The organism is Vibrio genomosp. F10 str. ZF-129, from assembly GCF_000287055.2.
Classification (GTDB): Bacteria; Pseudomonadota; Gammaproteobacteria; order Enterobacterales; family Vibrionaceae; genus Vibrio.
The window spans coordinates 1-52,331 of sequence record NZ_AJYQ02000002.1; the positions used below are offsets into that span (position 1 = coordinate 1).

Sequence of the window (52,331 nt, forward strand, 5' to 3'; positions counted from 1 at the left end):
GTACCGTACTACCTCGCATTTCGCCATTGATCCACAATTCCAGCATTCAATTTCCTATTACTAATAACAGCCTTGGCTGTCGGTTAGAGTTCTGTTCAATTGGTGATAATGTTGCATTTCTTTAGAGCGTAAGCAGTGTTTGCAATCAACATGATCCATATTTCTTGTGACGCTATCTCGAACATAGCCACACGCTGTTTGGTGATCGTATTCGAACTGTGTTTGACCACTTTCTCTAGCATCTACGCCTGACACTTTTAGATGAGTTTTAGCCATGATTTTTCCTAAGCCGACCTAACGGTATGTTCAAGATGATTATTCATTCCATGTCATATGATAGCACGCTACAGACGTGCGTAAAGTTAATTTTTATCCATTCTCTGTTTACAGCCCCCCAATCTAAAATTCGGTATTCTCCGCGATTGTGCTGTTCTACTTTGACCTCTATCTCATGCAGTGCCTTTATCGTGTCTTGTGCGGTTCTACGTGGCATTCCTGTAGCATCAATGATTGCTGGTACAGTGTTCTTCCCGCTATCAATTAGATAGGCCACCAGCAACCGTCGTAGAAAAGAAGTTTGAGTCTTACTTGGCTTATCAGTCATCGCCTTTCGCTCCTGTTAGTTCCACAGACAGAGAAGCCTCTATATCTTCAATTGTGGGTAATCCTTCTTGAAGTTCTTTAGGGAGGGTTTCAGATAGCGTGTACTCGGCTATACCTATCGGAGACGTTTTATTTCTGACGGCGTATTCGGCTACTACTCGGTTACGCTCCTTACAAAGTAGAAGGCCAATTGTTGGCGCGTGGTTTGGCTGCTTGAGTTCACCGTCAACCGCAGCTAAGTAGAAATCTAACTGTCCAACATTTTGAGGTGTCAATTTGTCTGCCTTAAGTTCAATCACGACATAGCAATTCAGCTTTATATTGAAAAACAACAAATCTAGAAAGAAGTCATCGCCGCCGACATTTAAGTTATATTGCTTTCCGACAAGGGCGAATCCGCTACCAAGCTCTAGTAAGAAAGCTGAGACATGCTTCATTAAGCCTTGCTCTATTTCTCGTTCTTTGGCTGCCTCAGAGAGACTTAGAAAATCAAATGAGTAAGGATCTTTAAGTGTTTGAGCGACAAGCTCTGAGGTGACTGGTGGTAGAGTGGTGTTAAAATTGTTGACGGCATTACCTTGTCTATTGATAAGCTTGCTTTCAATTTGATGTACTAAGACCGCTCTTGACCATCCGTTCTCAATCGCTTTATCTGCATACCATAAGCGTTCATTGTTACTTTTAAGTTTCTGAATCAGAACAATATTGTGCCCCCACGGAATTTGGTCAACAGCTTGTTGGCTAATTTGGAAATCTGACCATGTTTCAGCAAAACTCTTCATATATTTAAGGTTAGTGAGAGAGAAACCTTTCATATCAGGAAACGCTATTTTCAAATCATTCGCGAGTTGTTCGATTACCTTAGCCCCCCATCCTGATTGGGTTTGCTTTTCAGAAATCTGTTTACCAATAGACCAATACAGCTTTATCAGCTCAGAATTTACAGCCAATGACGCTTTTTGTTGAGAATACCTGACTTGAGCCTTTAAGCTGGTTATCCAGTCTTGGTACTCGTTATTAGTGATAAGTGTCATCTAAAACATCCTTACTTAAACATATTCTTGGTTTTTTCACGCAAGCTTTTCCAATTAATCTCTCGGTAATCGTCTTGCGAACGCTCATCTCTATGGTGCAGAAGGTTTTGAATGACTTTTCGTAGTTCTACATCCGTGGTTTTACCTTCTAATACTTTCGCCATTAATCTTGATATCGAATGACGGCCTGTGTGACTTGAGCAGTTCGGGTGGCCGTAGTCCTTGTATAAGCGACTTATGGCGTTTTGCATTGCGGTTGCAACAAAATATTCTCGACTCTTGGTCACTTTGCGTGTTAGTGAGAACGGTTGCCACTCTTGGTGACGGTAACTCAAAAACACTGGCGAATCGGGGTTTAAGCCTCTGTATAAATCGACTTTCTTCCCTGTTTGATTTAGCCCAATCCGATGCTTAACTCTGAGTTGTAACCATTGATCTAGGTAAGCTCGCTGCTTATCAATAACTACTGGCGCAATGATTGGATAGTTACCTTTAGTGGCATCAGATCGAATCCGCGTTAATTTCATTATTTCGCCACTTGGGTAGAGGGCTTCACGAATTAACCATTTGCTGCATTCTATAGCCCTAAATGCACTACCATACGTTTGCCAGAGTATGCTTTGATTTCTCGCAGCAACTAAAGGATCTACCCCTGCATTATTTATACGAGACACAAGAGAATCAAAGTCGTTTGGACTAATAATGTCTGGTTGTTTAACTGTTTTCTTGGGTGGGTTTAAAACCCATTTAAACTCTAATTCGTCAGTCATACTTCAATATAGGAATTCCCGTTTCCCATATTGTAGTTTAAAATTTAGCCTATTCATATAAGTTATTGATTGATATAGGTCACATAGGAACTCGGACTAAAGGAACTTATGCTTGATATGGCTATTAATTGTCTTCATTCTTCCGAAGTATTGGTATTGCGATGTGTAGGTAGTGAATAAAATGTGTAGCCTCTCCAACATTAAGATCAATAAAAACGCCGTTGATTTCGTTTGAGGTATAAAAATCATTATCTATTTCAGGATCATCATACTTTAATTCTATTCGGACTAATCCTGACAGAAATTCACCAACTTCAATGTATGGGAATTCATCGTCAACTACATCATCATAAAAAGGATCTATCTTCCCCAAAATGCTTGCTTGATCATGGTTCACGTTAGGTTTATCCGGTGTGAGCAATTCTATTGCCGCTTGAATAAGCAGACTGAGAGCTTTGAGTTCTCTTGCATTTCCAATGAATTTCTCTTTCCTAACGAATTCGCCATTACCAAGCACTGTTTGGATTGAGACAAACCCAAGAGCATCTTCGGCCTCATAACTAACACTGATAGAGGTATTCTTATTTTCCTTACTGTTGTATGAAGATATGACTTCCATTTACAAAACCCCTGCACTCATTTTAATTTTCTAATGTAGTAACAATAGTTTAAAGGTGCATTACTTTCCCTAATGTTACTATCATTCGTAACTAAAAAGCACATAGGAAAATCTCTTAACGTGCCAGTCTATCTGTAAAAAACGTAATCAGGTAAGGTAAAAGCCCTATTTCATCATGAGGTAGGGCAGTCCTAGATAGAAATCTAGATGATTCACTCGCGTAGAAATATGCAAAGCGGAGGGCGATCACACCAATTCCCCGACCTCTAACGCATTATTTAGAGGTGCAACATGCGCTGAGTCGCCGCTAAAGGGAACAGCACTTAGGAAATCGCGTGTTCACCATCCTCATGCAAGGTTTTAAGTTAGGATTTAACAACCATTAGCAGTGGCGTTAGTACGCATGATTATGGACTTTCTTGTAGGTGTGATGCAGCTAGGTAAACGTCTGGAGTTTGATTTTACGGAGATGCCGCCAGTATTGACTATGAAAAGCTCAATACTGACGTTTATGGCTAAAATCGTTGATTACTGTGAATCAAGTCGAATCACTGTACTGTATGAGTCTGAATTAGCAAATATTCCCTTTGACGTATAGATAATATTGTAAAGGTTAGCAGGAAGACCGTTTAATGTTTCCTCCCATTGCCCAACGAGTCGGCCAGTCTTTAAGCTATATTGTCGAATGATGTGATTCTCATTTCCTTGCCCTTTAAAAGCAGAATAAGAATAGATATTGTCGTCTCCTAAACCTATTTGCCAATGCCCACCAAACATTTTGCCTAGATGATATGTCGTATTCCCGACTTTCAAAAAGTGGTGGTCACTGCTTGCAAAATTTGGTTCAAAATCGACGGCGGCTACATAGATATCGTCCTTTATCCATTCAACTCGAACATCCTGTAAGGTTCCCTTTGGAGAAGGTAGACCTATATCATCAACAAGAGCATTGTAGTAGTTTATGATGGACATTTGCATTCCACCACGGCTTTCGGCGGCTGTACTGGTCTCCACTCCATCTAAGGTATATGAATACCTTTCCATTTCATCACCACGCCATTGTGAAAACTCTCCCCCTCTTGCATATACGTTCTTGAATGATTTCCACGTTGCTGTCGATAGTCGATAGTCAATGCCTACATCTTCACCACGGTACACAACAGAATGGGGTATAGCTGTAATGATTTGTGCACTGTCATATACCAGATCTTCAGGGGCAGGTGTCACGCGCTCAAGAGAATCACCCAAATAGATGTCAGAACCATTTGAATCTATCAACGCGAGAAATGGCCCATCAATATACCAGGAAGAAATGACCCCCGAACTAAACTGCTCAGATTCAGCCACAATTTGGCCTGTATTAACGCTAAGCTTCAGGAACTTTGTTTGCATACAGTTACCAACAATAAGGTGTTCAGTGTCGAGTAAGCGAATGTAGCAAGGGTGGAAACCTTGATCGACGACATCAGGTGTATAAGAAATTTCGGTAAAGTCTTTCTGTTCCCACACGACTCTAAGATCATCCACGTTGAAGTCGCGCTTATTCTCGCTGCCTGATGTACTGTTACCAACACTACCATCATCATTAATAATCAATACTAAATCGGTAAGATCTGAATCGCTAAAGTTAGAGTCTTCGATATGACGAACAATAGTGGCACTGTTATTTTTTATGGTCTGCTTGTTAGAAACTGAGTCAGCCAGAGACGTTTTCAATAGCTTGTTAATTGACCGATTGATTGCGTGAGTTTTCTTATGACCCTTTGCGATAAAATCCCCCGTCACTTGATCAGGGTCGAGACCCAACTCAGCGGCCAAGTCTTCTAGATTCATATTCTGAATAGCCGCAAGGGTGGATAATGGAGTGATGTATTGAATGCCACTTTTTGCAATAAGCTCTTTAGACTCTGATACTGTGCCCTGAATATCAGTATCAGTCGTCACCCCAGCAATTACGCGAACAATAACGGCAAATTGAGCGTCTAACGCCGACACAGAGATTCTACCTTGCGAGTCCGTTGTACCAATAAATTCTGACTCTTCAGCAATCATGTTGCCATTTCTGTCGCTGTAGATAGATGCTGACCCCAGATAACCATCAATTGCACGGTATTCAAGCGTTTCTGAAGATGATTCGGTAGCCGCTGAAGGTGATGAACTGTCATCATTACATCCAGTCAAAGCAATACTGGCTATCATGACGCTATATAATAATCGATTCATATTTTCCTCTGATAATAAAAGTTACTCAATCAATTCCTTGATTACAAAGAGGTGGTTATTTAACTTTGTAATAACTTATTTTCTCATAATTTTTCCACTTTAAATACAATAAAAATTGCTATGATCCTTGTTTGTTATGAGAATTCATGTAACTAATAGAATTAACAATAACTAACTTCTGAGCGTCATTTTAATATCCATGTCAATTTCCCGTCGCCAAACTTTAATGCATTAGGGGGTATTAAATGATTTAAATACAGACGCTTAAATTGAAATTCAAATAAATAAATTCTAATAAGTTTGGACGTGTAAAGTAAGGAGTTACCCACAATTTTTCAAACAAATATATCAGAGTAATTAATGAATTTTTTGGAATTAATATTGATTTATTTGAAATTCTTGAATGGCCTATATCTGAATTTATAAAAAAACCAACCAATAGATATTACTATTGGTTGGTTTGCGAGTTTGTATTTAGCACATTGCTAAGGCTTGATTAAGAAGGGATATATTTTCATTAGCACAGTTTCCAATAGTAGTTGATTGGAAACTGAGCCTCATCGATTGCAGTAACATCAAACTCCGACATGCAAACGTCGCCGTCATTGACTCCATACTCGATTGAAAACAGCAGAGTTTCCATTATATCCATAGGTAACCCTGCCTTATTCGCAAGAAGTAACACTTCGCTCGGTGAGTAGTCGAATGCTACACCAGGATAAAGGTACTTAGTGCAACTACCGCAGCTGATGACTTCATTCTTACCATGGAGGTATAAATCGAGTAGGTGAGCCTTATTATGATCAAAGAGGCTAACAATGAAAAAACCATTGATGACCTCCGGTTTGCCATTCTTCTCACCCCATGGAACCACGGTTGCGCCATCATGAATGGTTTGACATTTATGGTTGACCCAGTGCTCTCCGTTATGTGGTTGTTGGATTCCGTCAGTCGGACAAAAGCGATGCATAAAATCGATAACTTCGCCTTTATCGTTTAGTTGGAAGTAAGTACGTCTATCAACATGTAGATTGATGTCAGAACGTGGTTTTACACCGTTGTTAAACAATTTGAGGATCAGGTTAAAAGTTTTTTCGTTATAGTGAGCACTTCTTGCTAGTGGAAAGCGGTACATCACTTGCCAGATAGCAAGACACTCCTCAACAAAATCACTTGCCTCATTGGCAATACGATTTCTAAGAAATGTGATAACTGAATTTCTAGATTTGATTTGAGTTGGGAATTCAACCCCATCGATTGTGCCGATTAATGAACCATTAATGGTTTTAACACCGAAATTGAAGATGCTTATTTTCATGGTATTTTCCTTGTGAGTTTGGCCGAAAGGCCGTTCCACCAACTGAGGGTGGGATAGGGTACTAAATGATGCCAGCAGAGCTGTGATAAATGGTGAGCATCGATTTTATCGTTGTTTCCATTTAACTATATATTGGTTAAACCGAAACAACTAGGACTTAGTTCAAATCTCTCTAGGTTTTGACCGTGGTTTGATGTCCATTGAACTACTGCTACGCTGACATGCCCAATTTTTTCTAACGTGATCATTGATTGCACTATTTCTGTTGAAACAACCATAAAACGATAATACAACCATATAATGATATTCAGGATTTTAAGTCATTGTTATTAAAGACAACTAATGCTGACTTTGTTAAAAATAATCTCGAAAAACCATCATCATTTTATGGTTGCAATTTCTATAAATAACGTTGCATCAAGCACATACGAATATCAATTTATGGTTGTATTAACAATTTCTTGTCTTCATCATGATGATTTTAGCGTTTGTTTTATTCGTATTCGTTTTCTTCATCACAGCTTGATAAACAGTAAAGGTCGTCCAATAAGTAGAGAGCGCTTCTGATTGGATTGGAATGACATTTCGAGTGACGGAGAGAGCATTGATCGCTTTTATATTGGTTTCTGCATCTTCAAGAGAGAAAATTTCATTACCTGCTGCTTTAAGAACAATGTTATCTAGTAAATTCATTGCCTGGTCAAATCGGTCGCTATTACTCCAGAATGGTCCATAAGCTTCAAGGTTCGTTGGCATTCTAATGGTACCTTCAGACTTATTTAACACTCGTTCCATCGACTTAAAGATAAGCGGCTTCCTAATAGAGCTATGTTCTTCTTTTGAGAGCTCCCCATTACTGACTAAATTCATAAATAGCAATGGTGAAAGACAAATTGAGATACTTTCAATGGCTTCCAATATTTGCTTGATTAACATTACATCATTAATCATTGCTTGGTCATCACAACTAATGCACGTCAAACAGAGAGGAGTTGCCCCTTTAAATAGGTTGTGCCATTTTTTTTTAACGATCTTAAGTTGTTGTGAACGATGACTGACCGTTAAGCGTTGGGCTCGGTCTATGTAAAATTCTTCAATTTTTTTAAATTTATCGACTTTTCCAACGCGTTCTTGGACTTTCTGAAGTAGGCGGTATCGGTCCATAATCGCACCAATTGCGGTGTAATTAGATTGATAGAAGTACGCGAACTCAATTTTTAGTTCGTCTCCAAGTCTATCAATTGCAGTGGCCCTATCAGGGTATGAAGCATCTACTGAAGTCTCACCCATAATATACAAATAGGCATCTTGAGCACGTTTTCTTAATTTCATGATTGTTCCTTACTGAATGAACATAGCCTTTGTATTTTTCCTGTCTACGTTAGTGACGAATACGCGAACCATGCTAGCCGTATTTGTGGAATGAAACTTTAAACGCCACTTAATTGGTGCCATTTTCAACGGTCACTTGAGAAGTATTGGATTTTCTTTTCAATGAAAGTGATCGAAATGAAAGACGCACTTAGACTGGTAAGTTTTTATTGCTTATGAATTAATATTCAATTTTACGGATGAATTCCCGACATTTTCTTAACTTAAGTGAATTTGCATGCTTGATTGCATTGTAAATATTCATCGCGCCTTTAATTGTAAGCAGCGAAATCTGTAAATTCTAGACAAAGAAAAGCCCACATAACGTGGGCTTAAACATCAACTTTACAGGTTTAACCCTATCCCTAGAAGGACTATCGAAACGGCGACTAAGGTGAGAGTTGGTTTATTTTGGACTTTAGAATCACTGATCACCATCAATGCTGCGATCGCCAGGATAAAGATAGAGAACCAGGAGATAAAGAGTTGGTAATCAAGTCCAGTATCTGTAAAAACAAGGTACAGGCACGATAGCGTTAGTAGGGCAGTGACAGCCGTAGTCGCACTGTCATACCACTTGCCAACACTCTGCGCAATTTTCTTGTATTTTTGTACCGACATTAACGATAGGTAGGTACAAAAGACTTGAGCAAATAACAACTGTAAAGGCAAATTAAAGCTAGGCCAGTCTTTATAGGTAACTAGAACGTAGGTCATACCAAACATCAACCAAATACCTAACCACAATTGGGTTCGGTACTGCTCGTTCTTACTAATAATAATATAGAGGTATTTCATATTGATTCCTTGGCCAACAAACTGAAAGTCAGTTGGTGGCCATTCAGAAGGGTTAGTGGATTTCAGACAGTATTTCCTGAAGGCTTTTGCTAGTCATGTATTTTTGTGGCCCTGATTTACCATCAGTACTAAGAGAAATATATTTGCCATTGATCAAGATCGAGTGTCTATCACTGATCTTCAATGTACCACTTTGGCCAGTAAAAGATTGCGATAACTCTTTCTCCAACTTCGGGTGGGACTTAGCAATGATGTCTGTCATATCGCTTATGTAAAGCAAGTCACTTGTTCTGGGGGCCAGCCCAAGACTAATTAATACATGCTCTTCAATTCGCTCAATCTTGTACTTAGACATATCGCGAATGATGTTTTCAATTTCAGACATTTTTTCGTTGTGAGCATAGATTTGAGCATTCATCCCTAACTGTTGGCTTGCATGCCATGAGGCATTATCCAGTTCGGCTAGTTTCTGGAATGTACCCACTGGGAATTGATTCAAATAAGAACTGAGAACTGCTACATGTATTTCAGTAGTGAAGTTAAATTTGTTCATTGTTTATTTCCTTGTGTGTTGTTTGGAGTATTGCCATAAAGACAATGGAAGGTGAGAAGTGATGCCAGCGTTGCTGTGATAACCAGATTGCATCGAAATTATCAATTTGAATACTTAGTATGTCAATTAAACATCAATTAATCAAAATTTGATTGACCACACCGAAACAGGTGACTGTGGGGAAGAAGTCCAATTAAGGTCATATTTTATTGGCAAAGGAGATGTGAACTCTTGTGGTTGTCTAAAAAAGAAGATTGTGAAAGGCCTTGCAGCGAAACGTACCGTTAGTATTCAGTCCGGTGAAAAACTCCACCAGCTGTTGGTGGTCCGGTTCCTTGAGAAACTGCCTCGGCAAGGCAATATTTATGAATGTGTTTGTGATTGTGGAAGTATTCGTAATACACGAGCTTCAAAACTGAAATCTGGTGACACAAAAAGATGTGGTCGTCAGTGCTCATTAAAGGCTCAGACGCCGAGAAATATCACAAGTCAATGGTCACTCAACGAATGCAGAGCCAACGCTTTTCTGTTTAATGGGTCAGCAGAATGGAAGAAAGGGTCACATGCCTTTTATGTTGCGATTCAGACCCCTGGTTGGTTTGGTTTATGTATTAAACACATGCAGAACTAAGTTTAATGTTCACAATTTCCCCTGATTGGTTGGGCTGATATAGCTTCAGAATCTAACAATTCACTAAATCTGAACTAGAGTTATCACAATACCCATAATATTGAGGTTTTGTGTATGGCTCTACCACCAGTGATCGATAACCAAGCTTGGTTATTTAAAGTAACCAAAAATCAAAGTCCAGACCCAGAGATGTCATTATGTCTTTTAGGGTTTTTCTTAGGTACTGGTTTACGAACTATCGAAATTTCACGCATTCAAACAGAGGATATTATTCGTAAAGATGGACGGATAAATAAGTCGTTTGAGGTGCGTAGCGAAATGCCTAGAACTGTATATTTAGTCAATCCAAAACTTATTAAATTTATAGAGAATTATGTTTCGGTAAGGGCGGTTGATGGTAATCATCCCGATAGATTTTGTGGCTTTGAACCCACTGCTTCTTTCTTTACTAGATCACGATATGGCGAGTTCAAAATCCTTAGTAAGAGAAGTGCCAGTGATAAGGTTAGTTACTATAGTCCGAGTTTAAATAACTACATAAAAAGGTTACTTCGTAACGGAGGAGTGGAATCTCCATCTGTTGAAACAGGCCGTAGAACCTTTGCGTTAAAACTTAAAGGGCGCGTTGATGTACCGAGTATCCACAAATCGTTAGGCAACCGAGACATAAATACGACCAAGAAATTACTAGCGACAGACCCAATTAGCATGAAGCAATTAGCAGAACTGGCTTTCTGATTATAACCTTTATGTGTTATCTTATAATGTATTATATATGTTATTTTTTGAGGTGCTATGAACGAGCGTTATATTAGAGCTTTAGTGAAATTAACTAGAGTGGCGAATGCGGATTTATTGAACGCAACTATCGACCATATTTTGTATGGTGAAACACAGTCTGGATCTGCAAATAAACATGGAGTTAAGCAAGAAGCTGTGGCGCGTCTCGCAAAAAGAATCATTGGTCTTGATAGACAAGTCAGTGACATAATAAAACTAAAAAATAACACTTAACTGTTATTGAAATATGCGTCATAAGTGTTATAGTTAAATTTTGTTCGATAATTCAGTAAAGGGAAATAAAATGAGTATGAAACTATTAGAAGTAGCTGAAGGTATTCTTGATAACGCAGCTCAAGAGTATATCAATGAAAACCTATCTTCACTAGAAAGCGTAAAAGCTTATGGAAATGGTTGTGATATTTATCTATCTGATGCTGAAGCAAAACAAGTTTTTGATGTTTGTAAAACATGGCTTTGTGGCACAGAAAGTGGAGAGCTAAACGGCACTAATGATTATTACCACACAGTGAAAAAACCGCTTCTCGGCAGTGAAGCCACTCTTTAAGGGGAACTAAGGATGCAGTAAGAAGCGACTTACATTCAACAGTTTAATTCTAAACGTGGGTTAGTGTTCGTTCCTGATTTAATCGTCGATGGTATCAAAACAGCTATTCAAGACGCTCAACAGTTTGACACTAAAGATGAGGCAATTTCAGAGGCTAAATCTGTAATCAAACGTTATCTGGAAAAGAAAATTCCTGCTAAAGAATCGGTAAAAGCCAAATCTGATTACAGCGAAACAAATGAAGTGGCTGCTGCAAGTTTAATGGTAAAAATGGAAGCTATTCGAGACTCAATCGACACCATGACTGAAGACGAATATGGTGATTGGGTTAATAGTTTGGAATTTGACGAGTTTATCGAGTTCATTAGGCTTGGTGAAAAGTAGCGGGGGAAATAGTCAATGTTGAAAGTAACACATGTAAAAAGAACAGATAGCCACGTACTTACTATTATTGGCGGTTTAACTGTGGGGTTCGATGCAACTGAACGCCACGATGGTTTTGTTGCTCTTTGCTATGAAGAGAACATAGTAGCAAGCCTTGAAGGTGAGCTTTTAGAGTTATTTGAGCGTGATGATTACGTTGTCGAAAATCATCTAATGCCAAATTAGAGGGAAGCTAGTGAAAGCTGAAGCAATAAAAGCAGTTAAATATTTTTGTGTTGTTGCCTCAATCCTAACCGTAATTTTAGTTATCGGGGCAATGGTATCAGGAATGATCGCAGTAACATTATCTATCATTCCGTTCGTTCTTGGCTTCGGTAGTATTGTTGTTATCGGTTTGTTTGTTAGGTTGAAATACGTTGATTTCCGTCTGTGGTTGATAGGACGTAAATTAAAAAAATAGAGTTCTAGAGGGGAAATTGTTCATGGTAACAAGTGGTCAAAAAGTGCAGGTTTGCATTGACGGTGAACCGACTAGAAACGCAGAGATTTTAGAACGCATTGAGCGTGATTACGGTGTGGTTTATGAGGTTCAAGTAGAGGGTAGTAACGAAACAATGATCGTTAACGAATCACAGTTACTCTCAGATCTTAAAGCGGTGTTCGTTAAGGCTGATATATCACAATTGAAAGACGCGTCTATTGGCGAATCAGTTGCTAGTAATGCGGCTTTCAAAATCAAGCTAAAGCAAGATAACGAAGCGTAGAGGGGGAATTAGCCAAATGTACGACTTTTATGATGGTGATGATGAACCTCGACTTAATGATCATGAAGTTCAGTCGCGTGATGAAGCCGATATGTTCAATGCTGTTGAGTGTGAAAATGGTTGTGGTTTTTGGCGCGGTGATATTTTAGATAACGGTCAATGCCCCGAGTGCGGTGGTGATACCCACAACCTACCAGATGACCATTTTGATGACTAAAGGGGAAATAATGGAACGAGCGAAAGCATCAATTGCTGTTATTACAATGCTCATTTTGATTGTACTAGGGTTCAATCATAGTGAAGAGATTTTTGCTTTTCTATACTTCGATCCAATTGCTGAATTTCTTGAAAGCAAATTATCAAACTAGTCCAAGGGGAAATAGCCCTATTACAACAACACAATATCTAGTATGCGGTCGCGGTTGCCGGTACACAACATATAGGATTTTTACGATGGAACTAGATTATTCAGTAGTAATGAGTGCAATCAAAGTAGCAGATCAAGCTTTTACTGCTAAGCATGGTTGTGGCGCTCCCTATCAAAAATGGGACGCTGCTTTGGAACAATCAGTAGGCGAGTACAATGAAACAAACGGCACTCATTTTGATCCAGTTGAAGCCCGTCACCAGTACATCGAGAAACAAGAGGCTTATCTTGATAGTCCGAAAGGTAAACAAGAAATGGTTGAACTTGTCGCAACAACCAAGCTGTGAGGGGGAAATAAATCGGTATGAGTAAGTGTATTGCTAATAAGCCTTGCAAGAATTGTCCTTGGAAGAAGTCGAGTGCTGCTGGTGGTAAGGATATAGCCAACTTTGATATGGGAATGATGCGTAACCTTTCGTCAACGTCTCCAGCGCGGGGCCGCACTAATGATGATTTTAGAAATTTGTTTGCATGTCATGAAAGTTTAGAGAGTAAAGAGTATGTTTGCGCCGGTTACGCGGCAAGAGATGGAATTCATAACATTAGGCTTCGGCTTTATGCGCTTCAACATAATTTTAGTCTACAAACCGTGGTTCAGAATGCTGAGAAACATGAACTCTATGACAATTTTTATCAAATGTTGGATGCCTATGAACAGGCTAATTCAATTAAATCTTAGTTTTTTCCTGTCTGGTTTTAATAGACAACGCTAGAAAATGAAGAGGGTCAATTATGAGTGAAGATCTAGATCCGAATAATTGGCACGAATCGTACCTATTGGCAAATCGTTACCTGAAACACTTAGAGGAATAAATGATGGAACTTGATTATAAGAATGCAACTCATGTTCTGTCGTGCCGTCATGCCATTGGTCAAAGTGGTAAAGATTATAAAATGCGGTGCCACGTTCTTAAAAAAATGGAAGGCGGTAAATTGAAAATTCAAGTGTATGGTGACCGACATTGGAAGGACACTGAGCAAATTGTCAAAATCCGTTATGTTGAGTCTTATCGTGTACAAGAGATTGGGGAGTAATCAATATGAAAATTGGATTAGAGTTCAATACAGACAAGGGCATCGCCAGTGTCGTAGGCACAACGGCCAAATTTGTCTATTCTGTCCACTTGAGCCCTATGCCCGTTAAAGGTTCGGTATTTTCTGGCGAGATCACGATAGTTACAGCGAACATTGACACACCAGAGGTGCTTGAAACCGTTGTTAGATTCAATGATGTAGTTGAACATGCCGCAAGAAATTTTGATATGACTCTTTCCAACGGCAATGTCATTTTTAGTTCAGAGGAATGTAGAGAGATTCAGAAAGAAGTATGGTCGGTCTTGATTAAAAAATATCGTCTTGGACCAACTGAGTTGATTACTCCTTCAACATCTACTGCTGATTAATCATTCAAAGAGGTTATCGTTATCAACCGTTAATGGATTATATAGAGTGTTGCCCTTGAGTCTTTCCCCACTAATATAAAAAGCCCTCTATCCAATCCAAGATAGAGGGCTTTTATATAGTAATGAAGGTTAATACTTTTAAAGTTCTATGGAGGAAAGAAAGGTTTCCAGTGGTTTGATGTGGTCAAGGAAGCAGTGATCATATTTATCTTCCAATTCCAACCCGCATGAACTCATGTGCCAGTTGACAACATGTTTCCATACCTCATCTGGTGTCATTCCTGAAGAAATAACTGATTGTGGTTCGCCACCTTCGATGTGCCAAACAACAAGGAACTGGCTCTAGACGGTCAATATAACGCACCATTTTAGCAATATAGGGTGGCACTGGTCGAAGCGACTCTTTGCCGTTAACTAACTTGGTGAAAGTGGAAAACCCTAGCCCTAGAAAGATATGAAAAAATTTATCGGGGATCGGCTTGCCATCGCTTTGCGTGACATTCGCTGCCGTTAACAACGCTTGCCACTTGGCGATTTGGTCTCTAAATTCTTGATTGGTCAAAACAGTTCTCCAAAGTTATATCTAGCAATTGCATAACAGGCTCAAACTCCACCAGCACATCTTCGGGTTCTTCATACAGATTTCCACCAAAAGCACTTATCCAGTCGCTATCAACGTTTTTTGCAATCACTGGCTCTTGTATGGCCTCCATAGCGATCTTGCTGTAACGTTCTACGGTCTTTTCCAAAGCGTTAATACCGTAAGCGTCCAAAGTGGTGCTTTCATTAAGCAGTACGCAAGAGTGAACTGGCATACCCGAATCTTGTCCTACAATAGCAACTATTTTTGCACCAAATTTTTCATGTAACGCCCAAGTAAGATCATGGCAGTCGCCATGACCAAAACGCATAATTGCGCCCTCGGCATCGTAGTTACCCTCTGCGTATACCTGTTCTAATAACGGCTCTAAATCTTTAAGCATGGATTTACCTATTGGATGTGTAGGTGTTTTTACGGTAAAGTGCAACCTACTTTTGCACCTTGTTTGAGTGGCTAGGGCGCACAGAGGTCGAAGACTGTGCGCCTTTTTATTATTGTTGGTCTAAAACACGCTGTCCTGCCTCTTGATTAAGCGGCATTAGCGCCCAACCGTTATCGGCTTTGCCGAACGTAACTACCAACCCGCCGTTTGTACGATAAAAATCAGCTTTGCCTTTCATTAATTCCACATATTGCTGCTCAGAGATAGAAACGTAAGGGCGGGTAAGTTCTCTTACTTGTGAATGGTGCTCTTTAACCTCACCAGACAGCGGTGTTAAATTCGATAGATCCAACTCCCACGCTTCAAAGAAGTTCTCTACCGCTATCCTGATTGGTAGATTATCTTCATAAGCCGTATCACTAAACTCTGATGTTAGCTCAATGCTATTATCAAATTGCTCTAGTTTTGATTGCAATTCATTAAAATATTTTTGGTACGGTAAAGTTAAAAGGTCTACATTATCTGCTTCTTTAGTTGACTCGTTAACAACCTTGAAATCAAGAGCCTCTGAATCAGTGTCTAGCAGAATCTCTCTAGCCTGTTTTGCAGCGTCGCTAGCTGTTTCTGCTTCAATTTTCCAAGTTACAGTGAAAGTCGTCATTTTTATTTCCTTGTGTGAATACCGTTAGGTTTGGTCCACCAAATGGCGGGGAGTGTTGTTCAATGATGCCAGCGTTGCTGTGTCAGATGGGATTGCATCGATTCTGACTGTGGAATTTCAAATATGCCGTTTAAGTGATTAATGATCAAGCAATGAATCGCGTTTTCAAGATATTCCATTGATTATAGGCCTTTTCAATATGCTTACTCAAACTGTATACTGTTTAAATGTACAGTCATTAGTAGGGCGTATGATTTCACTCGACATTAATTGCGGCATTACAGGATTTGAAAATCCAACGCACACCTTTTTAAAACAGAAGCTATCGCTTACTCAAACCTTTGTTCATTCCCCATCAAGCAGTTCGCTTATTAGTAGTCCATGCGATCACTTAGCTGCGGGTATAAAAAGGAAGGATTGGTTGCTGGTGGATTCTGCATGTTCTCCACTTCTTTCAGACGTGGTTTTACTTGAGGCATGGGGGGAGCTGGCGATCGTAAAATGGGGCGATGCCCAACGGAACAGCTGGGAAGATGGGGTGCTTTTACTCGGCGTGGTCATACTATCTATCCATCACTATCGTGATCCTCCTTTACTTCCATTTCATGAAAATATGACCGATTTAGATTTACACCAACTTATCGTTGAACAAGACCACTCGACAATTTTTTGCCGTGCCCAGGGTTTATCAATGATGCCTTTTGTTTATGAAGGGGATCTTTTAGTTTTGGAAAGGCATTTGTCGCCTCGTGAACATGATGCAGTTGTTGTTGCGTTAAACCATGACTTGGTGCTGAAGCGACTTGATCGCGTCACTCATCGGCTTTACTCAGACAACCCGAGCTTTAAAGCGCATCATGTAACGAGTTCTGACTACGTAAGATTGCATGGCGTGGTGAGATATACTCTTCGTCTTCTTCGGACTCCACAACACCAATGAGGGCACCATTTTGTTTGCTTTGATCGATGGGACGCGGTTTTATGCCAATTCGTCTACGTTGTATAAACCTCAATACAAAGACAAGCCTATTCTAGTCACTGCTGGACAAGGAATAGTGATTGCAGCCAATAGGAAAAGTAGTGAGGTAAATTTAAAAAAATTCAAACCTATTTGGTCGCAAATCGATAAACTTCAGCTCTATCATGGAGCGGTTTTCAAGGCCAATTTTTCTACGCTAGGTCACCTATCTAATGCATTTCAAACCTGTTTAGAGTTAAACATGGCTGGCTGTAGAAGTATGCGCTACTCCGTTGATGAATCCTTTTTCTGTGTTCAGCATCTGTTTGATATTGGAGTGGACATGCCATCCTACATACAGAAGATACGGAAAAAGGTCTACAAGGAAACAGGGGTTGCAACAGGGGCAGGTGTTGGTGCAAGCCTAACGCTCGCAAAAGCGGCGTCGTGGGCCGCAAAAAATGTCGACGGATACAATGGCCAGTGCGTACTTGATTCTTGTACTCAAATAGATGCGATACTTCGTATGATGCCAATAAAACAAGTATGGGGAGTGGGAGCGAGATTATCCGAGCATTTGAAACGCGATGGTTTAGCAATGGCATTTCAGCTAAAGCAGTGCGAACCGAAGATCTATCAAAAGCGATATGGTATTAATGTTGCGAACATTATCCATGAACTAAATTCTGTTCCAGTACTAGATTTTGATCATGTGAGAAGTAAGAAAAAGCAAATTTGGTCGACGTCATCATACAGAGACCGACTACGTTCAATCGAGATGGTTAGAGCGGAAATCGCTCATCATACTTCCGAAGTAATGAGAAAAGTAAGAATTCAAGAATCTGAAACACTTACTCTGTCCATATTCGTATCTACATCAATACATGATAAATGTCCCGCCTTTAACAATCGGATAGACATCAATTTTGAGCAAGGGGTGTCAGACACATCATTTTCACTTCAGTCGGTTTCAGGGGCAATCAAGAGTTTGTTGCCGGTTTGTCTTCTAAGTCAGCCGATCTACAAAGTAGGCGTAGGGGCGAATGAGTTGATTGATTCGGGTTACCAGAAGCAGTTTGAACTGTTCAATGATTTTGATAACAAAGAGTCACTAAATACCACTGTCGACCTGTTGAACACTCGTTTTGGAAAGGGGACATTAACCTTCGGTTCGGAAACGCGTTCTTACTCAGAGGCTCCAGGACAGATACGAATGCAAGAGTTGGAGGACTACTTTACTGATTACAATAAGCTCTTATCAGTAAAGTGCATCTAAGTGCTCTGTAAATATTTTGCAATAGCGTATAGCTAGACACAAACGCATAGGTTTGATTAACAAACCGTACTCTTGTATTCTTATTTGATTAAAGGTTTAGCTTGGGACTCAGCACATGTCGAATCTCGAGTGAATTGAACTAATCATAGAGTTCATGTTAAGCAGTTAAACCAATTTCCCTTTCAAAGTTCAAATTTGAGCGTTTAAAACCCACCCAAGAGTTGTTGTGAAGAATTAAAAAAGCCCCCCATGATCGGGAGGCTTAGTTATTAGTTTAATCCTATCTAGATATTTAGACAGATACTTGGGTTAAGTCGTTAGTCGTTGCCTTTATCAACTTCAAAACAAACACTATCAATTATGTTATCCGTTGTTTGTGGGTTTTGACGTTTGTTCAAGTATGAGTTGCATTGAATAACGAGTTCTTCCATTTGCGCTATGATAGGATCCAAAGAGTCAGTCTCTGAAATAGATTCCTCTTTTTCATCGGATAAGACATACAGTGGTGCGTATTGGTTACCAAACTTTGTTGCAGTGTAGGCTCTGTAAACGGCACCTATGTGTAGGTTGCCACCCGCTTTTTTAAAAGCGACTGATGACTGTTCAATGAAGAATGGGCTTTGATTCTCGTACAAACCAATTAACTGGCCGTCTTGATCTGCTATTCCCCAGGCTCGTTTTCCTTCAGCAAGAATATTTACAGCAGTAAGTACAGTTGCTTTAGTAACCGATTTTAATTCTGAGTGATAAGACTTCATGGCATCTCCTTAAGTAATTGCCCAGCTTTGCTTTAAAAGCAAAGGCATGGGCACATACTAAGTTCGAGTTATTGAGACTGTGAATCATCAATAAGGTCTTGCATTGTGGCATGACCTATAACGTAGAAATACTGAAAGTCGCTTCCGAAATCTAACATCTCCTGTGTCACAATCATTAGACCGCAGCGAAGGTCATTACAAAGTACACTGCCTTTTTTGACGTTATCTTTTGTTGCTAGTTCGGCTTTCGGGTAATGCAACAAAAGTTCTTTGACACTTTTCTCATGTGGGGATTCTTGCAAACCTAGTGTTGAACTGAGCGCGGCTAACTCTGCATGTAATCGATCTTCAAACTCACCAAATCCATTAACGTCATCATATTTGATTAGAAAATCGAAATAGTCAGTTTTTCCGTCTTGGCTTGGTACTCGTTCACCTTGAATACTGATGGCGAATGTAACTTTGCTGTCTTGGAAGTTGTAACCGATTTTAGCTTGGCTGCCCATCACCTTCTCTAACTCAATACTTATAAAGCCAGTATTGCCATGCACTTCATTTTGAACAGGGGTAAAGCTGTAGTTAGAAGCGAGAGTACAAATGTGGGATATATATTTCTTTTGGAGGGTCATGATGTATTTCCTTGTGTGTTGAAAAAGATTCGTTGTTTAACTGCTGAGGTGGATTTTCAAGAAGGCATTTAATCGCCCCTTTAGCTCACCAATACCGCGATGATCGTATGAAATAGTAGATTTCTCAAATCCGTGGAAATTTTCGGTTGGGAACATTTTATCCCAAAGAGCCATGTAGTCTTTAGTCATAAAGATGCCAATGTCTCTATTGGACCCTTTATATGTTTCTAAAGTTTTAATGGCTTGTTTGGAGTGTTTTTCCACAAACTCATCTTGCGCACCAATTTCTTTTCGTGAGGGCGCTCGAAGTTCATAATTATCAATCCATTCAGAACCATGAATAAGGCCGTGTTTGGCCGAAAGAATGAGCAATTCAAATTCCTCTTCAATGGTGATTTTTTTTGAACGTAGCATCACGAACATTGCACCAAGATATAAATCCTGTGCCTTTGATGATGCTTCGTTTTTGGCTCCAGAGCAGTTGAGAATTAACAGTGGTTTATTCATCTTTTATTTCCTTGTGTGTTCGTGCAAAGCACGATGTTGGAATTTATCCATAAAATAGAGCGGATAAGTAAGTTAGCGTACAGCAGTGATACTAGAAAAAAGCAATCAAGTTGGTGGCATTTTTTTAATGCTACTTGATGAGGAGAGGGGTAAGAAGGTTATAAATTTAGAGGGAAGGACACTTGACTCAGCAATGTCCTAACTATTTATAAACCTAACCATTGTAAGACAATGCAAAAGACAATGAACAACACAGAAGATTTACTACGATGTTTGACGTCGAGTAGTAAAGCTATGAGTGTTTTAATCAATATACAAGTGCTTAACATAGCGACGAACCATTGATACTGATATTGAGTTTGACCAAATAATGGCCATAAGGTTGTTAATGTCAATGTACCCGTCATGATCGCCGCAATATAGTCGTACCATTTGTAAACGTTTTCGGTGATATTCTGGTGAGTTCTAGCTATTAGGATAGATGTGACCGTCGTTATCATAGAAACGTATAACAAGGTGCTAGAAAAGTTCATGTTGAGAACCTCCAATTAGCTTTGCAGCTGTTTAAAGTTATCAAAAGATTATCCTTGTGTGTTTGAATATATCCACCTGTGGTGGAAGGTAGGGTAGTGATGCCAGCTATTGCCGTGTTAGATATGGTTGCATCGGTTCTAACATAATTGACTTTAAATATGCACTTAATCGACTGAAAATGCAATACACGACTGTTTTATGGTATTTATTGGGCTTTTGAGGTGGCTATCTAGTTAGGCCATATCACTAAGGCATTGGCGATACGTATCTTTGCAATGTTCTTTCTTTATAATTCTTAACTTACGACGAAAGCAGAAAAACTAAGCCTCAATTCTTGATCTGTCATGACATTGCATTCATCACATCAATGCTTGTGTGCTGTAAATTTCTATATTTTTATTGGACTTATATTGTGATCAATCTCACTGCACATTTTTAACAAATTTCTCGTTCTATGTATCATATTGAGTGCACATGAATGGAAGTTACTGTGTATGATTGCTGGAAAACATGAACCATCAATAGGAGTTGTTATGTTGGTAAGGCTAAGTACATTAATGACAGCATTATTGTTGTCGACTGGATCACTTGCAGGAGATTCGACAACACCTGTACCGTCCACGCTATCTCAAGATGCGAATTTTTCACAAGCAGGTGCCAGTTGGGAAGCTCATTGGTCCGGTAATACATCCGGAAATATAGGTATCCCATCAACAGCTAATACGGTCTTCATTCAATCTGATATTGACACTGTCATTCTCCCCAAAAATACGTCAGCAACATTCGGTGGTGTTGTTTCGGCGTCCAAGAACTTAGGGAAATGTACTATTACCGTTTCTGCATCAGGGCTTGGCTATTTCAATGGGTCTACTGTTAGAGGTGGTTCGCGATCAGTGCCAGGGCGTTGTGAATATTCGTACCATACTGGAAATGGGGGTTATACAACAAGATATCTTGATGGCTCTGCAACAGTCGTGTATAGACTAAGAAAGGTTATGGTTCAGTAATTCGCATCTTTAATGTATTGGAATTATTTAATTCCATTAATTGTGACAGGCTTTGACATAGACTTATGGCACAAAGCAGCAAAAAAGGTGTTTGGAGAGTTAGTACCTCTTTACCATGAAGAGTTGGATATAATTTTTTAAACACCTAGATAGGATATGGTGACAATCCGCCTTTGTCGCTTATGACTATGTCGCGGATGTATCACGCATAGCACTTCACTTTCATTTCCCACAATTATCATTTCTGTTAGCGTCAAATATGGACGAATTGCGAAAGATTTTGGAGACGAGAGCTATGTGTACTTTTTTAAATCCAAACATTAAACAGAAGCAAGCCAATACACCGTCCAGGCCGAGTGATTCATTTTCGATACCCAATAGTCCATTTTGAACACAAAACCACTTTACCCACATAATCAGTATTAACGATGCGCAAAATAACGCCGATATAAGAGTGTATTCTGTTAGTCTCTGGAGCATAGTTTCTTCTTCATCTCAGATTTAAGTTTGTGGTCATTTCTCCTACTTTGTTCCGGTGTAAAACACAATGTATCAAGCATGAAAAGATTAACCGCATCGTACACAGTGAGATGCCCTTGCAAAGCGATTATATTGGCCATTTTTTTATTTGTAGGTGCAGTGAAACTGTTCAACATTTCTTGATACTCAACACCTGATAATTCCTCTCGAGAAAATGGGATCATCCAGTGTTTGAAGGGTACAAAATGTGGAGTCGACTTAACTGTCTTTAACGATGACAATCCCCAACCTGTATACGGCATACAAATATAATGACAACAAAAACAAAGCATAAGTATAAGTATAAGTATACATGTTGCTATTTGACCATTCACAAACCAAATCAGAGCCGTGAGGGCAAATATAGCTCTTAGGACAACAAATAAAATCATTCGCTTTTGTGGTGATTCCACTGCAAGTTTAAATCGAACGCTGTCAGTTCTTATACTTAAGTATTCCATTAAATGTCTCCTTACGAAACGTTGCTTATTGGTACAATTTCCTTACTCGGCATTAATTGTCATGTTCATTGTCTGATGGCGTTGGTAAGAAACTCAAATTCACTTCTATCAAGGTTAAGACCATCCCCCGCGACTATATCTTAAAGCGTACCTAGGCCCATAAATACAATATACCCTATACCACCAACAGTGGTTAACCATTAAAGGTTAATCAATTCTTGAAATCAGAAAATAATCATCAAATAATAACCTAATTAAGTTAATATTAGTAATTGGAAAGATTAGGTGGCGTTTTAAGAAAGAGATGATCCACAGTGTTATCATGACTTAGTGGTGATGTTACTAAGTCATAAGGCATTACTGAAGTTTGGCAATATGGGCACTTCATCTCGGTTGGATAGAGTGATTAAAAGAATCCAATCATGATAAACGAACGATACTCGCATCATACAAAACCAACGGAATTAAGAACTCATGATCATTAGAATTTGGCCTTTTTGTGCCTACGCAGCGTTTGCGTGGTATTCGGTTGCCAGCGCTGCAATTTACCTTTCGATTGGGATATTAATGAAACGAGGGCATGCCTTGTTGTCGATTGAGAATACTGAGCCTTCTAATCAAGATGATGAAATCACCCAGGATGAAGAGGTCAATCTTTTTGATGCTGTTTATTGTGCCATTACGTGGCCATGGTACGTTTCTAAAACGAATGTTTTCTGGTCGATATCAATATTTGGAGCCGGTTTTGGGACCATTGTTCTTATTGGCACTCTATTACAATGGTTTGGTATTGATGTTGAAATTCCGAAATCGTCAGTCGTATCGATTGAAACGCATTTTCTGAACGAGAAATCCTCTTTAAGTTTTCTACAACAAACAGAGCTCAGAGTGCGAATGGAAGAGGGGCTTACTTTTAGAGACTACTTATGGTTGAAAAACAAAGTATCGTCAAAGTGTAACATCACTCAGAACCGCTTCTTGGACATGTCCCTCTCTATGTGGATGGGATTAATGAGAGCTTTCCCTTCTGCATTAACCATCACCATTGAGTTATTTGTTCATTCTCTTTTAATCCACTCATGTCCTGAACATACAAAGTTGGGATAACGTAACTTTTAGGAATTCAACTATGTCTTTACTTAAAGCGAACTTTATTAAAACGTTTCAACATCATTGGCGCAGCTTTACTTTACGCAAAGAAAAATTAACCGTCTTAACGAATGCTATGGGAACGACTCTGTCACTGAATGAGGCTCACAGAGCGCTGGTGGAGATTAAAGGAATGAAAGAGGAGCTGGCATTGATCGAGAAGTCAGTTGTATCGAAATACCCCGAATTAGAAACCATAGGTAAGCGGTAACCCATTACCGAAACTACAAGTTACTAGTCACCTAGACCAATCGGAAGCGGAGGTTACAAATGAAGGACATACCTATCAAAAATGAAGCTGAGATCGCGGATGTCGCCAAAGTGTTTCTCGAGCTTAATGGTTGGTACCTATACCCAGAAGTCGTCATTGACTTATTTAATGGCAGACCGGACTACATAGGAGTTAAAAACTCACTGTGCCAAACTGTCGAATGTAAAAAATCGCTAACATATCCTTTAATTGAGCAACTCGCACGTTGGCAAATTGATGCAGACAAAAGAAAGGAATGGCAAGAAAAAAGTAGCATCCAGAGAGAAATTGCAATCCCCCATTTGCTTGTGGCGTTCGTCAGCTTTTCAAGCGCTCGAGTCTCTGACCTTAAAAAACTACTTTTAAAACAATATAGAATTGGCGTGTATTCTATTTCGAAACGAATGAATCTCAGAACCTTGAATAGGGTCGAAACACCCTATATTTGCAGTGCAGATTGCCATTTTTGGACACTGGTTTGGGGAGATTATGAATACACCATTAGGCTAGAAGTCCCTCCTAAAATTCAGCATGGCTCCAACGCCACAGCGCATCGAATTATCAATTCACTTAATGAAGACATGCGTGGCGCTCAATCAGGAGTAAGAAGTTGCGATACTAATTATATGACTCCATTTAAACGTACGATGAATCGTGTAAGAAAGGTATTGAGTGACGGGAAAGAGCGCCACATCCAAACCATCATCAACGATATTCGACCATTAGGTGGTCATCACTATTGTTCTGATCAGGTCGCATCAAATAGTATTACGAAATTCATTGATAAATTTGACATTGCAATTAGAACAAAAGACCACGGAGCTTGGTTCCAGATTGCCGATGATGAAGAGGTTAAAAAGAAATGAAGAGTTCGATTGTCCTATTTATCTTAGTCGTATTCGCACCGATGAATAATGCGATAGCATATGAAGACTACATGAATGATTTTGGTTTAATTATGGTTAACAACCTTATTGAAATCGAGATTGAAAAGGCCTGTAACTCTCATGTTTCAGAAGCAGGGTTCATTGAGATTGATGTAGACTCAAACTGCATACTTAAAGTGAATACTCTTCGCAATAAAATAGCATCAGCCCCTAACAGTGATGGTTACCTTGAAGGGATCGATATATTTATGAGGAAAAATTCTATACCGATCATTGTAGGTATGGAAAACCGTACTGATTGAATCGATAAAAATCATGAACGAACATGCCCTCAATCGGCTTATTGACGCCTTAGGCGCTTTACTTATCATTTAAGCCTCCAGTTGCAGACAATCGATTTCAGGTGTAATCTGAACAGATCGCCAAGGCGATTGGGTAAATACAACCTGAGTTGCGCTTAGACTCCAACGTATGAATTTAAATTGATACATCCAGACCGATTTATGTTGAATATTCTCAAACAACTACTATTGGCTGATAATTAAGCGCCAGCTGAAGTAAGAGGTTTGATTATGATCGACTCGAAATCCGGTTACGCCACATTTTGTAGATCCATTCACGATTGGCTTAAGCATTTAGGCCACGACATTAAACTAGCAAGCGTTCGAGAGCGGGTAGCTACTTCTTATCAGTACCGGACCACCAGCGCATTACTCTCTGATTTACCCATTGAATTTGAAGTTTCATTCATTCCTAAGCTTATTGATGAGCTCAACGAGCATCATCGCATTTCAATCATGGTTAACTATCACCAGTTTCCTTTTGATGCCGGTTTTGTATTAAGTGAATCTGAAGCAAGGATTGTGTGGGATTCATTTAAGACATCCATTCGCATAGACAATAATAGCCCAGTTGGTGGAATAGCTTTGTTGCTTAGGGGGCTAACCAAAGATAGCTTTGACAGTATGCCGCCGCCTAATGGCCTAAGGCCAAATGGTAAAGGTAAGTGGTATTGCTCAAAGGAAAACGAACTCACTGAAATGCTTGACGCGATCACCATCGACCCCTTGACTTTGTTTGATCCCAAAAGCATTACCCCAGAATTAGTGCAAAACATAGTTAGCAATCTTAAAGAGCTGATCATTGAATATTGGGATAAAAACGCATCGTGGCACCTAAACACTTGTGTGGCGAATTTGCTTTCTGCAGAGCACATCAACGCAAAGGGCCTACCTGTCGATGTCTCTCAGGACATTGATACTCCTTTTTCTCAATGGGTTTCTGGGTCGAATGAGTTGCTCTCACTACCACCTCAACAACTTATGACTATAAATCACCCTTTTCGAACGACCTTGACTGGGTCATCAACGTTTGAGGAAGCGCTTTATTTCGAATTGGTTGATATGGTACTTGGTCGATATTTGTTTAATTCAGACTCTTCAAAGAGTGTAGAAAAAAACCTTTGGGGCGTTCTTCAAAGTGTATCGCCATGTTCAGACAAACATCAATATTTCACATATTACCAGACCTTTATCTACAGCCCTGAATTTAAAGAGGCTCTAGGGTTGCTCTCCAAAGAATGGCTCAACTCTCAAACTAATTGGACTAAGCCCTTAAGAGAACTGGCTGTCATTCCCTTCAGTCAACCAAAAGTCGAAACAGATAAGTACTACACACGACAAAATTGTTTGAGTCATTCTATCGTGTTGAGTGATGGTGTAAAAATGTGGGTATCCCCACTAGACAGAAGTGTTGATGAGTTTGGTTATCATGATGAGTATGTGAGCTTCGATGTAGACGATGAAGAAGAGTTTGATGATGAGGAAATACTTCCTTTTGAAAACCCATTCTGTATAGAAGAGATTGCAGTTGATAGAACCTTAGAGGCAGGAGAAACTGACTTCATTGTTTTCGGGTATTTTTTTTCAAATCTCACAAATGCAAGCGAGCTTGGTCGGCACTACGATCTTATGGACTCAATTAGCCAGGACCTCTCTAATATCTCTCGATTTGTTAAAAAGTCGAATATCAATAGTCTTTCTACGAATTCAGTTTTTTACATGTCGGAATTACTGCTATCTCAGCCTGTAAATCTTGAAGAACTCGCTCGGGAGTTTAACCGAGCATTTTTAGCCAATGAGACTGCTTTGTCAGATACCATGGTCATCATTAACACAAGCTGCTTTACCGATCGATACTACATTGGTTATCCGTATGGAAGCGCCCCTGCTCTTCAGAAAGAGTACCTTGAGTTTGTGAATAAATTCGTTCAGGCAATAGAACCTTATGCAGGAGAGGTTCATCTTTTTAGCGCATAAAAAAAGGGGAGCCATGAGCTCCCCTTTTGTTATTACTTACTTCAATTAGTCGACGGTGGATGTTCCGTAAAACTCACCCATCGTTAATTTACGTTTGATATTGGTGTTATTACACACCGCGTAACGGCCATACTTTTCATTTCCAAAGTACTCCCAATCATACTGATCAAGTGACCAATCTTTTTCATCACTACGAAAGCATTCACGTTGTTAGTTTTCATAAGATTACTCCAAATTCATGGTGTTGGCTTTCGACACTAAATCGAGCCTCTAGAACCATATTAAGAACAGTATCCGCAAGATTCGTCAGGTTATCGGTTAGCCCATTTAATGAGCCAATCACGTTATTCGGGTTATCTTGCTCAGTGACATCGAGTACGAGGTCCCAGTCCGTTTCACTTAACATCGTGAATCGAAGAGAAACATCGGCACCATAAGCCGTCAGCAAGTGCGTGATGCAACTCCCTTCTTCGTCTTTGATGTACTCTGTTATCTGTTTTGAAATACCATCAACATCAGTATTCTTGTTCTCAATACTATTGAACACATCACTGAAATTCATCAGTTCAGAATATTCAATTGCGGCAGAATCAATCAGCTCTTCGGTTTTGTCTTCTAGAGTTTCCCATAAATCGGCAATAAGCCCTTCATCCCCCATTTTGACTGTGATAAAGACATACTCTTCTTTAAAAGGTCGAATGATGTAGGAGTCCGGTGTACTTTCAATTTGATTAAAGTAATCGTCTTTGAACGTAAATTGTGGATAGGTAAGGTCATAACCAGACGTACCGCCTAGATACAGACCATTCTTATCCAATATCACTTTGACGTTGACAAAGTCTTTACCGTTGGTCTTGCCATTTGTAAGAGTGAAGGGTAATTGAAAGACAGGTGCGTTTAACCCGACATGTTTGTTAGGCATAAAACTCAAAATAGGGGCGAACCCTTCTTTGATTTTTACTATCTCTTTAACATGGAAGCCAAGTAAATCAATAATGGCTGGGTTAGGCTGCTCCTCTATCATGAAGTCCAGTTGGTCATGATAAAGCGCATACATTGTAAGGAACTCAATTTCGATGATGTTCTGATCTTCAATATTGAGTTTGGCATAGTTAAAATCAGTATAGTAATCAGTGATTCTATCAAACCATTCGACATACTTCGGACCATATTGCTCATTGCTTAAGTATTCATGCATCGTCGAATACCCATGCAGTTGTGCTACGTGCGTGGAATATTCACTTAAGAGCTTAGAGATAGAAATTGCAGATCTTAAGTCCTCACAAAACTTTTCGCGACTCGTTGGAAAATCAGTTGAAGCCCAAGTACCCGTGTAATAAACACCTTTAAAAATGCGTTCATCATATGGGACCATTTGGTTTCTCTTATGGTATCCGACTTCAAATAAGGCTTTTAAAAACCTAACTTGCAGCTTCCCGTTATTGATTGAAGCCTGTGATTCTATTGCGCTATTGGCAATGATGTTCAGTACATCCCATTGCAAAAACCCTTCAATTGGCGTATCCATTTGATTGATCGTGTCGGTCAAGGCTGTTTGGAATTCTGATAATACTTCGAGCATCGAGCGTCCTAGGCCCATTTGCTTATTCTTAATGAATTGAGTAAAGAACTCATTGATACTTTCTGATGTCAGCTGATCGTTTAATGATGCACGGTCAGTGTTTTTCTTGGTGAAGTACCCAATGAAATCAGTCATTGCTGCTTTTAAGCACTCGTTATGAGTTGCGTATAGTGGAGCAATAAAGCCGGTATTGCTGTCGTATGTGGGTTGTGCCAGATTAAAATCTGGACACTTAACAGGGGTTGAGTCCTTGTAGACCCCAGGTATTTCAGGTGAATTTACTAAGCGTGAATCCAGTGGTTCTTCAATGTTCAGGAAATGATCAATCGTATTCCTGACCGCTTGAATTTTTACGCTTAGATTAAAAATTGCCCCATTATGATTTCGTTTGATGTCATCTTCCCACTTACGTGAGTCTTTAACAAAACCCTTCAGAGCAAGTTTTTCGGAGCGGCGTTCTTTCTCGCGTTTGGCATTCACATGCTCTTGACGTAAAGTCCACAATCTTTCTTCCTGCTCAATGAGAGCATTAATGGCCGCTTCATACTCAAGCTGAGTGCTGTGCTTTACAACCATGCTATTTATAGCGACCGTTGCTGCTGATAGACCTCGATCGTAGCCATCAAGATTTTTTGGCATTCTTTGGCGAAGCTCGCGTACGGCGGCTTCAATGATTTTAGAAAGGGATGCTTTCATGGTGATATTTCCTTGTGCGTTGTGTTTCATTCCACCAGCTGGTGGAGTGAAGCGTTAAAGACTCAACAACCTAGCTAAACGCTAAAGGTGCCGAACTGGTATTAGATAGGTTGAACAAAAAAGTCGAGTGTATCGGTAACTTCATAGTTTGTAATTTTGAGTAAATCGATATCGCTCATCCAAAAATAAATGGGTACAGCTTTTTGTACATCTTCCAACTCTTTGCAGATTTCATTCGTGCTAAGAGGTTTGTTTTCAGTATCAATATTGATATCCGATCTGTTCATAAAGTTGTTATCAACGAATGTCGGGAAAGCCGTGGGGCCATCCTTGATGTGGACTTTAACTTGCTTTTCAGAGTGAGCTTTAAGTAACGCTAAAAGTTCTTTACGTTTCATACGTGTGTGCCTTGTGTGTTAAAGATTTAGTTAGGGACGGGTGATACAGCAATAGCAAAATTCTATTGCTGAACTAGATACTCGAGATGGTGTTTTATTCTTGATAGAACTTTAACCAGGGTGATGATGACGGCATAAGCCTGTGATACAAGCCATTGATGAACTCTAATCCATCTTCAGTAACCTGACCTAATGTCTCGGTACCGGACTCTCTCATCAGCCTTAGTAAATGGTCTTTATTACCAAACCAGCTTTGCTTCACGCTGGGACAGCTATCGGGTTTTGGGATTGAAAACACAGTACCTTCTGAATCGGCGTAAAGATTCCAATTAGCCGTACCAATAAAGATACATTTAAGGTGGCACAAATTACGGCGTTCGCCTTTTGCGTTCCTAATAATCATGCAGTATTTCCTTGTGTGTTTGCTATGAATTTAGCGATATAGAATGAAGCACTAAGTGGTAATAGTGGAGGTATTAAAAAGGATGCCAGCAAGGTGCTGCGATAAATGGATAGCATCGAATTATCGTGTTGAATTTACAGTATGTCGATACTTAAACTAATAATCAAATGATAGACAACTTTAATGTGTATTTTCTGACGAGGGCACGGTTGTCCATAGGAAGATTGATTAAATGATTTTCAAGTTAGTATTGCTCGGCCTCTCAAGCTATCGGTCCAAACGACGAACCTCAGTGATTGGACGAAGAGTATTCGATGATTTGGCAAAACAAAACATTTTTAGGTCATATTCATCACTCAATGGACTGGCCAAACACCCAATAGGTAACACTTCACCTTTCTCTGAATAGCGATACGAAAGCATGGGGGTCGCGCCTTGTCTAACTATCTCGTAAACAGCCCAAGCGCCATGCATTTCCGAATTACACTCTGTGGGCTTTTGGACCAAGTCCCCGAACTTCAGTATATGGCCATCAGAGTCGCACAAGCCAGTGGAATCAAGCAATTTAGTTGCGGTATTGATGGTATCAACATGTTCGTTTGAACCCTCCATTATCAATCTAACGGCAGCGAGAAAAGCTATTTTATACTCGTTATTGGCAATGGCTTCATTGTCCTGAATGCGTTGCAAGGTAGTGCTAACGAGTTGATCATCTTTTATTGTAGCCATTCTGGGTTCCTCTCATTCATCCATCATAGCGCTATGGAATTTATGACTTATTACTGAATATCGTAAAGATATCGTCTAGTTTTCTACCAATAATAACAACCAAGGCCAGAGAGAACACAAACATCACCATTCCGCCCATTAAGGCATTCAACCAATCGGTAGGATTGAGTTCAACAAAAAGGACTGCCCATGGGGTTTCGGAGTCAATAAACAGCCCCATTCCGTTCATAACTATTGCAACAGTTAATAGTTTGAAGCTGCTTACTTCTTTATGAGTACCACTTCCTAAAGTGATTTTGCATAGGGCAACAATAATTAAAACCACCTTGAATACCCATTTATCTCGCATAATTGGTTAATTAACCTAATATGGATATTATTCTAATTTCTGCTGTTTCTAAAGTCGATGATTGAATGTCATGTTGAGTATAGTCATATGCTAATCGTGACTCGTTCCGACCTAGATTTCAACGACAAGCCAGAGAATATTGTCATTTGTTGTGCTGTTTGGTACACTAATCAAATTAGGTTATTGCACATTATTGCAGCACACAAGGAAATACAAATGCGAACTTCGAAATACGATTCCTGTTTAGCGGGTCTTGCCAAAGTGTCACTTAGCCCTATCGATGAAAAAATGGGACCGCAAGAACTCTTTACGCATGTATTGAACCATTGCGCTAATGACATTCAAGGACACGACGAAACACATTGGACAGTCGAGTTTAGTGATTCATCTCAATTGAGAGTGGTTTGTTTGGAAGATAGCTTTTTAAGAGGGGCGCACCCAACCCGATCTGACTTATCCGTTTGGGATGGCACCTTAAAGTGAAAGATGTGCCGCATGCTATTCAATGTGGCGATATTCTAATTTTTAGTCAACTTCGCTTCACAATCAGTCATTAGATGATAATGACGTTTAATGGAGACACCCATGGAATACTTTTATTTCATTTCTTTTTTAGGGGGCGACAGGTCCAAAATTACCGTTATTGATTTGCATAACGGCACAAGCCACCAGCGTGAACAGTTCTCACCAGTCAATGATCGTGACTATCGCGATCTTAACGAGGCGCTTGTTGACGCGAAATCCTTAGCTGAAAAATACAATCTTGAATACGTGCTTTTTGATTCGCGTTATGAAAAGAGATTAAGTGAACGAAAGGAGTTGAGCCTAAAATGAATATCTACATAAAGCTTGGGACAGGCCCAGGCAAAGTCATGCATTTATGTAACAAACACAAATTGCCAGACATTGGTGAAAAAGTGTTTGTGAAAGAGGTCAACAGACCTGAATACCCGCGCCAAGGCGCTCTGATAGATGGAATGCGCGATACGGTTAATGGCACTTTATATCTCGCAGAAAGAATGTAGGTGAACTATGGGTACTTTTGAGCCAATTGAAATTGTGATGTTGACGATTGTTACTGCCGCCATTGTAGGTGCAAACATATGGACCCATTGGGGTCGAAAGTGGGTCGGGGAGAGGAAAGATTCATGAAAACTGCCGTAGTGAAAATGTCGCAAGAAGAAATCAAAGCAGGGTTAGATGCTCGCCATGAGCAGTGCATAGTTGTTGCCGCAAGTGATGGTCACATCTGTTGGGATATTACTGACACAAGAGAACGAGAACCCATTCATGAGGTGAAATCTGGGGATCGTTTCTGGTGTTGGAACTTTAAAGAGACGCCGAAAGGCTATACGCATGACTTTGCCAATATGGCCCCAACTGACGTCCTCATTCAAACCGATGTAGCACTCGAGCTTGTTTACATTACTGATGACAGCGAAGACCCTCAGCTGTTCATTACTGAACTAGATAAGTCGCCCAATTGGACATAATTGAGGATGTGTTCTTTCTGTAGAACTGCGGCCTATATCGATTGGCTGCACTAATCAACTTAATGATTTAAATATATAATTTATTTGAAATAAGATTTTAACCACCAACCCTCACATGGAGTAACTAAATGAAAACTATCAAGCTCTTGGCTCTGTCCTGTTTTACTGCATTGCTGGTAATGGGATGCGGAGGCGAAAAAATCAATATTGAAAATGCTAAAGCCTCTTCTTATACAATCACTGACATTGAAGGACGTGAGCAAACTGTAACGATTGGAGAGCACTTTGATAACCTCAAGTTTTGTGATTCCAGCTCGTGGGTAATGGATGCCGCAAGGGTTGAAGATGGTGAACAGGCGTACTTCGTTTGTCAGGTTAATAACCCAGAAATGATCACGATGTTGCATGAAAATTTAGAGCTTGCGGGGGATGAGTTGACCCAATATTTTGAGCGCGAATTGTCGGTCGATAAATTTGGTATTGGTGGTTTATTGCACCGTTCAAAGAAAATGTTAGAAAATGCATCTTCTGATGGAAAGTCAGCGGCACAGTTGAGAGATCGTAAATCGGACGTCATTCAAAACCAGAAAGTCTTTGATGAGTTCAATGCCTACACAGAAGAGGCTTATCGCTTTATGGATAAAGTGGACCTGAAAGGTATTGAATTAAGAGTTGAAGTTAGCGCCTACATTGATAACGATGGGAAGTACAAGCGATCAACGATTAATCCAAACTTTAGTTATGTATACGATGAAAACCAACGTTTCGACTCCGCCATTTTAATGAAAAGCAACATCAAAGAGTTTATAGAAATGAATGGGGATAACGCAATGTTCTTTGAGCAAGTCGGTACCGCTTATGTAAATGAGGTTGTTTCAAGAAGAAAGATTCACATTGTACAAAGTGATCTTATTAATTTAGTCCATCAGACAAGCAAAGAACGCATAAATACTCAGGGTAACGAATAAGTGAAGCTAAACGTCAATTTATGATTCGGTGAGCGATACCAATGTATGGGGACGAATTTTTAAACAGGTTTGTTGTATCAATGATTAAAGGAGGCCTTCATGGCTAGTGTGCTTAAGCAAGTAGCGATTATCGGATTTGACCAACAAGGAGAAATTGTTCAAGTTAAACAGTTGTCGCTGGATTTAGCTTCAACGGATTTGAACGCGGCTAAACAAGTGGTCGAACAATTTCTAAATGATGATTCTGACAGCGTAAAAGTCGTACTATGCAAAAGTAAGGACGTTATTTTTCATGACACCAATAAGGTCATAGAAAGACTAAAAGAAGCCACCACACAAAGAGTGTTGCCTCAAGAAGTGTAACTTACCCTTCCTAAGACGGGTATCAATAAAAGGGCATAGTGTTAGTTTGTAACACATGCCTTTTTTGTTTCAGTCACGAAATCGGCCCACTCAACGGCTGTAAATCAGGTTCGTGTTGCCAATAATTACGCACCTTAACCCCAACCATTAAACCTAAAGTATTCACATATTTCGCCATCGTATGCATCAAAGTGCTAAAATTTCCGGTGTTTCATTTCTTCTTCTGCATGTTTATGCAACCAATAGAAAATTGGTGGGTTGTGTATTTTGTACAAAACCAGAGAGTCGTGTATTATCAGTGAGTAACCTGATTACTTCGGCACAACTTCAGTAATCACCACTTAGTGGCGTGTCATTAAACCCCTCCACCTATCACATTAGGTACTTCCCCATATTTTGGGTATAAATCATCACACAAGGAAAATAAATCATGCATAAATTGGCAATGATCTACCAAGGTAAAAGACCTTTAATCAACAGTTGCAATCCAGTACTCAATCGTCGTGTAGGGCTGAGCATCGAGCCTGTACACCCGAATATAGGTGCGAATCAGTTCTGTTGCGGTTTAAGTATTGAGGTTCCCTCAATCAATACCGACAGCTCCGGTAACAACACTCGTTTAGATGATTTAGACACTTCAGCTGTAAAGTGCCTTTCTTCTGCTATTGAGAAGATCGGAGCTCAGATTGAAGAGTTAAAGGGCCATCAAGAGCGTTTGGCTCTAGAGCTTGCGAAGTTTCAGTCTGGTGAGATCAATCTTAAGGAGCTGGCACTTAAGCAAATTGAAGATAACTATTCTGATCATCCATTAAATAAGGTCGGAGAGAAATCATGATAGCCGCTCTTGATAGTCAATTACTGATTGAGAATAGAAAACTGGTCTCGTTGAGTGACAAACTGGAGCATACAGCCCAGTGGATGATGGCTTCTCATGGCACACCTGAGTTTGGCGTTCGCCAGGATACCTACTTTCCTCTACTCAAAAAATGGAGAAATCAAAGCAAACTTGTGAACGGTCTTCGTTCACAAATAGCTCAATCGAAAATGCTGAATTCTTCAAAGCCCGTAAAATCTGACGAAGCCATTTCGATGGAAGAGAAACGAGCTCAGAAAGAAGCAAGTGTAACCTCAACGACCTACGAACGTGCTCAAAAGCGGCTTTTTAAGTCGGTTGATGGTTTTTTAAGTGGAAAGCACTAATTAGCAGGGGGGGCGTCCCCCCCTAAATTTATACATTTAGCACACAAGGAAATACAATCATGATCAATAAACTCGCACTATTTATCTTCGTTACTGCAACTTCAACTTTGACTATGGCCGCGCCAGATCAAGGCCACTGTAAAGACCAAGCTATCGCAGCTGTCGATACAGTAAAGTGGGTCGCTAACACCTTCATTGGACAATCTGATGAGCAGATGAAACAAGCTAAGGATCGTATGACAGTGCTTGAAGGTCTTCTTCAAGAGGAACGTTATTGCGAAGCCCTGACTAAAGCCACTAACATGGACTAGGTCATATGGAACTTCTGCCCAATGAAGCAAAAGCGAAAGCTTTCGTTCTTCGCATTGGTTTCGAAAGATCGACTCGGCTCATTAACGCGATCGACCGTCGATTCCAGCGACGATACAAGAAGGCTTGCATCAATAGTTTCTCGCCAATCAATCCAGAATGGATCTATAAAACCAAATTAGAGGTTGAGCTCATGCATCAACTGAAAATGGGGTTATCTTTGGCTGACACCAGCAATACACCCGCCGCCGCTCGGCAGCGAATTCTAGAAAGAATTGAAAGACGGAAGGCCAAGTGATTGGCAGTGAAACAAGCTTAATTAAGCAATAACCTTTCCCAAACCCTCCCTTTCAACACTGTAGATACGAGTCTTAGGCTCTTAATCATAAAGACCAATGCAATAAGCATTGGTCTTTTTTTTTAATTTAGCAGAAGAGCTCAGCTAAGGAAAAAAAATGGAATGTTCTCTTGAAGTCGGTTTGGCTTAAAATGTAACCGACAATAAAAGCTCCCCAATGATATATATGGGAGCTTTTATTATTTGGCTGCAATCTAGATTGACCACGATAGCGACTCATTAAACACACCACTGATTTCACCGGAGTTGATGCCGGTTCGCACATGATCGAGAAACATCGACATGAAATTGAAGTCATCATTTTTAAGTTGCCACATCGCCCTGTTTATATCGGACTTACTCCAGACAGCTAAACCTTTGTCAAACTGTTCAGGTAGAGTGATAGGCCACTGAACAGGGTTTCGCGACTCACCTTGCACGGTTAAGACGAAATACCCAGGACATAACGCAGTCGACGATTCGCGTTCTTCCCCACCTTTTGAATACAACGCTTGAAAGCCACTGCCAATATAATCACCATCATACGCGTACCAGATATTGTTCGACTTGATCAGTAGATCAGTCACAACGTTACCGTTAAGAACGTAATAGATTGATTGAGTAGGGCATGCGCTCCGGTAAAAGTGACCTTCATTAGCCAACTTCAAGATCAGTGATTTTGCACTCTCGAGCTCCTCAATTCCATTTTGACTAAAAGGCTTCTTAGTTTTCATAGACAAGATAAGCAGACTTTTCATGGCGTAGTGAAGAACCACTTGGGGATCACTGTCCAAAGTCTCGCATGCGTCCCTGACGGCCTTATCTTTACTGTTCCAAAGGTTACCCAATGCAATACCATCAATCATAGGGGTATGGATACCACAGGACCAGTAAGTATCATTTGAGGCACCAATGGCGCACTCTGCACAGTGAAGGCGGCGTGAGCCGACGTTAAACATAGATATATTCATCATTGTATTTCCTTGTGTGTGTTCCACCAGCTGGTGGAGATCAATCAGTAGAGATGCCAGGGAGAATTGCTGTGATAACTGGATAGCATCGTATTATCATTTCTTACTTAATGAGTATGGACAAAGGGGACCCAAAATCAAATGTCCTACAACACCATTGCCCCCGCCTAAGCGCCGAGATGGTGATCTCATTGAGTCACCCGTAAACATATAGTAAGGTTATTAGGTAAATTGATTACTTCACACGTACCCAGTAATCACCACTTTGTGGCGTGTTCTTTTATTACCTCAACTCATTATCGAGTTATTTTTCGATTCGAAACACACAAGGAAACCCCATGCGTAAAGAACCTTTCGATATACCCACAATTAACAACCACAAAGAAGCATTGGCCATTTTTCTAGGCATTGATTCAAACATTGTTTCAGTTCATGAGACTGACTTCGACCGTATTGAAGATGCTGGCATTACCGGAAACCTTGGCTCTCAAATACACACTTTTCGATTTGAAGATTGTCAATATTTTGTGGGGTCAAAAAATACGGGTTTAAAAGGTGATGAGTTAATCACTTTTAACAGCAGCTTATGGCAGGTCCTAAAGTTCAACTCTGACACGCCCTATTGCCGATTTAATGACAAAACGGTGATGAATCACTTACAGACACTAATCACAAATCAACAACAAGTGGTCGACATTGACCAACCACAACAGACGATCACCATTAAGTCGGGCGATATCTACAGTGAGTGGCGATACGCGAGTCATGTACCAGAAGATATTTCAAGTTACTATCTTGTTGGTTTATTGACGACTATCACTTGCTACTAAGAAATAGGATTTCATTATGAAAACACTTTTAAAAGCAGCAAATTTAAAAAAGGTAGTCAAACTTATTGGTACCAATCAGTACTTCACGGTCAGTATTGACACCAAGGGTAAAATTACATTTTGTCCCGTTGGTGGCGGGTTCGTACAGAGCCTTAAATCAAATGATGATTCAATGTTTGAAATTGTTGATGAGATGCCGACAGAGTACAAAAAAGCAGTATTGACCCTTGATGATGTCCCTTCATCGATATTCGAAGGGTACTGTATTCCAACCCAACGTTGGAATGGGTGGGCAATACCCGTCTTTGAAGTTTCAGTAGCAAAAGAGATCATGGCCATGGTCAACGGGACGATGCCTGAATTTTATTCAGTCACTCGCAATGACGAAAAAGGTTTCTTTGAAATTGAAGAACATGACCATGATGAAACCAGTCAACTTGAAGACTTCATTATCAACGTGGATGGTAAAGACATCGTTGTTGTTTCTTTCATGGGGGCTAACTGGACTTGGTGTGATTACTATGGCGATAAAGCGACCGAAATGCTCGCCAAATTCGTACGTTTCGATGACAATGAATAGCTATTGCTAATACCAAAACAACAAAACCACTCCTTTTAATGGGAGTGGTTTTTTATTAGCCACAAACAAACTTCCTTCACTTTTCGTTTTAAAGCTGCTTCTTGTAGTTTCTCTTCATTGATAATTTCGAGAAGCAGCTCGGTCGTCAGTAATCCACCAGCTGTTTTTAATCCGAGTGGTAATGAAGATTCTAATTTTTTAGCGAGTTTATGAAACTTGCCATTTTTTCATAACGTTGCAGATGACTCAAAAGCCCCTTTAATTTTTACTGCGATCTTTTGGATGCTTTCAAAGCAATCAATTTTCGGGATCGACTTAAGGCCTTGATCTTCACGTTGTCGTGCTATTTCAAAAGGGTAGTCAACGCGTGAATCAATAATTTTCGCACTCTCATTAACATGTACATGGGTGTAATAGCTTCCATCAGAGCAACGACTAACTTCGACGGCCCCACCTGGAAACTGTATTACGTGCAAGGTAGGTTCAGGATTTCTCTTGTCACCTTTGATGATTATGTGACAAGCATCTTCAGAATGATGAACTTTTGTTTTCGCCATTTTGGACTCTCCAAGAATTGTTGGTCATTATGTAAATCATTTTTGATTTATACAAACTATAAATCTTTTTTGATTTCCTTGCAAATCATTTATGATTTATTTATAGTGCTGATATGGCGTTTACTTAGGACTACATATGACCGAAGAAATGGTTGATCCCAAGCGTTCCGTAGAGAACCTACGAGAGCGTCTGAAACAGACACGGAAGCAGATGGGGGGCAGTGATGCTTTGTTCATTGCTCTTTATGGCAAGGAGCCTGAAGGTAACCAAGACAATACGTTTAGAAACTTGGTGAACAGAGGGAGCTTGAAGGCAGAGTTCGTCGCGCTATGCGCGGAAAAACTTGAGTGGCACGATGTTACTTTGAGTGAACTGTTTGCTTTACCAGAAAGAAAGAAATAGGCCAGTTCATGAAGTGGTGTTCCATTTAGCTTACTTGATACGACTGATAAGTCGGGCTTAATTACACTGTAATTTGAATGATGAAACCAACTAATCCAGTACAATAGGGACAGAAACGATGAAATTTTTTGCCACTTTCAGCCACCAACCATTCCATGGGCAGATCAGTCTCATACCAGATAAACAATCTCTCTTTGACATTGTTCACAGTCGCGCTAAGTTTCTTGGATTATTGGATGATGCGAATGGCCATGCCTTGCCTACATCGGAATTTACTGAATCAGAGTTGGTGGACATTCATGAACGTGTAACGCTTCACACCGTCGTCGTTCTCGTTGATTCACTGGATGAGCTTAAGAGCTTATCAATGGATTCAGACTACCAACAACTGTGTGAAACATTTATCAAACATCATGGCTTAGATGGGGCTCAACCTTTAATTTGCACAAGAAGGGATATGAGCTCGATCTTGGCACTCTTCAAATCTGAAGGCATAAATCCACATGATAAAGACCGATGTCTTGAGTCATTATCACAAACCGTCATGCCAACGGGAAATTCAAATAAATACCTACGTTGGTTAGCAACACAATAGCAGGGAGTTAAAATGGAAATACTTGGATATTTTGTCTGTATTAATGGGGCTATCTGGACAGTATACACTGATGGTAGCAGTAACTATCACTTAGACTTACAGGTCACTAGTGATAATAAAGGTGTTCAGATCCTTGGTGAGTATGACGGTGAGCCATCTCCGACAACGGGGCGGTTAATTGAAGATGAGTACACACTTTGGCGTTCATTGGTAGAGCTCGCTGCAAACATTGAGACAGATAAAAATGACGTCTCATTAGATGACTTGCGTTCCGATCTAAAGCATCAGCTTTCAATACCAGATGAACTTGATTGGACTTACTTTTTAAAAACAGCAAGTCGGGCTTACGTTTCAGCTGAAAAAGAGCTGCGCAATATGACTTTTGAGCCCCAGTGCCTGAAATCTACCTCCGAATTAAAGGCGAAATCAAATTAAGTCTTTTGCAAAAGGTACTGAGTAACAGTGCCTTTGACAGAGAATTTACTTAAACAAGCAGTAACGAAAGGAAGTATTTAATGACATCTTTTGAGGATTCACTCTTAAACAACGTCAAATTGGCCGAAGAAACAAAATTGAACAGTGAATGTGAGCAAGCAGAAAAGACCATTGAGAAAGATTTCATCAGAAAAGTTAATGTTTTGATTTGCCCGAATTGTAAGCATGAATTCGAATGGACAAATAGCATCAAGAATCAAATGCCGGTTCCTTCGGGGTCGGGTGGGTGTAAAGCGCTAGCAAAGTGCCCTAAATGCGGCCATGTAGGGTGTGCAGATAGGGACAAGCCGAAACTCAAACCTAAGCCGAATAGAATGAAGAACAGGTAACCAGTGAGGGTCTTGGACCCTCTATTCATAAACCCAAGCCCCAAAACAGTAAGCAGCACGAATAACGCCTTAACCAGGCACTAGCTTTACTTTTACATCACACAAGGAAATGAATTCATGAGAGAGAAATCTTATAGAAAGCTTGAAACCAAGATTCGTGCAATTTGTGGTGAATCGATAGACGCATTACTGAAAGATTTACGCAGTAAGACGGGGAGTGACTGCCTCCTAAATAATACTGTTCATAAGATAAACACATCCGTTTTAAAAAAGTGTCACAATGACTTAGCGGTCCTTGCTCAGTGGATAGATGAATTTTGCTTTAAAAATGCAAACTTGATCGTACACAGCGGCGGGATTGAAATGTTTGGAGGTGGCCGTGTCAGCGAGAAGTCGGTACCGGATATTTTTAAAACAAAATTGAGCCGAGATGATAAACATCAATTAACTCTCCTTCACGATCACATTAAAGCTTTTATGCGTGAGTCGAAAAACACAAGAAAATTCAGCGATCGCGTTAGTAGCGCACACCGAGCGATAGATTTGCTCCTCTCAGTGCAGGATGTTGATATGCAAATATTCGAAGTTTACAAGTAAGACCCAACGACCGCCGTAGTCGGTTTTTTGAGACAACCACACAAGGAAACATCATGTTATGCCAATAACAACAAAGCCAACCTGCCCAAGGTGCAAACGGGTACCCAGTCAATACAATGAAGTGCATGTGTCATGCCTTGCTTTCGATTTGACTTCTGATCGTTTTAATCAAACAGCACCCATTGATAAGGCGACAGAAGGGCAGGTTTGCCACATTCATCCAACCGATCCATCGGTCGAGATCAAAGGCCAAATGTCAGAGCCCTACTCAACCCATAAAATCCAAGCTTATTGTGATACCTGCGAGCATGGCTGGATACTTCCAGAGATGACAACCCTTGACGATTTACTCACGTTGCATGGCTATAACCCATGTACGACCCTTAAAATAGCTCAATAAAGAGGTTAATATGACTTACACATCAAGCGACCACAGTTAAAGCGATGTCATTAGAGGAATTACAATCAACTCTCTAATATGTAGCGCTAGAACATTCTGATTCTAGCGCTAACGTTTTCGTCTGCGATGGCGTTCAATCCCAACTTAAGCGCTTTGAAGTCGACATATAGGTCTTGAAAATAGAGCGTTCATTGGGATTTAGTATGTGCGACTTATCTCCGTCACCAATCCATTTCTTCATTTATCTCCTCTTGAACCAACTTTAAGAATTGCTCTCGGGTCGCTCTGCATTCATCACTGATTTCATAACAGTCGTCTGACGAAAAATACATGCATTCATCTAAAAATTGTTCGACGTCACCGTAAATGTCATCGGTTTCCATGACACTAACAAGTTGATGAGCAACAATTGCCAGTTTTTCTGGGCTGTCGGAAAGCATAAGATTCGTTTGCAGTATTGATAGCGCAACAGTTCGTCCAAACGAATGGCCAGCTGCGTCATATTCGTAGTCGTCAAAAAAATAAGGACCCAATCCAGTCAAGTAGCGAACAGACTCATCAAAGTCGACTAAGTCGCAGAATTCAATAAAAATGACATAATCCATCACGACTTTCGATATTTCTCTCCAGTCCGACTCATCAACAAAGCCGTGTTGACTTGCTTTTAACGTTTCGACAATCAATCTATGAGATTGATCTTCATTAAACTTAGTAATATTCCAGCCATCCAAAGCGTGTTCAATACCTTGTGCGTTAATGGCATCGTAATAGCTTAGAAGAGTTTCTAGCTCTTTAGGGACGTGGCTATTGGTATCGACTTTAATCAGTTCCACCAACCCCAAATTTTTATCGCCGTAAAACTGAACACCGATTTCAAGGGTGAGCTGTGCTGGGCCACAAATGATACTTGAAACTCGGTCTAAGTGGATTTTTATAGTCAAATGGGGTCGTGCTACCAAGCGCCCCAAGTCGATTCGTATCGTGGTTTCATTGCAAGAGGAGGTACTCATTCTAATATGATGAGTTTTTACCGACACAGCCGATTTTTTAATGTCATCTGTTTGTCTGATGAGATCAACAAGGAGATGTGTACAAATATCTTTTGCCTGAAATCGCTCAGTAAGGATGTTGCTGCCAATGAACATTTTGCGAGATGCTTGGGTCAATTTAGCGTCGACCTGAACAGCAGTAATGTCAGTCCGGTCCAGTTTGAGATACTCAACTAAGAAGTTGGCAAGGAGCTTCAAAAAGGAGGCTTCGATTTCGGGGAACATTAAGTTCTGCTCTAAAAAACTGAGTTGGTGGCTTTTTACTTTATAGAGTGATAACACCAGATTTCTCCGTAACTTTTTGGAAGTGTTAGAAGATAAATTCAACGTAGTAAGAAAAAAGGGCATTCGTGCACATTGCTGTAGGCCGTTCAATTATAACATGCCCTTATCCTTTTATTGCGCTTACGAATACCAAGAATCAAAAATTGCCCTCCACACACCGACCGGAGACTCATACCAACCAGTGAACATTAACAACTTGGTTAGGATGTACAGGATCAGAAAGCTGGCACCAATACTTAAGGTTAGATAAATAGATTTCATACTAGGTTCCTATGTCGAATATTGACTGAGTACTACTAATAACGCTCCAGTTATCATTTTGTTCAATTAACTTCGCCCTTTTTGCGGTGATTACTGTTAATCGATAAATGTTTGATTGATTTTCGGGTAACCACCATAGTGGCCTTGATATATCCCCCTAGCTGCCACCTATCTGTCTATCGTTGTACTCCATCAAAGAAATTCCAGCCTCATAACCAAGTTAACTTTAACTGTTGCCTCTAATAGAACGAGTGAAAAATTATCTTCGCCCAGGATTTCTTACATAAATGCCCATTGGGCTAGAGCAATCCACCAACAGAGTCACGTTACATCCAATTTCAGAGCTAACTGTTACCTTATCCGTACGGGTACTATTAACGCTTATTATATAATTCATTCCTTATTCGTACCCATACGATTAAGGAATATCTTGACTATTAGGATTAGTGCACAGCAAAAGAATGCGATGTTAACGATTCATTACATCGAACTAGTTCATGGTTTGCATACAGCAGTGAACACGAGTTATTTGCGTAAGAAGGTCAAAATATCACTGTGCAAAGAGTTAGCGTCTAATCATTTCCTAGTCAGCCTAAGGGCTTTGGCGACTAACGGGTATTTAGTGTACCAACCCAACGAAAATAAGCTTATCAATGCCCACGCGAAAGTGAACGAGAGTATGTGGCAGTTAACCAATAAAGGGCGGTTGTATGCCGAGGAATTGCACTCCACAAGAATGCGGCCTAAACGGACATACACCAAAAAAAAACCAAAAAAATAAGGGGTCTATCTCTATGAAGCACATCCCAATGATTTTCAATACTGAAATGGTCAAAGCGTTACTGGCGGGTAGAAAAGGGGTCACACGTCGACCTATGGACCCTCAGCCCACTGATAGCGACACGGGGTATATGTGGTGGCCAAGTAAAAAACTCGAAACCATGGTTAATATTGATAAGGTAACAAACAACGAGGAGTACTGGGGCGATCTAGCAAGTGATATATGTCCAATAGCGTCCATTGGTGACTTGATTTGGGTTAGAGAGACCTTCGCAGCACTCGGACATAATGACTACGCACAAGTGAACCCCAATTCCATTTCGGAAATCCATGAATATCGTTACAAAGCAAGCGAGCGAGATTCGATAGCAAACTGCAAAGATTCTGAGGTCAGGGGTTATAAATGGGTACCTTCCATCTACATGCCCAAATCCGCAAGCAGAATCACTCTTAAAGTGACGGGCATTCGCATTGAACGCGTACAAGACATTACAGAAGACCAAGCGGTACTTGAGGGAATACAGACTGAAGACGAGTGTCAGCGCAAAGCGGTGGAGTCTGGTTTAAGTTGGTATCAAAAGCCAGTCGAATGTTTCAAGAACCTTTGGGGCGGCATTTACAACAATTGGGATGAAAATCCGTATGTTTGGGTTATCGAATTCGAAGTGTTAGAGAGAAATGTGAGAAATATTGCTGCTTAGAAGGTGATGTAATTGGTTCTAAGTTCGATGCCAGTTCGTTTGTTCATAAAGGCCACTTGAATAAGATTTTGAACCCCTTAATAGCCTTAAGATTGAATGGAAACGTTGATTAACAGGACGACATGATGAACTACCCGACATTAGATAGTGATTTAGATGCACTCAAGAACGCGCCAGAGCTCCAGGATAGATCCTTTGGGATTTCAAGAATCCAACGCTATTTGGGGTTTAGTTATAACCGCGCTGCGCATCTTGTAGATGTTGCAATTGTGAAGGGCCTTCTTGTCAGAGACCAAGAGTCTGATTGGTTAGTGACATTGACTAAGGAAACAGTTTTAAGCAAGCAAGAAATGACCTACAAAACCGCGACACACGTTCTTGATTGTCGTCATGCTATTGGAGCTGGTGGTAAAGACTACCAAATGCGGTGTCATGTTTTGAAAACTATGGAAGATGGCCGATTAAAAGTTCAGGTGTACGGTGAGCGATATTGGAAAAACACCGAGCATGTAGTCAAAGTACGTTACGTTGAAGCAAACAGAGTATACGAAAGGTAAGGAGAAAGACTAATGAAAAAATTTGTTGTAGCAATGGTATTGAGCACGTTGGCCAGTAGCGCATTTGCTACTGTTGACCCAGTGGTGTCTGAGTACCAGAAAATTTACGCACTCCAAAGAATGGCACCATCTATGTCGGAAGTTCTTATAGCTGTGAATGGTCGAACGGCAACAGATTGTGAGATGATTTCACCATTCGATTCATTGGTGAAGTACGAAGAGGTTATTGAGTTAGCCGATTACGTAAGAATGCAAGGTGGAATGGATGGTACAGAAAAACTGAGCGCTCTGTTAGATCAAGCGACTACAGCAGTTTGCCAATCTCTAATAAGTTCTATGGTCGAATCCCCAAAAGACTCAACTGAATTTGAGGAAAGTTTAAAGGCCATGACATCTAAACACGCACAAGCCATGGCAGATGGTGTGGATAGTAAAGTTGCGTCAAAACAACTTAATGCTGATTTTACTGAAATTCGAAATGAACTATTGAACAAAGAGTAGTCGATGGGAAGTCATGAGGACAGCGCACCAAGCCTAGAGTATGGAAAATAGCCAGATACCCATGGCTTACCATTCAACAACCACCAACATAAAAAGACGCGGCCAATGGGCGCGTCTTTTTCCTTATAACTGGTGCGTTTGAACTAATAAAAGAAGGGGACACTTACATCCTTTCGCCCAGGGCGGTGACATCTGAAAAAGCTGCAATGCACTAGAGCAACCCTTAACCCTTGTCTAGCAAACATCTCTCTTAAACTGGTCTTCTCTTAATATTTCACTTTAAACGCCCTGCATTCTCCCTACGCAACGTCTAGCGTCTAAATATCCAGTCATAAGTAAACCAAGCGCTCCGCCGACAGTTACAGCCATTTAAATCAAAAAGGATTTGCAGTAAATCAATTTTGATGTACACTCTATAAATCATAAATGATTTGACACATTAATATCGGTAAGAAGGGCACAGCATGAGAGATGATATAGCTAACGTTCAATTTGCGAAGTATTTGGGGTTTCAGTCTTTATGTGTCGATCCTTTAATTCGCAGCAAGCGAAATCATTTTAGACTCAGTGACTGCAGTCCTGCTAACTCTCTTGTGTTTGAAAAGGGAGACGTGCGTGTATGGCAAGTAAAAGGTGGGTGGCGCTTTGCTGATTATTCGGGCAATTTTGTGACCAATCATTCACCTATAACATCAGACCTGTCTGAATGCCTTGAGTCAGCCGCCAGATATCACCTTCTAACCAACGGAAATATAGGAAGCTAAGCTCATGGACAAATCAGCCCTTAAACAAGTGACAAATCATCACATGATTTCCTTTAATAAATGCAAAGAAGACTTAAACCAATTGTTCAAGCGTCTCCCAGAGAAAGGTGAGATCAGTCAGACGGATTTTCATGATATTTGTAATCGCGTAGAGCGACAACGTAAAGCTCTTGAAGCTTTAGAAACACAGCTAAAAAATCAAATTATATAACTGTATGGATTGATGAAGGTGACCGTTTAGAGATTAAAAGCGTTGAAGTTTGCTCAACTAATATTTTGGTCAAGATTGGTAGTCTTACTTACATTACTCAGTAAGCATAATCAGCACTCCAGTTAACTGGTCACGGGAATAAAAAAAAGACTAGCTAAAATAGCTAGTCTTTTTTGTTGGTGGTGGATACATTTAAATGGTCACGCGTGAACCGCGATCACTTGTATACGTGGTCATGGCCATAATAAGGCTGTCTTTCAGTTCTAGTCAGGCCTTTCTGTTTTTCAATCCAGTCAACTTGGTGTGAGACTGGGGTTAGGGCAGCACCCGTAACAATGAACCTTTCTGCAGCTAGCTTATTGATCAACGCTTCGCTTTTATCATAGTCAGGGTTTATGCCAAAAGTACGGACGCACTTAAACAGGTGCCCAGTCCAGTCTGAGTATTCTAATTTTTTTTTAATTTCATCATCACTAAATCCTTTATCTTTATGATATTCAAAGAATTTCGATTCTAGATAGTGATCGTGAATGTAGATTGATTCATTTAAGAGTATTTCTTTACCATCAAAATGGCATGATGGCTCATTGGCTAGAGTAACAGAGCTGAAGCACAACCCAATAGAGGCCAAGCAGATCATTAAACTCTTGAAATTGAATCGAATAGTATTAGACATTCGAGTTTCCTTTTTTTTTTGGTAAATTAGCAATAAACGCTTTCAAATGCATCCTGTTCGGCTTGCAGCGTTTTATAACGTTCTGACACTTGCCAAGGCATAGTGTCGATGTCATACCCATGTTGGTCATTGATACGGTCAATCTCTGCAATGCGGTCTGATGACTGCTTGACTAGATCGTTGGTCGTACCAACCATGCGTTTAAGTTCAGCTAGACTGTCAGCTGAACGAATAGCACTGATTAGCTCTTCTGCTGTAAAAGTTTTCATAACATTTCCTTTTGATTGCAGTTAAATTGACCATGCTAGATGGTCGCATTTGCCATGAAACTGGCCAGAGTTAATGCCGGTTCGTACATTGTAAAGAAGCCGCGTTGCTGTATCTCGGCTATTGAGTTTTAGTTTTAACATTGCGCTGTCGATGTCTGACTTTTTCCATTGCACAAAGCCTCCATCGTAATTGTCAGGTAATGAGATAGGCATAAATGTGCATTGCTTGTTTTCATCTTGAACAGTGACAATGAAGTAGCCGCGTTTGATGTAAAGCTGCTTGTCGTACAGAGCACTTAAGCTATCCCCTTTGTTTTCACCATTGGTCGTTCTCCAGGCTGACTGTGTGAACATCATGAAATCAACCACCTCACCATCTTTAAGCAGATAGTAAATCGGCAAGTTTATTGCAGATGTAACTTCCATATTTAATCGAAACATGACATCTCTAGCTTCAATCATGGAATCACAGGTACCGTTGTAACACTCTTCATTGGCCATCTTAATCAGAAGTTTTTTTGACGGTTGATATATCGCATTCCAACTTTCATTAAGCGGCCACCAACCTTCGCGAGATAAACAATGATCAACATTGCTTGCTGCTTTATCGACAAGGTTAGAAGGACTTTCCTCTAGTACCTTCAGGCCATTGTATTTCGCAATTTCAGGGGTGTCCCATATTGTTCCATCGTTCACACCGTCGATCACGGGTGAATGTATTCCTGTTGGCCAACAAACATCTTCGTTTGCACCAAATGCAATTGAAGATTTATTTAGTTGGGTACTTTCAATGGTAAAATTTGATACGTTCATATCGGGTATTTCCTTGTGTGGGGACCACCAACAGAAACGTTGGTGGTTTGGTATTTAATAAAACGTGAGTTTGAGGAAAGTTTACGTATGGATTAGTAGGTTCCCGTAATCTATACCTTTGTCCATTTCCTCTGCTTTCAGTATCTGTGACACTTGCTGATGTGCAGTCGGGTAAGCTTCTTTGAGAGTTGAGACTTCGATTATGAATTCTCTACTACTCGATTTCTGAAAAACGCATTCGCTAATACAGTCGATAGCTAGAAGTGACTCATAGTCCTCTAGGCTAACTTGGACAGTAAATGCCACGAGTGTTGAACTTTCCACTTCGGCTTTACGTTCACGCTCTATTTTGAATTGCTTGACTATTTCATCCACCAACTTTTCAGGTGGGAGTAAATTAAAATTAAAAATATTTTCAAACGAACGAATTGCATTAATAGTCGTTACTAATAATTCCGTTGATATTGATGATTCATTCTTGATTTGCCAGTTTGACTCACCGATAGGCGATTCATTGAACTTGGCTAGTTGGTGATCGCCAGGGTGTAACGAGATCATTTGTGTATCGTAACAGTAATGAACTTTTATCGAATCATTAAGGTTTGCTACATAAGAAACAGTACGAGTCATGGGTAATTCCTTGTGTGATTTTCTCAAGAGAGAGGTACCTAATTCAATTAGGTGATAGATAAGCTAAGAACACGCCACTGGGTGGTGATTACTGGGTACGCGTGAGGTAATCAATTTGAACACATTGAGAATACTACAGTGTATAGAAACATGCAAAATGGTCACTACTGAGCCCCCGTAATTCAGGCAAAGAAAAGCCCCTAAAAAGGGGCTGGTACTATCATATTGATTGTTTCTATTTGTAATGAGCTCACCAATAGAGGAGCGCGTAATTCAGTGTAATGACTTAGAAGGGGCAATCATTCTTAAAGTGTTCTGAATATTCTTTAGGAAATAGCCTTGGGTCTGCCTTGCCTAGGTGGGTAAAGTTTCCGGTCTTCTCCAGCATTAATGCAAGTGAATGGGCAACCTTTGTTACTTTTTCAGTCTTAGCCAGTGTCTTCTGATCTTTCACATAGAGTAGGGCATCGCTTTCTCGTGCGCCTTTATACAGCATGCTACGGTCATAATATCCTGTGAAACTAAACAGAGCAAACTTACTCGCTTCTTCCTCAGAACTTGCTTCAACGATGTCGGTTTGTGTTGAACTGACTGCATGGTTGCTATCGAAAACCTTAATGCTAACCAGATAGGTATTAGACTCACCGATACAGGCCTCCATTAAACTTTCACCGACAAGTAAATCTTCCCAAGTATGAATAGAACTTGTTTTGGGTGCATCAACACCGCGTAACGCCCAAATAATAGGGGCACCCGCGTTAACGCTTTCCGCAACTTGTGTTGTTACAGTTCGTAAGGCGCGATGGATAGCGTCTAGAGACGAACCGTCGTCGCAACCCCACTGCTTAATGAAAGACTCGGCAAGCTCAACTGAGGGGTCCTCTACAACATTATAGTCATCGGTATGATGAAGATAGAATTGAAGAACGAATGAGAAATTAAAACTCAGATCATGTTTATCAATTTTATGATTTTTTTTGAAAGTAAATTTGACGCGATACAGCTCGCGACCAATCCCATCGGTGCTATAGCAATCATCCACTCCTTGAACAGAAATGAATTTTGAGTACTTCTCAATACATTTTGTAAAAGGGTGGTCAGTCAGAGCATGTAACTGCAATGCATTTACAAGTACTTCTGTGTTAGCTCGGACTTTACGAGGTTGTTCATTTGATGACACGTTCCCTAGAGATGTAGTCATAAGCTGTTTGACAGTATGAATGTCCATGGTTATTTCCTTGTGTTGTTTTCCCAAAAGAGAGGTACCTAATACAAATAGGTGATAGATAAGCTAAAAACACGCCACTGAGTGGTGATTACTGGGTACGTGTGAAGTAATCAATTTAAACACATTGAGAATACTACAGTGTATTTTGTTCTAGCTATGACCTTAATCATTTAACCATGATTGGATTCAGGAATGGGCATACGTATAAATGGGGGAATAAATTGGCTTAATAATGCGCCGTTAAGGCGCAGTGTTTAAGTCAACTCGTAAGAGTAGGGGTTAACTTGCATTAGTGTCGATGACGACTGTTTTTATGTAATTGAGCACATTCTCAGGCATGCCTTCATGAGATTGCTGTATCAAAGAAATGATATTTTCGACGTTCTCGCCAAAAAGCTCGCTATCTAATCGACACATTGGATCAATGTCGGTGAACATACCTTCAATCGTTTGTGTATAGCAGCTCTCGTATTCATGGTTTATTTCAAGCCCAAGTGAAAACACCAAAATTTCCTTGTCGACATCCTCTTCATCGTAACCTACCCAAGCCCTAAAGCTATAAGTCTTACCGTTAATTTCCGATTCGGCCAGTGTAATGGATGGAAGATCGTTTTGTCTCCAAGATGTATCCTCAATGGTGCTTGAGATAGCTTTAACCAGTTCAGGTGGCAGTTTATCGAAGTACTTTCGCCCAAACTGACAGGCCCATTGTGGGAGATCGTCATCATCATTATCAACGGCTACATCTAAATCATTTTGGATAACGATTTGCATCCAGGCATCTATTGTAAACGGATAGCCCGTGACCAGATCGTTTGCGTTGAATAGATGCGTTCTAGAATTTTCATAATAAAAACCATCGATTTCGTTCGTGATAGCCTCTTTAGTCAATGAAGATTCAACTTCATATGGAAACAGATGCAACTGTGTGCATTCAATCGTGATTTCTTTTTGCAAGAGCAGGAAATGATTAGTTGCAGTTGCTTTTTCTTCAAACCAGTCAAAGCTAGATGAGGTTAATGATTCAGCCCCAACCACCCAGACTACTTTGGTGCATTTTTCCTTCATCTGTTGAGTTATATGTACAGAATTTACCGATACTTCTTCAATGTTGGAAGTCATAAGAGTGTATTTCCTTGTGTGATTGTATTAAGCCACCAGCTGGTGGAGAGAAACTATAAGTGATGCCAGCATTGCTGTGATAACTGGGTATGCATCGAAATTATCAGTTGGAATTTAAACTATATATCATCACTATACAGTTGTATAGTGATGGAGTTATTTGATGGATCATCTCTTAAATGAATTGGATATGTCGAATTAGATGAGGGTACTTCACTAGCGATGCTTGCGGTTGATATCAATGCAAGAAGAGCGAATTTTTTAATCACAATATTTCTCCATTGCTCTAGTAAGGAGGAGGTAATTATTTGGACCCAATCATTAGTATTAAACCAAATAAACACCTCGTTACGCGGCCTATTTTACCCCAACTACGCTATTAACCTTCCAAAGGTCTCACAGTCTGTAGGCCAGCAGTTCTAGCCATTTGGGCTGGTGGACTAAATTCATTAGTTAAAAGCTGTGCGCTAGAAGTTAAACAATCAAATAGTGAATTCTTATTCAATAGGTCTGGTGTATTCCCGTGATATCCCAGACCTACAAGCATATTTAATCGTTAAAGGTGAATATCACCCTCATTTACATTAGTGGCTCGAATAACTTTGCCATCCAGGTCCAATTTAAGGAACGTTCCATACTGGTACTTAACGCCATCTAGCTCCAATGGCTGCATGATCTTGAAATAGCTAATGGAATAGTCATCACTCATAACCACCTTACTGTGTTTGAAATCATAACCATTAAACTGAAAGTTTTG

The 52,331-nt window shown here is 40.1% G+C and carries 79 protein-coding genes (1 of these 79 running past the window's edge); 45 read left to right on the top strand and 34 right to left on the bottom strand.

What is annotated here, in order from left to right; translation table 11 throughout:
* Positions 1 to 60 precede the first annotated feature (60 nt).
* From A1QO_RS00555 to A1QO_RS00600, 10 genes are all read right to left on the bottom strand, one after another.
* Positions 61 to 276, bottom strand: a complete 216-nt coding sequence (locus tag A1QO_RS00555) for a hypothetical protein (RefSeq protein ID WP_017041246.1) — start codon at positions 274 to 276, stop codon at positions 61 to 63.
* 43 nt (positions 277 to 319) lie between these two features.
* A complete protein-coding gene (locus A1QO_RS00560; protein ID WP_017041247.1) occupies positions 320 to 604 on the bottom strand; it encodes a winged helix-turn-helix domain-containing protein in 285 nt (94 codons plus the stop codon).
* Positions 597 to 1,637: a PDDEXK nuclease domain-containing protein gene (locus tag A1QO_RS00565; RefSeq protein ID WP_017041248.1), complete on the bottom strand. Its 1,041-nt coding sequence runs from the start codon at positions 1,635 to 1,637 to the stop codon at positions 597 to 599. Before A1QO_RS00565 ends, A1QO_RS00560 begins: the two co-directional genes overlap by 8 nt.
* Positions 1,638 to 1,648: 11 nt before the next feature.
* A complete protein-coding gene (locus tag A1QO_RS00570) occupies positions 1,649 to 2,407 on the bottom strand; it encodes a hypothetical protein (protein ID WP_017041249.1) in 759 nt (252 codons plus the stop codon).
* Positions 2,408 to 2,531: 124 nt separating this feature from the next.
* A complete protein-coding gene (locus tag A1QO_RS00575) occupies positions 2,532 to 3,026 on the bottom strand; it encodes a hypothetical protein (protein ID WP_017041250.1) in 495 nt (164 codons plus the stop codon).
* A 528-nt stretch (positions 3,027 to 3,554) separates the two neighbouring features.
* Positions 3,555 to 5,249, bottom strand: a complete 1,695-nt coding sequence (locus tag A1QO_RS00580; RefSeq protein ID WP_017041251.1) for a hypothetical protein — start codon at positions 5,247 to 5,249, stop codon at positions 3,555 to 3,557.
* 517 nt (positions 5,250 to 5,766) lie between these two features.
* Complete coding sequence (locus tag A1QO_RS00585) at positions 5,767 to 6,567, bottom strand: hypothetical protein (protein WP_017041252.1); 801 nt, start codon at positions 6,565 to 6,567, stop codon at positions 5,767 to 5,769.
* 450 nt (positions 6,568 to 7,017) lie between these two features.
* Complete coding sequence (locus A1QO_RS00590) at positions 7,018 to 7,899, bottom strand: hypothetical protein (protein ID WP_017041253.1); 882 nt, start codon at positions 7,897 to 7,899, stop codon at positions 7,018 to 7,020.
* Between the two features lie 384 nt (positions 7,900 to 8,283).
* Positions 8,284 to 8,736 carry a hypothetical protein gene (locus A1QO_RS00595; RefSeq protein WP_017041254.1) on the bottom strand — a complete coding sequence of 151 codons (453 nt, stop codon included), beginning with the start codon at positions 8,734 to 8,736 and terminating at the stop codon, positions 8,284 to 8,286.
* 52 nt (positions 8,737 to 8,788) lie between these two features.
* On the bottom strand, positions 8,789 to 9,289 hold the full coding sequence (locus A1QO_RS00600) for a hypothetical protein (protein WP_017041255.1): 501 nt from the start codon (positions 9,287 to 9,289) through the stop codon (positions 8,789 to 8,791).
* A 223-nt stretch (positions 9,290 to 9,512) separates the two neighbouring features.
* Between A1QO_RS00600 and A1QO_RS00605 the strand changes: the two genes are divergently transcribed.
* From A1QO_RS00605 to A1QO_RS00665, 13 genes are all read left to right on the top strand, one after another.
* Entirely contained in the window at positions 9,513 to 9,920 is a 408-nt protein-coding gene (locus A1QO_RS00605) for a hypothetical protein (RefSeq protein WP_026027060.1), read from the top strand.
* A gap of 114 nt (positions 9,921 to 10,034) precedes the next feature.
* Positions 10,035 to 10,658, top strand: a complete 624-nt coding sequence (locus A1QO_RS00610) for a site-specific integrase (protein WP_017041257.1) — start codon at positions 10,035 to 10,037, stop codon at positions 10,656 to 10,658.
* 57 nt (positions 10,659 to 10,715) lie between these two features.
* On the top strand, positions 10,716 to 10,934 hold the full coding sequence (locus tag A1QO_RS00615; protein ID WP_017041258.1) for a hypothetical protein: 219 nt from the start codon (positions 10,716 to 10,718) through the stop codon (positions 10,932 to 10,934).
* Between the two features lie 70 nt (positions 10,935 to 11,004).
* Entirely contained in the window at positions 11,005 to 11,268 is a 264-nt protein-coding gene (locus A1QO_RS00620; protein ID WP_017041259.1) for a hypothetical protein, read from the top strand.
* A gap of 63 nt (positions 11,269 to 11,331) precedes the next feature.
* Positions 11,332 to 11,652, top strand: coding sequence for a hypothetical protein (locus A1QO_RS00625; protein WP_017041260.1), 321 nt, complete (start codon positions 11,332 to 11,334; stop codon positions 11,650 to 11,652).
* A 15-nt stretch (positions 11,653 to 11,667) separates the two neighbouring features.
* Entirely contained in the window at positions 11,668 to 11,877 is a 210-nt protein-coding gene (locus A1QO_RS00630) for a hypothetical protein (RefSeq protein ID WP_017041261.1), read from the top strand.
* 10 nt (positions 11,878 to 11,887) lie between these two features.
* Positions 11,888 to 12,112, top strand: coding sequence for a hypothetical protein (locus A1QO_RS00635; protein WP_017041262.1), 225 nt, complete (start codon positions 11,888 to 11,890; stop codon positions 12,110 to 12,112).
* A gap of 22 nt (positions 12,113 to 12,134) precedes the next feature.
* Positions 12,135 to 12,416: a hypothetical protein gene (locus A1QO_RS00640; protein WP_017041263.1), complete on the top strand. Its 282-nt coding sequence runs from the start codon at positions 12,135 to 12,137 to the stop codon at positions 12,414 to 12,416.
* A gap of 16 nt (positions 12,417 to 12,432) precedes the next feature.
* Positions 12,433 to 12,633, top strand: coding sequence for a hypothetical protein (locus A1QO_RS00645; protein WP_017041264.1), 201 nt, complete (start codon positions 12,433 to 12,435; stop codon positions 12,631 to 12,633).
* Between the two features lie 236 nt (positions 12,634 to 12,869).
* Positions 12,870 to 13,130 (top strand): hypothetical protein, encoded by a 261-nt coding sequence (locus tag A1QO_RS00650; protein WP_017041266.1) that lies wholly within the window; start codon positions 12,870 to 12,872, stop codon positions 13,128 to 13,130.
* Positions 13,131 to 13,147: 17 nt separating this feature from the next.
* Positions 13,148 to 13,522: a DUF6283 family protein gene (locus tag A1QO_RS00655; RefSeq protein ID WP_017041267.1), complete on the top strand. Its 375-nt coding sequence runs from the start codon at positions 13,148 to 13,150 to the stop codon at positions 13,520 to 13,522.
* Between the two features lie 134 nt (positions 13,523 to 13,656).
* Entirely contained in the window at positions 13,657 to 13,878 is a 222-nt protein-coding gene (locus tag A1QO_RS00660) for a hypothetical protein (protein WP_141707103.1), read from the top strand.
* A gap of 5 nt (positions 13,879 to 13,883) precedes the next feature.
* Positions 13,884 to 14,246 carry a hypothetical protein gene (locus A1QO_RS00665; RefSeq protein WP_017041269.1) on the top strand — a complete coding sequence of 121 codons (363 nt, stop codon included), beginning with the start codon at positions 13,884 to 13,886 and terminating at the stop codon, positions 14,244 to 14,246.
* A gap of 265 nt (positions 14,247 to 14,511) precedes the next feature.
* Here A1QO_RS00665 and A1QO_RS00670 read toward each other — a convergent pair whose 3' ends face one another.
* The 3 genes from A1QO_RS00670 to A1QO_RS00680 form a co-directional block, all read right to left on the bottom strand.
* A complete protein-coding gene (locus A1QO_RS00670; RefSeq protein ID WP_017041270.1) occupies positions 14,512 to 14,808 on the bottom strand; it encodes a hypothetical protein in 297 nt (98 codons plus the stop codon).
* Entirely contained in the window at positions 14,789 to 15,229 is a 441-nt protein-coding gene (locus A1QO_RS00675; RefSeq protein ID WP_017041271.1) for a hypothetical protein, read from the bottom strand. The genes A1QO_RS00670 and A1QO_RS00675 overlap by 20 nt, the downstream gene beginning before the upstream one ends.
* A 109-nt stretch (positions 15,230 to 15,338) precedes the next feature.
* Positions 15,339 to 15,890, bottom strand: coding sequence for a hypothetical protein (locus A1QO_RS00680; protein ID WP_017041272.1), 552 nt, complete (start codon positions 15,888 to 15,890; stop codon positions 15,339 to 15,341).
* 250 nt (positions 15,891 to 16,140) lie between these two features.
* Here A1QO_RS00680 and A1QO_RS00685 point away from each other — a divergent pair, with 250 nt between their 5' ends.
* Together A1QO_RS00685 and A1QO_RS00690 are read left to right on the top strand one after the other, a co-directional pair.
* The gene (locus A1QO_RS00685) at positions 16,141 to 16,830 is read left to right on the top strand and encodes a S24 family peptidase (protein ID WP_026027061.1); all 690 of its coding nucleotides are present in this window, start codon (positions 16,141 to 16,143) and stop codon (positions 16,828 to 16,830) included.
* A gap of 10 nt (positions 16,831 to 16,840) precedes the next feature.
* The gene (locus A1QO_RS00690; protein WP_017041274.1) at positions 16,841 to 18,124 is read left to right on the top strand and encodes a hypothetical protein; all 1,284 of its coding nucleotides are present in this window, start codon (positions 16,841 to 16,843) and stop codon (positions 18,122 to 18,124) included.
* 317 nt (positions 18,125 to 18,441) lie between these two features.
* Here A1QO_RS00690 and A1QO_RS00695 read toward each other — a convergent pair whose 3' ends face one another.
* The 4 genes from A1QO_RS00695 to A1QO_RS00710 all read right to left on the bottom strand — a co-directional run bounded on the left by A1QO_RS00695 (position 18,442) and on the right by A1QO_RS00710 (position 20,551).
* Positions 18,442 to 18,882, bottom strand: a complete 441-nt coding sequence (locus A1QO_RS00695) for a hypothetical protein (protein ID WP_017041275.1) — start codon at positions 18,880 to 18,882, stop codon at positions 18,442 to 18,444.
* Between the two features lie 68 nt (positions 18,883 to 18,950).
* Positions 18,951 to 19,511, bottom strand: a complete 561-nt coding sequence (locus A1QO_RS00700; RefSeq protein WP_017041276.1) for a hypothetical protein — start codon at positions 19,509 to 19,511, stop codon at positions 18,951 to 18,953.
* Positions 19,512 to 19,547: 36 nt separating this feature from the next.
* Entirely contained in the window at positions 19,548 to 20,018 is a 471-nt protein-coding gene (locus tag A1QO_RS00705; protein ID WP_017041277.1) for a DUF6884 domain-containing protein, read from the bottom strand.
* Between the two features lie 206 nt (positions 20,019 to 20,224).
* Entirely contained in the window at positions 20,225 to 20,551 is a 327-nt protein-coding gene (locus A1QO_RS00710) for a hypothetical protein (protein ID WP_017041278.1), read from the bottom strand.
* A 495-nt stretch (positions 20,552 to 21,046) separates the two neighbouring features.
* Between A1QO_RS00710 and A1QO_RS00715 the strand changes: the two genes are divergently transcribed.
* Positions 21,047 to 21,559, top strand: a complete 513-nt coding sequence (locus A1QO_RS00715; protein ID WP_017041279.1) for a hypothetical protein — start codon at positions 21,047 to 21,049, stop codon at positions 21,557 to 21,559.
* Between the two features lie 464 nt (positions 21,560 to 22,023).
* Here A1QO_RS00715 and A1QO_RS00725 read toward each other — a convergent pair whose 3' ends face one another.
* Positions 22,024 to 22,539 (bottom strand): hypothetical protein, encoded by a 516-nt coding sequence (locus A1QO_RS00725; RefSeq protein WP_017041281.1) that lies wholly within the window; start codon positions 22,537 to 22,539, stop codon positions 22,024 to 22,026.
* 474 nt (positions 22,540 to 23,013) lie between these two features.
* Between A1QO_RS00725 and A1QO_RS00730 the strand changes: the two genes are divergently transcribed.
* The 5 genes from A1QO_RS00730 (at position 23,014) to A1QO_RS00750 (ending at position 27,143) form a co-directional block, all read left to right on the top strand.
* On the top strand, positions 23,014 to 23,646 hold the full coding sequence (locus A1QO_RS00730) for a hypothetical protein (protein WP_017041282.1): 633 nt from the start codon (positions 23,014 to 23,016) through the stop codon (positions 23,644 to 23,646).
* 22 nt (positions 23,647 to 23,668) lie between these two features.
* The gene (locus A1QO_RS00735; protein WP_017041283.1) at positions 23,669 to 23,899 is read left to right on the top strand and encodes a hypothetical protein; all 231 of its coding nucleotides are present in this window, start codon (positions 23,669 to 23,671) and stop codon (positions 23,897 to 23,899) included.
* Between the two features lie 59 nt (positions 23,900 to 23,958).
* On the top strand, positions 23,959 to 24,804 hold the full coding sequence (locus A1QO_RS00740; protein WP_017041284.1) for a hypothetical protein: 846 nt from the start codon (positions 23,959 to 23,961) through the stop codon (positions 24,802 to 24,804).
* Positions 24,801 to 25,127 (top strand): hypothetical protein, encoded by a 327-nt coding sequence (locus A1QO_RS00745; RefSeq protein ID WP_017041285.1) that lies wholly within the window; start codon positions 24,801 to 24,803, stop codon positions 25,125 to 25,127. Before A1QO_RS00740 ends, A1QO_RS00745 begins: the two co-directional genes overlap by 4 nt.
* A gap of 270 nt (positions 25,128 to 25,397) precedes the next feature.
* The gene (locus A1QO_RS00750) at positions 25,398 to 27,143 is read left to right on the top strand and encodes a hypothetical protein (RefSeq protein ID WP_017041286.1); all 1,746 of its coding nucleotides are present in this window, start codon (positions 25,398 to 25,400) and stop codon (positions 27,141 to 27,143) included.
* 217 nt (positions 27,144 to 27,360) lie between these two features.
* Here A1QO_RS00750 and A1QO_RS00755 read toward each other — a convergent pair whose 3' ends face one another.
* The 5 genes from A1QO_RS00755 to A1QO_RS00775 all read right to left on the bottom strand — a co-directional run bounded on the left by A1QO_RS00755 (position 27,361) and on the right by A1QO_RS00775 (position 31,300).
* Positions 27,361 to 29,421, bottom strand: a complete 2,061-nt coding sequence (locus A1QO_RS00755; RefSeq protein WP_017041288.1) for a hypothetical protein — start codon at positions 29,419 to 29,421, stop codon at positions 27,361 to 27,363.
* 101 nt (positions 29,422 to 29,522) lie between these two features.
* Positions 29,523 to 29,819, bottom strand: a complete 297-nt coding sequence (locus tag A1QO_RS00760; RefSeq protein WP_017041289.1) for a hypothetical protein — start codon at positions 29,817 to 29,819, stop codon at positions 29,523 to 29,525.
* Positions 29,820 to 29,913: 94 nt separating this feature from the next.
* Complete coding sequence (locus A1QO_RS00765; protein WP_017041290.1) at positions 29,914 to 30,222, bottom strand: hypothetical protein; 309 nt, start codon at positions 30,220 to 30,222, stop codon at positions 29,914 to 29,916.
* Between the two features lie 267 nt (positions 30,223 to 30,489).
* Positions 30,490 to 30,951: a hypothetical protein gene (locus A1QO_RS00770; protein WP_017041291.1), complete on the bottom strand. Its 462-nt coding sequence runs from the start codon at positions 30,949 to 30,951 to the stop codon at positions 30,490 to 30,492.
* A 40-nt stretch (positions 30,952 to 30,991) separates the two neighbouring features.
* Positions 30,992 to 31,300, bottom strand: a complete 309-nt coding sequence (locus tag A1QO_RS00775; protein ID WP_017041292.1) for a hypothetical protein — start codon at positions 31,298 to 31,300, stop codon at positions 30,992 to 30,994.
* A gap of 216 nt (positions 31,301 to 31,516) precedes the next feature.
* On the opposite strand from A1QO_RS00775, the gene A1QO_RS00780 reads away from it, so the two are divergent.
* The 10 genes from A1QO_RS00780 to A1QO_RS00825 all read left to right on the top strand — a co-directional run bounded on the left by A1QO_RS00780 (position 31,517) and on the right by A1QO_RS00825 (position 35,931).
* Positions 31,517 to 31,783, top strand: a complete 267-nt coding sequence (locus tag A1QO_RS00780; protein WP_017041293.1) for a hypothetical protein — start codon at positions 31,517 to 31,519, stop codon at positions 31,781 to 31,783.
* 102 nt (positions 31,784 to 31,885) lie between these two features.
* Positions 31,886 to 32,134 (top strand): hypothetical protein, encoded by a 249-nt coding sequence (locus A1QO_RS00785; RefSeq protein WP_017041294.1) that lies wholly within the window; start codon positions 31,886 to 31,888, stop codon positions 32,132 to 32,134.
* Positions 32,131 to 32,325, top strand: coding sequence for a hypothetical protein (locus A1QO_RS00790; RefSeq protein ID WP_017041295.1), 195 nt, complete (start codon positions 32,131 to 32,133; stop codon positions 32,323 to 32,325). Before A1QO_RS00785 ends, A1QO_RS00790 begins: the two co-directional genes overlap by 4 nt.
* A 123-nt stretch (positions 32,326 to 32,448) precedes the next feature.
* Positions 32,449 to 32,793, top strand: coding sequence for a hypothetical protein (locus A1QO_RS00795; protein ID WP_017041297.1), 345 nt, complete (start codon positions 32,449 to 32,451; stop codon positions 32,791 to 32,793).
* A 128-nt stretch (positions 32,794 to 32,921) separates the two neighbouring features.
* A complete protein-coding gene (locus tag A1QO_RS00800) occupies positions 32,922 to 33,761 on the top strand; it encodes a hypothetical protein (protein ID WP_017041298.1) in 840 nt (279 codons plus the stop codon).
* Positions 33,762 to 33,860: 99 nt separating this feature from the next.
* Positions 33,861 to 34,124 carry a hypothetical protein gene (locus tag A1QO_RS00805; RefSeq protein ID WP_017041299.1) on the top strand — a complete coding sequence of 88 codons (264 nt, stop codon included), beginning with the start codon at positions 33,861 to 33,863 and terminating at the stop codon, positions 34,122 to 34,124.
* A 430-nt stretch (positions 34,125 to 34,554) separates the two neighbouring features.
* The gene (locus tag A1QO_RS00810; protein WP_017041300.1) at positions 34,555 to 34,959 is read left to right on the top strand and encodes a hypothetical protein; all 405 of its coding nucleotides are present in this window, start codon (positions 34,555 to 34,557) and stop codon (positions 34,957 to 34,959) included.
* Positions 34,956 to 35,324, top strand: coding sequence for a hypothetical protein (locus tag A1QO_RS00815; RefSeq protein WP_017041301.1), 369 nt, complete (start codon positions 34,956 to 34,958; stop codon positions 35,322 to 35,324). The genes A1QO_RS00810 and A1QO_RS00815 overlap by 4 nt, the downstream gene beginning before the upstream one ends.
* A gap of 59 nt (positions 35,325 to 35,383) precedes the next feature.
* Positions 35,384 to 35,635, top strand: coding sequence for a hypothetical protein (locus tag A1QO_RS00820; RefSeq protein ID WP_017041302.1), 252 nt, complete (start codon positions 35,384 to 35,386; stop codon positions 35,633 to 35,635).
* A gap of 5 nt (positions 35,636 to 35,640) precedes the next feature.
* The gene (locus tag A1QO_RS00825; RefSeq protein WP_017041303.1) at positions 35,641 to 35,931 is read left to right on the top strand and encodes a hypothetical protein; all 291 of its coding nucleotides are present in this window, start codon (positions 35,641 to 35,643) and stop codon (positions 35,929 to 35,931) included.
* Between the two features lie 254 nt (positions 35,932 to 36,185).
* On the opposite strand, the gene A1QO_RS00830 is transcribed toward A1QO_RS00825, so the two are convergent.
* Positions 36,186 to 36,944: a hypothetical protein gene (locus A1QO_RS00830; protein ID WP_017041304.1), complete on the bottom strand. Its 759-nt coding sequence runs from the start codon at positions 36,942 to 36,944 to the stop codon at positions 36,186 to 36,188.
* Between the two features lie 335 nt (positions 36,945 to 37,279).
* On the opposite strand from A1QO_RS00830, the gene A1QO_RS00835 reads away from it, so the two are divergent.
* Together A1QO_RS00835 and A1QO_RS00840 are read left to right on the top strand one after the other, a co-directional pair.
* Positions 37,280 to 37,771 (top strand): hypothetical protein, encoded by a 492-nt coding sequence (locus tag A1QO_RS00835; RefSeq protein ID WP_017041305.1) that lies wholly within the window; start codon positions 37,280 to 37,282, stop codon positions 37,769 to 37,771.
* A gap of 16 nt (positions 37,772 to 37,787) precedes the next feature.
* Complete coding sequence (locus tag A1QO_RS00840; RefSeq protein ID WP_017041306.1) at positions 37,788 to 38,351, top strand: hypothetical protein; 564 nt, start codon at positions 37,788 to 37,790, stop codon at positions 38,349 to 38,351.
* Positions 38,352 to 38,578: 227 nt separating this feature from the next.
* Here A1QO_RS00840 and A1QO_RS00845 read toward each other — a convergent pair whose 3' ends face one another.
* Entirely contained in the window at positions 38,579 to 38,908 is a 330-nt protein-coding gene (locus tag A1QO_RS00845) for a hypothetical protein (protein WP_017041307.1), read from the bottom strand.
* Positions 38,909 to 39,044: 136 nt separating this feature from the next.
* Here A1QO_RS00845 and A1QO_RS00850 point away from each other — a divergent pair, with 136 nt between their 5' ends.
* The 6 genes from A1QO_RS00850 (at position 39,045) to A1QO_RS00875 (ending at position 41,727) form a co-directional block, all read left to right on the top strand.
* Positions 39,045 to 39,311: a hypothetical protein gene (locus tag A1QO_RS00850; RefSeq protein WP_017041308.1), complete on the top strand. Its 267-nt coding sequence runs from the start codon at positions 39,045 to 39,047 to the stop codon at positions 39,309 to 39,311.
* Positions 39,312 to 39,429: 118 nt separating this feature from the next.
* A complete protein-coding gene (locus A1QO_RS00855; protein WP_017041309.1) occupies positions 39,430 to 39,906 on the top strand; it encodes a hypothetical protein in 477 nt (158 codons plus the stop codon).
* A 12-nt stretch (positions 39,907 to 39,918) separates the two neighbouring features.
* Positions 39,919 to 40,341, top strand: coding sequence for a hypothetical protein (locus tag A1QO_RS00860; RefSeq protein WP_017041310.1), 423 nt, complete (start codon positions 39,919 to 39,921; stop codon positions 40,339 to 40,341).
* Between the two features lie 80 nt (positions 40,342 to 40,421).
* Positions 40,422 to 40,730, top strand: a complete 309-nt coding sequence (locus A1QO_RS00865) for a hypothetical protein (RefSeq protein WP_017041311.1) — start codon at positions 40,422 to 40,424, stop codon at positions 40,728 to 40,730.
* A 117-nt stretch (positions 40,731 to 40,847) separates the two neighbouring features.
* Positions 40,848 to 41,327, top strand: coding sequence for a hypothetical protein (locus A1QO_RS00870; protein WP_017041312.1), 480 nt, complete (start codon positions 40,848 to 40,850; stop codon positions 41,325 to 41,327).
* A gap of 58 nt (positions 41,328 to 41,385) precedes the next feature.
* A complete protein-coding gene (locus tag A1QO_RS00875) occupies positions 41,386 to 41,727 on the top strand; it encodes a hypothetical protein (RefSeq protein WP_141707104.1) in 342 nt (113 codons plus the stop codon).
* Positions 41,728 to 41,948: 221 nt separating this feature from the next.
* On the opposite strand, the gene A1QO_RS00880 is transcribed toward A1QO_RS00875, so the two are convergent.
* Together A1QO_RS00880 and A1QO_RS20375 are read right to left on the bottom strand one after the other, a co-directional pair.
* Positions 41,949 to 43,058 carry a hypothetical protein gene (locus A1QO_RS00880; RefSeq protein ID WP_017041314.1) on the bottom strand — a complete coding sequence of 370 codons (1,110 nt, stop codon included), beginning with the start codon at positions 43,056 to 43,058 and terminating at the stop codon, positions 41,949 to 41,951.
* A gap of 123 nt (positions 43,059 to 43,181) precedes the next feature.
* Positions 43,182 to 43,322: a hypothetical protein gene (locus A1QO_RS20375; RefSeq protein ID WP_017041315.1), complete on the bottom strand. Its 141-nt coding sequence runs from the start codon at positions 43,320 to 43,322 to the stop codon at positions 43,182 to 43,184.
* A gap of 430 nt (positions 43,323 to 43,752) precedes the next feature.
* Between A1QO_RS20375 and A1QO_RS00885 the strand changes: the two genes are divergently transcribed.
* The 6 genes from A1QO_RS00885 (at position 43,753) to A1QO_RS00910 (ending at position 46,836) form a co-directional block, all read left to right on the top strand.
* The gene (locus tag A1QO_RS00885) at positions 43,753 to 44,103 is read left to right on the top strand and encodes a hypothetical protein (protein WP_017041316.1); all 351 of its coding nucleotides are present in this window, start codon (positions 43,753 to 43,755) and stop codon (positions 44,101 to 44,103) included.
* A 13-nt stretch (positions 44,104 to 44,116) separates the two neighbouring features.
* On the top strand, positions 44,117 to 44,803 hold the full coding sequence (locus tag A1QO_RS00890; RefSeq protein WP_017041317.1) for a hypothetical protein: 687 nt from the start codon (positions 44,117 to 44,119) through the stop codon (positions 44,801 to 44,803).
* A gap of 122 nt (positions 44,804 to 44,925) precedes the next feature.
* Complete coding sequence (locus A1QO_RS20535) at positions 44,926 to 45,360, top strand: hypothetical protein (RefSeq protein WP_241790374.1); 435 nt, start codon at positions 44,926 to 44,928, stop codon at positions 45,358 to 45,360.
* A 12-nt stretch (positions 45,361 to 45,372) separates the two neighbouring features.
* On the top strand, positions 45,373 to 45,861 hold the full coding sequence (locus tag A1QO_RS00900; RefSeq protein ID WP_017041319.1) for a hypothetical protein: 489 nt from the start codon (positions 45,373 to 45,375) through the stop codon (positions 45,859 to 45,861).
* A 464-nt stretch (positions 45,862 to 46,325) separates the two neighbouring features.
* On the top strand, positions 46,326 to 46,625 hold the full coding sequence (locus A1QO_RS00905) for a hypothetical protein (RefSeq protein WP_017041320.1): 300 nt from the start codon (positions 46,326 to 46,328) through the stop codon (positions 46,623 to 46,625).
* A 4-nt stretch (positions 46,626 to 46,629) separates the two neighbouring features.
* Positions 46,630 to 46,836, top strand: coding sequence for a hypothetical protein (locus A1QO_RS00910; RefSeq protein ID WP_017041321.1), 207 nt, complete (start codon positions 46,630 to 46,632; stop codon positions 46,834 to 46,836).
* 217 nt (positions 46,837 to 47,053) lie between these two features.
* On the opposite strand, the gene A1QO_RS00915 is transcribed toward A1QO_RS00910, so the two are convergent.
* The 7 genes from A1QO_RS00915 to A1QO_RS00945 form a co-directional block, all read right to left on the bottom strand.
* Positions 47,054 to 47,512 carry a hypothetical protein gene (locus tag A1QO_RS00915; protein WP_017041322.1) on the bottom strand — a complete coding sequence of 153 codons (459 nt, stop codon included), beginning with the start codon at positions 47,510 to 47,512 and terminating at the stop codon, positions 47,054 to 47,056.
* A gap of 26 nt (positions 47,513 to 47,538) precedes the next feature.
* On the bottom strand, positions 47,539 to 47,781 hold the full coding sequence (locus tag A1QO_RS00920) for a hypothetical protein (RefSeq protein WP_017041323.1): 243 nt from the start codon (positions 47,779 to 47,781) through the stop codon (positions 47,539 to 47,541).
* 21 nt (positions 47,782 to 47,802) lie between these two features.
* Positions 47,803 to 48,594 (bottom strand): hypothetical protein, encoded by a 792-nt coding sequence (locus tag A1QO_RS00925; RefSeq protein ID WP_017041324.1) that lies wholly within the window; start codon positions 48,592 to 48,594, stop codon positions 47,803 to 47,805.
* An 81-nt stretch (positions 48,595 to 48,675) separates the two neighbouring features.
* Entirely contained in the window at positions 48,676 to 49,224 is a 549-nt protein-coding gene (locus tag A1QO_RS00930) for a hypothetical protein (RefSeq protein ID WP_017041325.1), read from the bottom strand.
* 286 nt (positions 49,225 to 49,510) lie between these two features.
* A complete protein-coding gene (locus A1QO_RS00935; RefSeq protein WP_017041326.1) occupies positions 49,511 to 50,452 on the bottom strand; it encodes a hypothetical protein in 942 nt (313 codons plus the stop codon).
* Between the two features lie 279 nt (positions 50,453 to 50,731).
* The gene (locus tag A1QO_RS00940) at positions 50,732 to 51,574 is read right to left on the bottom strand and encodes a hypothetical protein (protein ID WP_017041327.1); all 843 of its coding nucleotides are present in this window, start codon (positions 51,572 to 51,574) and stop codon (positions 50,732 to 50,734) included.
* A gap of 556 nt (positions 51,575 to 52,130) precedes the next feature.
* A protein-coding gene (locus A1QO_RS00945; protein ID WP_017041328.1) for a hypothetical protein crosses the window boundary here: on the bottom strand, positions 52,131 to 52,331 show its 3' portion. 759 nt of this gene lie beyond the right edge of the window; the window shows 201 of its 960 coding nt (coding positions 760-960); the start codon falls outside the window, past its right edge; it ends in the stop codon at positions 52,131 to 52,133.

What these genes read in the sequence shown, in the direction of transcription:
- A1QO_RS00555 (WP_017041246.1), bottom strand. Translation starts at nt 276, where the DNA reads ATGGCTAAAACTCATCTAAAAGTGTCAGGCGTAGATGCTAGAGAAAGT.
- A1QO_RS00725 (WP_017041281.1), bottom strand. Translation starts at nt 22,539, where the DNA reads ATGGAATACTTAAGTATAAGAACTGACAGCGTTCGATTTAAACTTGCA.
- A1QO_RS00915 (WP_017041322.1), bottom strand. Translation starts at nt 47,512, where the DNA reads ATGTCTAATACTATTCGATTCAATTTCAAGAGTTTAATGATCTGCTTG.
- A1QO_RS00705 (WP_017041277.1), bottom strand. Translation starts at nt 20,018, where the DNA reads ATGAATAAACCACTGTTAATTCTCAACTGCTCTGGAGCCAAAAACGAA.
- A1QO_RS00910 (WP_017041321.1), top strand. Translation starts at nt 46,630, where the DNA reads ATGGACAAATCAGCCCTTAAACAAGTGACAAATCATCACATGATTTCC.
- A1QO_RS00940 (WP_017041327.1), bottom strand. Translation starts at nt 51,574, where the DNA reads ATGACTTCCAACATTGAAGAAGTATCGGTAAATTCTGTACATATAACT.
- A1QO_RS00795 (WP_017041297.1), top strand. Translation starts at nt 32,449, where the DNA reads ATGAAAACTGCCGTAGTGAAAATGTCGCAAGAAGAAATCAAAGCAGGG.
- A1QO_RS00570 (WP_017041249.1), bottom strand. Translation starts at nt 2,407, where the DNA reads ATGACTGACGAATTAGAGTTTAAATGGGTTTTAAACCCACCCAAGAAA.
- A1QO_RS00780 (WP_017041293.1), top strand. Translation starts at nt 31,517, where the DNA reads ATGCGAACTTCGAAATACGATTCCTGTTTAGCGGGTCTTGCCAAAGTG.
- A1QO_RS00810 (WP_017041300.1), top strand. Translation starts at nt 34,555, where the DNA reads ATGCATAAATTGGCAATGATCTACCAAGGTAAAAGACCTTTAATCAAC.
- A1QO_RS00700 (WP_017041276.1), bottom strand. Translation starts at nt 19,511, where the DNA reads ATGACCCTCCAAAAGAAATATATATCCCACATTTGTACTCTCGCTTCT.
- A1QO_RS00585 (WP_017041252.1), bottom strand. Translation starts at nt 6,567, where the DNA reads ATGAAAATAAGCATCTTCAATTTCGGTGTTAAAACCATTAATGGTTCA.
- A1QO_RS00615 (WP_017041258.1), top strand. Translation starts at nt 10,716, where the DNA reads ATGAACGAGCGTTATATTAGAGCTTTAGTGAAATTAACTAGAGTGGCG.
- A1QO_RS00890 (WP_017041317.1), top strand. Translation starts at nt 44,117, where the DNA reads ATGAAGCACATCCCAATGATTTTCAATACTGAAATGGTCAAAGCGTTA.
- A1QO_RS00610 (WP_017041257.1), top strand. Translation starts at nt 10,035, where the DNA reads ATGGCTCTACCACCAGTGATCGATAACCAAGCTTGGTTATTTAAAGTA.
- A1QO_RS00680 (WP_017041272.1), bottom strand. Translation starts at nt 15,890, where the DNA reads ATGACGACTTTCACTGTAACTTGGAAAATTGAAGCAGAAACAGCTAGC.
- A1QO_RS00770 (WP_017041291.1), bottom strand. Translation starts at nt 30,951, where the DNA reads ATGGCTACAATAAAAGATGATCAACTCGTTAGCACTACCTTGCAACGC.
- A1QO_RS00675 (WP_017041271.1), bottom strand. Translation starts at nt 15,229, where the DNA reads ATGCTTAAAGATTTAGAGCCGTTATTAGAACAGGTATACGCAGAGGGT.
- A1QO_RS00855 (WP_017041309.1), top strand. Translation starts at nt 39,430, where the DNA reads ATGAAATTTTTTGCCACTTTCAGCCACCAACCATTCCATGGGCAGATC.
- A1QO_RS00820 (WP_017041302.1), top strand. Translation starts at nt 35,384, where the DNA reads ATGATCAATAAACTCGCACTATTTATCTTCGTTACTGCAACTTCAACT.
- A1QO_RS00870 (WP_017041312.1), top strand. Translation starts at nt 40,848, where the DNA reads ATGAGAGAGAAATCTTATAGAAAGCTTGAAACCAAGATTCGTGCAATT.
- A1QO_RS00750 (WP_017041286.1), top strand. Translation starts at nt 25,398, where the DNA reads ATGATCGACTCGAAATCCGGTTACGCCACATTTTGTAGATCCATTCAC.
- A1QO_RS00620 (WP_017041259.1), top strand. Translation starts at nt 11,005, where the DNA reads ATGAGTATGAAACTATTAGAAGTAGCTGAAGGTATTCTTGATAACGCA.
- A1QO_RS00665 (WP_017041269.1), top strand. Translation starts at nt 13,884, where the DNA reads ATGAAAATTGGATTAGAGTTCAATACAGACAAGGGCATCGCCAGTGTC.
- A1QO_RS00575 (WP_017041250.1), bottom strand. Translation starts at nt 3,026, where the DNA reads ATGGAAGTCATATCTTCATACAACAGTAAGGAAAATAAGAATACCTCT.
- A1QO_RS00710 (WP_017041278.1), bottom strand. Translation starts at nt 20,551, where the DNA reads ATGAACTTTTCTAGCACCTTGTTATACGTTTCTATGATAACGACGGTC.
- A1QO_RS00660 (WP_141707103.1), top strand. Translation starts at nt 13,657, where the DNA reads ATGATGGAACTTGATTATAAGAATGCAACTCATGTTCTGTCGTGCCGT.
- A1QO_RS00875 (WP_141707104.1), top strand. Translation starts at nt 41,386, where the DNA reads ATGCCAATAACAACAAAGCCAACCTGCCCAAGGTGCAAACGGGTACCC.
- A1QO_RS20375 (WP_017041315.1), bottom strand. Translation starts at nt 43,322, where the DNA reads ATGAAATCTATTTATCTAACCTTAAGTATTGGTGCCAGCTTTCTGATC.
- A1QO_RS00685 (WP_026027061.1), top strand. Translation starts at nt 16,141, where the DNA reads ATGATTTCACTCGACATTAATTGCGGCATTACAGGATTTGAAAATCCA.
- A1QO_RS00590 (WP_017041253.1), bottom strand. Translation starts at nt 7,899, where the DNA reads ATGAAATTAAGAAAACGTGCTCAAGATGCCTATTTGTATATTATGGGT.
- A1QO_RS00595 (WP_017041254.1), bottom strand. Translation starts at nt 8,736, where the DNA reads ATGAAATACCTCTATATTATTATTAGTAAGAACGAGCAGTACCGAACC.
- A1QO_RS00930 (WP_017041325.1), bottom strand. Translation starts at nt 49,224, where the DNA reads ATGACTCGTACTGTTTCTTATGTAGCAAACCTTAATGATTCGATAAAA.
- A1QO_RS00650 (WP_017041266.1), top strand. Translation starts at nt 12,870, where the DNA reads ATGGAACTAGATTATTCAGTAGTAATGAGTGCAATCAAAGTAGCAGAT.
- A1QO_RS00735 (WP_017041283.1), top strand. Translation starts at nt 23,669, where the DNA reads ATGTCTTTACTTAAAGCGAACTTTATTAAAACGTTTCAACATCATTGG.
- A1QO_RS00900 (WP_017041319.1), top strand. Translation starts at nt 45,373, where the DNA reads ATGAAAAAATTTGTTGTAGCAATGGTATTGAGCACGTTGGCCAGTAGC.
- A1QO_RS00765 (WP_017041290.1), bottom strand. Translation starts at nt 30,222, where the DNA reads ATGATTATTAGGAACGCAAAAGGCGAACGCCGTAATTTGTGCCACCTT.
- A1QO_RS00935 (WP_017041326.1), bottom strand. Translation starts at nt 50,452, where the DNA reads ATGGACATTCATACTGTCAAACAGCTTATGACTACATCTCTAGGGAAC.
- A1QO_RS00825 (WP_017041303.1), top strand. Translation starts at nt 35,641, where the DNA reads ATGGAACTTCTGCCCAATGAAGCAAAAGCGAAAGCTTTCGTTCTTCGC.
- A1QO_RS00640 (WP_017041263.1), top strand. Translation starts at nt 12,135, where the DNA reads ATGGTAACAAGTGGTCAAAAAGTGCAGGTTTGCATTGACGGTGAACCG.
- A1QO_RS00580 (WP_017041251.1), bottom strand. Translation starts at nt 5,249, where the DNA reads ATGAATCGATTATTATATAGCGTCATGATAGCCAGTATTGCTTTGACT.
- A1QO_RS00645 (WP_017041264.1), top strand. Translation starts at nt 12,433, where the DNA reads ATGTACGACTTTTATGATGGTGATGATGAACCTCGACTTAATGATCAT.
- A1QO_RS00830 (WP_017041304.1), bottom strand. Translation starts at nt 36,944, where the DNA reads ATGATGAATATATCTATGTTTAACGTCGGCTCACGCCGCCTTCACTGT.
- A1QO_RS00835 (WP_017041305.1), top strand. Translation starts at nt 37,280, where the DNA reads ATGCGTAAAGAACCTTTCGATATACCCACAATTAACAACCACAAAGAA.
- A1QO_RS00655 (WP_017041267.1), top strand. Translation starts at nt 13,148, where the DNA reads ATGAGTAAGTGTATTGCTAATAAGCCTTGCAAGAATTGTCCTTGGAAG.
- A1QO_RS20535 (WP_241790374.1), top strand. Translation starts at nt 44,926, where the DNA reads ATGATGAACTACCCGACATTAGATAGTGATTTAGATGCACTCAAGAAC.
- A1QO_RS00865 (WP_017041311.1), top strand. Translation starts at nt 40,422, where the DNA reads ATGACATCTTTTGAGGATTCACTCTTAAACAACGTCAAATTGGCCGAA.
- A1QO_RS00905 (WP_017041320.1), top strand. Translation starts at nt 46,326, where the DNA reads ATGAGAGATGATATAGCTAACGTTCAATTTGCGAAGTATTTGGGGTTT.
- A1QO_RS00755 (WP_017041288.1), bottom strand. Translation starts at nt 29,421, where the DNA reads ATGAAAGCATCCCTTTCTAAAATCATTGAAGCCGCCGTACGCGAGCTT.
- A1QO_RS00790 (WP_017041295.1), top strand. Translation starts at nt 32,131, where the DNA reads ATGAATATCTACATAAAGCTTGGGACAGGCCCAGGCAAAGTCATGCAT.
- A1QO_RS00565 (WP_017041248.1), bottom strand. Translation starts at nt 1,637, where the DNA reads ATGACACTTATCACTAATAACGAGTACCAAGACTGGATAACCAGCTTA.
- A1QO_RS00920 (WP_017041323.1), bottom strand. Translation starts at nt 47,781, where the DNA reads ATGAAAACTTTTACAGCAGAAGAGCTAATCAGTGCTATTCGTTCAGCT.
- A1QO_RS00695 (WP_017041275.1), bottom strand. Translation starts at nt 18,882, where the DNA reads ATGAAGTCTTATCACTCAGAATTAAAATCGGTTACTAAAGCAACTGTA.
- A1QO_RS00815 (WP_017041301.1), top strand. Translation starts at nt 34,956, where the DNA reads ATGATAGCCGCTCTTGATAGTCAATTACTGATTGAGAATAGAAAACTG.
- A1QO_RS00740 (WP_017041284.1), top strand. Translation starts at nt 23,959, where the DNA reads ATGAAGGACATACCTATCAAAAATGAAGCTGAGATCGCGGATGTCGCC.
- A1QO_RS00805 (WP_017041299.1), top strand. Translation starts at nt 33,861, where the DNA reads ATGGCTAGTGTGCTTAAGCAAGTAGCGATTATCGGATTTGACCAACAA.
- A1QO_RS00760 (WP_017041289.1), bottom strand. Translation starts at nt 29,819, where the DNA reads ATGAAACGTAAAGAACTTTTAGCGTTACTTAAAGCTCACTCTGAAAAG.
- A1QO_RS00775 (WP_017041292.1), bottom strand. Translation starts at nt 31,300, where the DNA reads ATGCGAGATAAATGGGTATTCAAGGTGGTTTTAATTATTGTTGCCCTA.
- A1QO_RS00785 (WP_017041294.1), top strand. Translation starts at nt 31,886, where the DNA reads ATGGAATACTTTTATTTCATTTCTTTTTTAGGGGGCGACAGGTCCAAA.
- A1QO_RS00860 (WP_017041310.1), top strand. Translation starts at nt 39,919, where the DNA reads ATGGAAATACTTGGATATTTTGTCTGTATTAATGGGGCTATCTGGACA.
- A1QO_RS00840 (WP_017041306.1), top strand. Translation starts at nt 37,788, where the DNA reads ATGAAAACACTTTTAAAAGCAGCAAATTTAAAAAAGGTAGTCAAACTT.
- A1QO_RS00600 (WP_017041255.1), bottom strand. Translation starts at nt 9,289, where the DNA reads ATGAACAAATTTAACTTCACTACTGAAATACATGTAGCAGTTCTCAGT.
- A1QO_RS00715 (WP_017041279.1), top strand. Translation starts at nt 21,047, where the DNA reads ATGATTGCTGGAAAACATGAACCATCAATAGGAGTTGTTATGTTGGTA.
- A1QO_RS00630 (WP_017041261.1), top strand. Translation starts at nt 11,668, where the DNA reads ATGTTGAAAGTAACACATGTAAAAAGAACAGATAGCCACGTACTTACT.
- A1QO_RS00730 (WP_017041282.1), top strand. Translation starts at nt 23,014, where the DNA reads ATGATCATTAGAATTTGGCCTTTTTGTGCCTACGCAGCGTTTGCGTGG.
- A1QO_RS00745 (WP_017041285.1), top strand. Translation starts at nt 24,801, where the DNA reads ATGAAGAGTTCGATTGTCCTATTTATCTTAGTCGTATTCGCACCGATG.
- A1QO_RS00560 (WP_017041247.1), bottom strand. Translation starts at nt 604, where the DNA reads ATGACTGATAAGCCAAGTAAGACTCAAACTTCTTTTCTACGACGGTTG.
- A1QO_RS00925 (WP_017041324.1), bottom strand. Translation starts at nt 48,594, where the DNA reads ATGAACGTATCAAATTTTACCATTGAAAGTACCCAACTAAATAAATCT.
- A1QO_RS00800 (WP_017041298.1), top strand. Translation starts at nt 32,922, where the DNA reads ATGAAAACTATCAAGCTCTTGGCTCTGTCCTGTTTTACTGCATTGCTG.
- A1QO_RS00850 (WP_017041308.1), top strand. Translation starts at nt 39,045, where the DNA reads ATGACCGAAGAAATGGTTGATCCCAAGCGTTCCGTAGAGAACCTACGA.
- A1QO_RS00845 (WP_017041307.1), bottom strand. Translation starts at nt 38,908, where the DNA reads ATGGCGAAAACAAAAGTTCATCATTCTGAAGATGCTTGTCACATAATC.